Genomic DNA, 57,671 nt, shown 5'->3' on the forward strand with positions numbered 1-57,671 from the left:
TTTACGTCGGAGAAGGGGCTGACGTCGTCATCGTCGCCGGCTGCGGCATCCACTGCGGCAGCGACGACGGCTCGCAGCACGACGGCATTCATACCTTCCATATCGGCAAAAACGCCCGCGTACGCTACGTAGAAAAGCACTACGGCGACGGAGACGGCAAGGGCCAGAAGATCATGAATCCGGAAACCATCGTCCATATGGAAGAAGGCAGCTATATGGAAATGGAAACGACGCAGATCAAGGGCGTCGACTCGACGAAGCGCGTCACGAAGGCTGATTTGGCAGCCAGCGCGACGTTTATCGTCAAGGAAAAGCTCATGACCGACGGCGCGCAGTTTGCCGAAACGGAATTTGAAGTCGAACTGAACGGCAAGGATTCCAGCACGGACGTCGTATCCCGCGCCGTCGCCCGCGGCACGTCCCATCAGATTTTCCGGGCCAAGGTCATCGGCAATGCCCAGTGCCACGGCCATTCGGCCTGCGACTCCATCATCATGGACGACGCCAAGATTTCGGCGATTCCTGAGCTGACGGCCAACGATACGGACGCGGCCCTGATTCACGAAGCGGCTATCGGCAAGATTGCCGGCGAACAGCTGACCAAGCTCATGACGTTAGGCCTTACGGCAGAAGAAGCGGAAGAAATGATCATCCAGGGCTTCTTAAAATAATAGGCGCAAGAGAAACCAGTCTTTCCCCACTAGGGGGAGGCTGGTTTTTGCATAGGCGGAAAGAGTAGGCAAAGGGCGGGAAAATAGTGTACAATAAGGAGAAAAAGGAGGGGGACGGCATGAACGGAGAGGCGGCGTTTCGCCGATATGCAGACTTTGACGCAATACTGAATTCTATTTACTGCGCGATTTTTATCGTCCATACAGACGGCCGCGCCGTATACCGCAATGGAGCGGCTGACGAGCTCAAGGCGGAATTAGGCGTGACGGAGGATGAGCTTATCGGCGCGCTGGAGGCGCAAATCGACGTCGTACATGGGCAGGGGCGCTTTGCCGTCGCAGTAGAGGGGGGCATGATTATCTGCCATCTCCTGCCCTGGACCCAGGCCGGTCAGCGGCAGGGCAGCATTATCGTCGCCCATATATCGGGGAAAGAGCGGTGCTCCGCCCAGGAATTGGACAACGTCATAGACGTACTGGAAGAAATCGACGCTATTTTGGAGGTCGTCGCCGACGGCATCGTCGTGGCCGATAAAAACGGCGTCATCATCCGGGTCAACAAGGCCTTGGAAACGACCTTCGGCATCAAGCGGCGCGACGTCTTGGGCCGCTCTATGGAAATATTCGACCGGGAGCATTCCGTCTGCGGCGAACTGATACGCAAGATGAACGAAGATCCTAAACGCATCGTCGTGTCGGGAACGTACAAACAGAAGGAGCTCTTGTGCACCGGCGCGCCCATATTCGACCGGCAGCACCGCCTCAAAACTATCGTCATCAGCATACAGGACATGTCGGCTCTCAATACGCTGCGCAAAAAGCTGGAAGAGCAGCGGCTGTATACGAAGAGCTATATGCGGGAAATATCCTTGTTCAACGGCAGCGGCGGTCCCATCGTGGCCCACAGCCCGGCCATGAGGAAGATACTTCATCTGGTGCACGTCGTCGCCGACGTCGAGTCCGTCGTATTGATTACGGGCGAGTCGGGGACGGGGAAGGAAGTCGTCGTCAACGAAATTTATCACACGAGCCGGCGAAAGGATAAGCCCTTCATCAAGATAAACTGCGGCGCCATTCCCGATACCTTATTCGAGTCGGAGCTGTTCGGCTACGAAAGCGGTGCCTTTACAGGCGCGCGGCGGCAGGGCAAGGTCGGTTTTTTCGAGCTGGCCAACAAGGGGACGCTGCTTCTGGACGAGGTGGGCGAGCTCAGCCTGGCGGCACAGGTCAAGCTGCTCCGCGTCATACAGGAAAAGGAAGTGCAGCGCATCGGCGCTGCCAAGCCGGTCAAGGTAGACGTCCGCCTGATTGCGGCGACGAATAAGGACTTGTGGAGCATGGTCTGCCAGGGGACGTTCCGGCAGGACTTGTATTACCGTCTCAACGTCATCCATATCCATATTCCGCCGCTGCGGGAGCGGCGCGAGGACATCATTCCCCTGGTCAACTATTTCCTGAAGTATTTCAATGAAAAGTACGGCAAGGAAAAGGAGATTTCTCCGGAACTGTACCGTTTCCTCATGCGTCAGGACTGGCCGGGCAATATCCGCGAGCTGGAAAACGCCGTCGAGACGATGATCGTCCTGCCGTCGGAAAACAAGCTGACGCCCAGCCATTTTGTCGGCAAGGGAACGGGCGAGGATTCCGGGGCGGCTGTCAAGGTGCAGCGTCTCGTGCCGTGGAAGCGGGCCGTAGAAGAAATGGAAAAGGAGCTTTTGACGCAGGCATACCGGGAATACCGCTCGACGCGGGCTATGGCTAAGGCACTGCAGATAGACCAGTCGACGGTCGTGAGGAAAATGAAAAAGTGGGGCGTTGGCTCCCATGAAGATGATAAAAACGATGCAACATAGCATACTAATGATGTAAAAATGCATCGGTTTGACGAAGGCGGTATAGCTATTGCATTGGCAATAAGGGGCAGGCATATCGGCATACAGGCGATGTAAATGTACATCATGCTGGATGCCGATATGTTTTTTTATTTCGATAATTACGCCATTTATGTCTTTTTAATATTTGGCATATTTATTTCATATATATTTGTGAAAGACCCATCAGGTATAGGATAGTGTATGAAATATGAGTCCAGCGAAGGAGGGGTTTGGTATGTTAATGACTAAACAACAATTCCAAGACAGCATTCGCGCCAGAAAACCGATGAACGTATGGTTCCTGGGAGAGAAAATTGAAGACGTTACGACCTATCCGCCCTTGGCGGCCAGCTTTAACGCCATCTCCAAGATCTACGAACTGCAGCATCGCCCGGACTGGCAGGATCTGATTACTGTTCCGTCCCATATGCTCGACGAACGGGTCAGTATTTACAACGCTCCCCTCCGTTCGGCAGAAGACGCGAACCGCAAGACCAGAGCTGCCAGAGCGCTGGCTGAAGTTATCGGTTGCTGTACGCACCGCTGCACCGGCTCGGAAGCATTTGCCGGATTAGGCCCTGCGTGCTACGACATGGACCACGACTTGGGTACCAACTATTTTGAACGCTTCATGAATTTCCTGAAATACGTACAGCAGAACGACTTGACCTGTACCGTTACGGTAACGGACGTCAAAGGGCTGCGGACGGCGCCGCCTCATGCGCAGGCTGACCGCGATTCCTACGTCCATGTCGACGAAGTCCGCGAAGACGGCATCGTCATCAGCGGGTTCAAGTGCAACCAGACGGGTATCCTCTTCGCTCATGAAATCGTCATCGTCCCGACGACGAACATGAAGCCGGAAGACAAGGACTTTGCCGTCGCCTGCGCCGTTCCTGCCGATACGCCGGGACTGACCTTTGTCTTGGGCCGTACGCCTCAGGATAAACGCTTCTTCGAAGTCGAAGGCGATATCGAAGGCATCGACTTGGGCAAACAGTATGCCGACCATCAGGCGCTCGTATACTTCGATCACGTATTCGTACCGAATGAAAGAGTATTCCTCTGCGGCGAAACGCAGTATGTAGGACGGCTCCTGAGCTACTTCACGGCAGTCCACAGATTGACGGCCGGCGGCTGCAAGGCCGGCGGATGCTCGGCTCTTTGCGGCGCGGCAAGTCTGTTGGCCGATATGGTCGGCGTGCAGAAAGCCGGTCATATCCGGACGAAGCTCACGGAAATGGCAATGACTGCTGAAACGGTTTACGGCCTGTCCATTGCTTCGGGTGTAGAAGGATTCCAGCATCCCAGCGGCTTCTGGATTCCCAACCCGCTCATGTCCCATACGTGCAAATACACCTGCACGAAGATTCCCTTCGACGCCGTTCGGTACGCCCGCGACATCCTGGCGGGCTTCGGCGAAACGGCTCCGTCCGAACTGGATATGAGAAATCCCGAAGTCGGCGAACTGTGCCAGAGAGCCTTCAACCCGGGAAACCCGAAATACAACGCCTTCGATCGTCTGCGGGCCAGCCGCTTCATCGAACACATGGTACGCGGCTCCAACTGGACGGCTATGGCCCTCCACGGCGGCGGCAACCAGGAAGCGTCGACCGTCATGGCCAGAATGTATACGGACTGGGAATACCTGAAAGGCCTCGTAAAAGTTGCCACAGGCATTGAAACGGACGCGCAGAAGGCTGAAGAATTTATCGACACCATCGGCAAGCGCCAAGGCCGTATCTGCACGACCCTCGATTTGCCGAAGGTTGAAAGCTGACGATTTAGTAAAAGAATATGCAGAATGCATGATAATGGGCTCCCACGGTGAGATGTTACTGTGGGAGCCCATTTTGTCATGCTATTGGTGCAGTAAGTAATAAAAAATTCTATATGCGGCTTCAGTGACCTCTAGCAGAACTAGGGGATTTTGTTATGCCTGTTTGAAACCTGAAAAGTAAACGAATGAGACAGAAATGTAGATAGATAGTATTTTAGCCGAACCATGTATTTGATTGTAGTAAGAGCGCTGAGGAGAGAAACTATTGGTCTAGTCATCGTTTGATTTTATTCGCTATTACGATTATAATTATTAATGATAAGTTTATACATGCAGTGAAATATCAAGACGATTTTTTTGGAGCAGGAGATGGCCTAATGAAATATTTATCCGTGACGCAAACTGCCCAAAAGTGGGGCATCTCTACGCGGCGCATACAGATATTGTGCAGCGAAAAGCGCATCCCTGGCGCGGTAAAAATCGGCAATCAATGGGCGATTCCAGACGACGAATTGAAGCCTGCCGATGCAAGAGTCAAAAGTGGAAAATATAAGAAAACCAGTCTAACATGAGGCAAAGACATGCAGATAATCAATAATATCCATACTACTATCAAAGGCGATTTACAGATGGTTATTCATAAGGGAAGCAAGCTTTCGATTGCCGCAGCTTGTTTTTCTATCTATGCTTACCAGGAGCTCAAAAAACAGCTGGAAGGGATAGACGAACTGCGCTTTATCTTTACGTCTCCGACCTTTGTAACGGAAAAGACGCCAAAAGCCCAGCGCGAATTTTATATTCCCCGCATTTCAAGAGAACGCAGCCTTTATGGCACGGAATTTGAAGTAAAGCTTCGCAATGAGTTGACGCAAAAGGCCATAGCTAAAGAATGTGCCGATTGGATTAGAAGAAAGGTGACTTTTAAATCGAATGTCACGCAAGAGCAGATGATGGGGTTCATGACGGTAGATGAAAGCAGCTATATGCCCATCAGTGGCTTTACTACGGTGGATCTTGGCTGCGAACGCGGAAATAATGCATATTACTCTGTGCAGAAAACAGAAAGCTATGAGAACGGAAAGTACTTTATCAATCTTTTCGAGCAGCTTTGGAATGATAAGAAACGCCTTCAAGATGTTACGGACATCGTCATCGAAAGTATTACGGCAGCGTACCGTGAAAACGCGCCGGAATATATCTATTTCTTTGCTTTGTATAATATTTTCAACGAATTTTTAGACGATATTTCAGAAGACGAGCTGCCCAACGAGGCTACGGGATTTAAAGAGAGCAAAGTCTGGGGGATGCTTTACGATTTTCAGCGCGATGCCGTCCTCGCTATTATCAATAAATTGGAAAAGTTCAACGGCTGTATTTTGGCTGATAGCGTTGGTCTTGGTAAAACTTTTACGGCTCTTGCCGTCATTAAATATTATGAGAACCGCAATAAGTCAGTTCTGGTCCTGTGCCCTAAGAAGCTTTCTGAAAACTGGAATACGTATAAGGGAAATTATGTCAACAACCCTATTGCAGAAGATCGGCTGCGCTATGATGTGCTGTATCATACGGACCTCTCGCGTGAACACGGGCAGTCCAATGGCATTGACCTTGAGCGCCTGAATTGGGGCAATTATGACCTCGTCGTGATTGACGAAAGCCATAATTTCCGCAACGGCGGCGAAGTATCCGGCGAAGCGGCAAAAGAAAACCGCTATTTGAAACTGCTCAATAAAGTGGTTCGGGCAGGCGTACGGACAAAAGTCCTGATGCTTTCCGCCACGCCGGTCAACAACAAGTTCATTGATTTGAAAAATCAGCTTGCTCTTGCCTATGAAGGCGATGCCGCGCAAATCAATAAAAAGCTGGCTACGACGAAGGGAATCGACGAAATCTTCCGTCAAGCGCAGAAAGCGTTCAATCGATGGGTCAAACTTTCCGTTGAAGAACGTACTACTGAGGCGCTGCTTCAAACGCTGGATTTCGACTTTTTTGAATTGCTGGACAGCGTGACGATTGCCCGTTCCCGGAAGCACATTGAAACGTATTACAATACTGCCGATGTTGGCAAATTTCCCAAGCGGCTTCCGCCGATTTCCCTGCGCCCTTGCTTAACTGATCTGAACGATGCTGTCAACTACAATGACATTTACACATTGCTCATGTCGCTGAATTTGTCGATTTATACGCCATCGAACTATATTATGCCTTCGCGGCTTGAGAAATATCTTGACGTGACGCACCACCAAGGGACGAGTCTTACGCAGCAAGGGCGCGAAGAAGGCATCCGCCGGCTGATGAGCATTAATCTTCTCAAACGGCTGGAAAGCTCGGTCTATTCTTTCCGCCTGACGATTGACCGCATCAAAAAGCTGATTGAAGATACGATGAAAACGATTGAAGACTATCAGGCTGGCAACTGCATTCTCAAACTGACGGAGATTTCAGACAGTGATGATTTTGATTACGACGACCAAAATACGGACTTTTTCTCTGTCGGGAAGAAAGTCAAAATCGACCTTGCCGATATGGATTATGTTTCGTGGAAGCGGGAATTGGAAAAGGACGCAGAAAATCTGGGACTGTTGTCTCTGATGGTAGCGGACATTACGCCGGAGCATGATGCAAAACTGCAAACGTTGTTAAAACTGATCCAAAAGAAGGTTGAACATCCCATAAATCCTGCAAATCGGAAACTCATCATTTTTACCGCCTTTTCTGATACTGCCGATTATCTTTATGCAAAGGTCAGCAAGTTTGCAAAGGAGAAATTCGGTTTGGAAACCGCGGAAATCACGGGTAACGTAGACGGTAAGACTACTATTCCAAAGCTCCGCGCCGACCTCAATACCGTGTTGACCTGCTTTTCTCCTATATCTAAGGGGAAATCTGTTTTGATGCCCAATAGTTCGGACGAATTGGATATTCTCATTGCTACGGATTGCATATCTGAAGGGCAGAACTTACAAGACTGCGATTATTTGATCAACTACGATATTCATTGGAACCCTGTACGCATTATTCAACGGTTTGGGCGCATCGACCGCATTGGCAGCAAAAACGAAACGATTCAGCTCGTTAATTTCTGGCCGGACATGGACTTAGATGAATACATCAATTTGAAAAGCCGTGTCGAGACTCGCATGAAGATTTCGGTCATGACTTCTACCGGAGATGATGACCTTATCAACGCCGAAGAAAAAGGGGATCTTGAATATCGCCGGGCTCAGCTTAAACGGTTGCAAGAGGAAGTCGTAGACCTCGAAGATATGACCAGCGGCATCTCGATTATGGACTTGGGACTCAATGAGTTCCGGCTGGATCTGCTGGAATACATGAAGCGCCACGACGATCTTGAGACGGCCCCGAAGGGTCTGCATACCGTTGTCGGCAAAACAGAAGACCTCCCGGTGGGGGTAATCTTTGTCTTGCGGAATATCAATGACAGCGTGAACATCGATAATCGCAACCGCATCCATCCATTTTATATGGTATATATCAGCGAAGAAGGGGAAATTGTCTGCGATTACCTGAATCCGAAAAAGTTGTTGGATACGATGCGTCTGCTCTGCCGCGGCAAAAGCGAGCCGATAATGGCGTTGTGCAGAAACTTTAATGAGGAAACCGATGACGGGCGCAATATGAGCGAAGTCTCTGAGCTGCTTTCTGAGGCAATCAATTCTATTATGGATGCCAAAGAGGAAAGCGATATCGACAGCCTGTTTAAAAGCGGCGGCACGACGGCTTTGCTTTCGACGATATCGGGATTGGATGATTTTGAACTGATTTGTTTCTTAGTGGTGAAATAAGAAAGGGGATTTTCCATGTTTGGGTTTCCTGCTTCTACTGAGTTTAACAAACGAATACCAAAGCAGAAGTTTTATGAGCACATCGATATCGGTTCCTCATTGAAACGGATTTTTATAGAACAAATTCATCTCATCTATTGGCGCAATAAACTGGCGGCAACGACGTTGAACGTAGCGGCAGGAGAGGCTGTGACCGAAATAGAAGTCCTTGAAGTGCAGCTGAAATCTCCGCACCTCGATGAGGCGGTGCTTCGCCAGATCGACAGGGAAATTCCCTATCATATCCTTTTCGTTCTGACCTGTGAGGGGAAAGCCCAGGTTTGGATAGGCTACAAGGAAGCGGCTGGTTCCGGCAGCAATGCCTTCAAGGTGAGCCAATATTATCATACCGATTGGGGGCCGGAAAAAGAGCTGCAATTTGGCATAGATGGGCTGAACATGGATGCCGTTTATGAAAACCTCATGCGTCAAGTTGCCGGAGACACTTTGCAAACAGATTCGGAGGAAAGCTTACAAGCTTCCGTAGAGCGCGATAAAAAGCGGCGGCACCTTGAAAAGCAGATTGCGGCATTGGAAAGTAAGATGAGAAAGGAAAAGCAGCTTAATAGACGAATGGAAATGAATGCAGAATTGAAGAGAATGAGAAAGGAGCTGAATACTCTGAAATGCAACTAAGCAATAAAACGCTTAAAGTGTTAAGGAATATAATAAACGGGGACGAAATTGCCCACTACCGTTCAGGTCGTGAACTTGTTTCTTTTTTTAATCAACTTGGTTTTCATGATGAGTATTACGGACAGGGATTTCCATCAAGGAAGGGATATACATATGATAAACTTCAGGAAATCAATGGAACACCTAGATTAGATGAGTGCATCAAAATGGCATTTGCAGTTATTGATTTCATTGGGAAAATTGATGAACTAGATCAACTTATTGAAGAATTTAATCAGTATATGGCTTTCGATAAATGGCAAGTTATCAGGGATAATGAGATTATAACTTTCAAGCGGCTTGATAAGATTATCATACCCAAATCGGAAAAAACATCTTCAAAAATGCAGGAAGAAGATTTTTTGAAGCAGGATTTTGATGTTAATGTAGATAATCTTCAATTGGATGTCAATATCGATGAGATTATTAAATGCCGTCTATGTGAAGTCGAAGCTTGTATCAGAACAGAGGCATCATTGGCAGCTATCTTTATGATTGGCAGTATTTTAGAGGGAATCTTATTAGGGATTGCAAGTTCATATCCTCGACAGTTTAACCAAGCGAAGTGTGCTCCCAAAGATGCAGACAAAAAAGTGAAGTCATTCCCCGAATGGAAACTAAGTAACCTGATTGATGCTGCGGCGGAAATTGGAATTTTGAAACAAGATGTTAAAAAGTTCAGTCATGTGGTTCGAGATTTTAGAAATTATATCCATCCATATCAACAAATGGCTTCTCGATTTTCGCCTGATAACCATACAGCCATGATTTGTTTTCAGGTACTAAAGGCAGCCATATACCAAATTGGAGAGTATCGTAAAACCACGTAATAGTTTAAAAGAGGAGGAAGTACCTAATGGAGAAGATGAAGTTTGAAACTCCTGATTTAACAGCTGGGAATATAGAGAAGATTGCAGCTTTGTTTCCTAATTGTATTACGGAGATGCGCGGTGAGGACGGCCAGGTCAAGCGCGGGATCAATTTTGAAATGCTAAAACAGATGCTTTCGCCAGATGTAGTGGACGGCGATGAGTGTTATGAATTTACATGGGTAGGCAAGAAGGCATCTATCGTAGAAGCGAACAAACCTATCCGCAAGACCTTGCGGCCTTGTGTAGAGGAAAGCAAGAATTGGGACACGACGGAAAACCTGTACATCGAAGGCGATAATCTGGAAGTCCTCAAGCTGTTGCAGGAAGCGTATTTGGGCAAGGTGAAGATGATCTACATCGACCCGCCGTATAATACTGGATCTGATAGATTTGTGTACCCCGATAGTTATATCATGGACAAGGGAGCCTATGATGAAGAAATAGGACTCTTTGACGATAACGGAAATATGTTATTTAGAGAAAATAATATTAACAATCCGCGCTTTCATTCTGTTTGGTGTTCAATGATATATTCACGATTGTTGCTTGCGAGAAATTTGTTATCTGATAATGGAGTTATTTTCATCTCCATAGATGATAATGAAGTTGATAGCATGATTAAGGTTGCAAGTGATGTATTTGGAGATGAAAATTTTATTAACCTTATCACAGTTAAAACAAAAATTGGAGGCGTTTCTGGAAGCTCTGAGGGTAAAAGTTTAAAAGATGCAACTGAATTTATAGGTGTATTTGCGAAAAATAAATCGATTCTCCAATTCTATCCCGTGTATATCAAAGAAAAACTATCTAATAGGATTAAAAGCTACGAAAATGAAGGTAAAAGTTGGAAGTACACTTCTGTAATGTCAGAATTAGGTGGTAAGGAACTTATTAAAGAAGATAAAGCGAATGGAATGCGATATTATGGGTATAAAGTATTGAAAACGATGTCTATTTCTGCTTTTGCGCGTATAAATGGTATGTCAGAGGAAGAAGTTTACAATAAATATGCCAACAGAATTTTTCAAACAACAAACGCTCAAAGTAGCATTCGGAAAACCGTTATGAAGGAAACTCAAAATGCTGATTATCCGATGATTGGATTAGAGTATGTTCCTTCAAAAGGGAAAAATGCTGGGAAAAAGATAGAAATCCTTTATAAGGGAGAGCAGCGAAGAATGATGATGTTTTTATCTGATGCTGTAGAACAGATTAACGGTGAGTATTTCTACCTTGATAAGATTACAACACTTTGGGATGATATTCAGTATAATAATTTATCAAAAGAAGGAAATATAGAATTTCCGAATGGGAAAAAACCAATTAAATTAATTCAAAGAATCATTGAATTGGCAACTGATAATGGAGACATTATCATGGATTTTTTTTCTGGATCAGCAAGCACTGCTCATGCAGTTTTACAAGAAAATTTTGAACAAGGTAGCTACCGTAAGTTTATTATGATTCAGTTACCGGAGAAAACTGATGAGGATAGCGAATACCAGAAACAAAATTTATTTACTATTTGTGACATTGGCAAAGAACGCATTCGCCGCGCCGGTGAGAAAATCAAGGCGGATAATCCGCTGACTACGCAGAATTTAGATGTCGGTTTTCGCGTCCTTAAATTAGACGACTCCAACATGAAAGATGTCTATTACGCCGCCGGCGACTACACGCAGGATACCTTGGCAGGTATGGTTTCTAATATCAAGGAAGACCGTACCGACCTCGACTTGTTGTTTGGCTGCTTGCTGGATTGGGGCCTGCCCTTGTCCTTGCCATATATGTCTGAACAAATCGACGGCTGTACTGTCCATATCTACAACGACGGCGACCTCATTGCTTGCTTTGATAACAATATTCCTGAAAGCGTCGTAAAGGAAATCGCCAAGCGCAAGCCTTTGCGGGCCGTGTTCCGCGACGCTGGCTTTGCCGACAGCCCGGCGAAAATCAACGTATTCGAGATTTTCAAGCTCTATATGCCGGAAGATGCCAACGATATTTCCAAGCGGGTAAGAGTTATATGAGTGTGAAGGTTGGAGTGTGGAGTAATGGATAAAAAGGAGCTTACCACGATTAACCAGGATTTTCTGCAAGGTGTTTCTGAAGTGCTTGCCAAAGCGCGAAAAAACGCAAAGACGGCTGTCAATCTTTCCATGGTATACGCCTATTTTGAAATCGGCAGGATGATTGTCGAGGAAGAACAGCACGGCGCGAACCGCGCGGCATATGGGAAGCAGATTTTGAAAGAGTTATCTGCGTATTTGACAAAGATTTACGGGAAAGGCTTTTCCGTTACTAACCTTAAGCAAATGAGGCAATTTTATCTTGCTTACGCCAATGACCAGATTGGTCAGACACTATCTGACCAATTTAAGAACCTTCCTACCGTCAGCACGGGACGGAAATTTTACCTGAGCTGGTCGCATTATTTGAAGCTCATGCGTATTGACAATATTGAAGAACGGCATTTTTATGAAATCGAGTCTGTCAAAAATGATTGGAGTCTCAGTGAGCTGAAACGGCAGTTTAACAGCGCTCTCTACGAACGGCTGCTTCTTAGTACGGACAAAAAAGAGGTGTACCGGCTGGCGCTGGAGGGGCAGAAGGCAGAAACGCCGCGGGATATCGTGAAAGATCCGTATATATTGGAGTTTTTGGGATTGCCTGAGGCGCCGTCTTATTCTGAAACGGAGATGGAAAGCCGGATTATCAACCATTTACAGCAGTTTCTCTTAGAGCTTGGAACTGGCTTTGCTTTTATGGGGCGGCAGAAGCGCTTTACCTTTGACGAAGAGCATTTTATGGTAGATTTGGTTTTTTATAATCGGCTACTGCGCTGCTTTGTTCTTTTTGATCTGAAAATCGGGGAACTGAAGCATCAGGATATTGGGCAGATGCAGATGTATGTGCATTATTATGACCGCATGGTGAAGTTGGCCGATGAAAACCCGACTATCGGCATCATTCTCTGCAAGGACAAGAACAATGCTGTCGTCGAAATGACTTTGCCGGAGGATAACTCGCAGATTTTTGCCAGCAAATACGAAACTGTTTTGCCGAGCAAAGAAGCGCTGCAACAGCTGCTGCAAGAACAAATAACAGATGAGAGTAGAGGCGAAGACGAATGAGGCTGCAATTTAAACATCAGAAATTTCAGGCAGACGCGGCGAAAGCCGTCGTAGACGTCTTTGCCGGACAGCCCTATCTCACGCCTACGTACATGATGGATAGGGGCTCCAACTATCAGCTGTCCCTTTTGGACACGGATGAGTTTATGGGCTGGCGCAACGAGCCCATCGTGCCGGAACTTTCCGACGCGATGATTTTGGAACGTCTGCGAAAGATCCAGCGGGCGAATCAGATCAAACCGTCGGAGCGCATTGAACCGTCCGAGTCCTGCAAGTTCAATTTGACCATTGAGATGGAAACGGGCGTAGGTAAGACCTATACGTATATCAAGACCATGTACGAACTGAATAAGCACTATGGTTGGAGCAAGTTTATCGTTGTAGTGCCGAGCATCGCTATCCGCGAAGGCGTGTATAAGTCCTTTCAGGTGACGCAGGACCATTTCGCCGCGGAGTACGAGAAGAAGATCCGTTTCTTTATCTACAATTCCGCCCAGCTTACGGAGATCGACCGCTTTGCTTCGGACAGCTCGATCAACGTCATGATTATCAATTCGCAGGCCTTCAATGCCCGCGGCAAAAACGCGCGGCGCATTTATATGAAACTCGATGAGTTTCGCTCCCGCCGTCCTATTGACATCATCGCCAAGACGAATCCCATTCTGATCATCGACGAGCCGCAAAGCGTAGAGGGAAAGCAGACGAAAGAACGGCTGAGAACATTCAACCCATTGCTGACGCTGCGTTATTCTGCCACGCATAAGTCAGACAGCATCTACAATATGGTCTATCGTCTGGATGCTATGGAAGCGTACAATAAACGATTGGTAAAGAAAATTGCCGTGAAAGGTATTACGGAGAGTGGCAGTACGGCGACGGAAGGATATGTGTATTTAGAAGGGATTAACCTCTCGAAAGCAGACCCGACGGCGACGATTGAATTTGATTTTAAAGGAGCTTCGGCTATTCGCAAAAAGACGATGAAAGTTGGCATCGGCTTTAATTTGTACGACCACTCCGGCAATCTGGACGAATATAAGGACGGCTTTGTCGTGAAATTCATCGACGGGCGGGATAACTCGCTGGAGTTCTTAAACGGGGTCAAGCTCTTTGCCGGAGATGTGGTCGGCAAGGTAAGCGAAGACCAGCTGCGCCGTATTCAGATTCGGGAGACGATTCTTTCCCACATTGAGCGGGAACGCCAGTTGTTTCATAAGGGCATCAAGGTACTGAGCTTGTTTTTCATCGACGAGGTTGCCAAGTATAAGCAGTACGACGAAGGAGGCAATCCGTATAATGGCATCTATGCCGATATGTTCGAAGAGGAATACGAGGATATCATCGGTCATATGCAACGGGAGTTCGGCGATGAGGAATACATGAAATACCTCGATGCCATTTCTGCTCATGACACGCACGCCGGGTATTTTTCTATCGATAAAAAGGGCAAGATGACCGACAGCAAGCTCAGCGACAAGAAAGCGGGAACCTCAGATGATATCGATGCGTATGATTTGATTATGAAGAACAAGGAATTGCTTCTCGACCGCGACCCGAAGCGGTCTCCCGTGCGGTTTATCTTTTCTCATTCGGCACTGCGGGAAGGTTGGGATAATCCGAATGTTTTCCAAATCTGTACCTTGAAGCAGAGCAGCAGTGAGGTACGAAAGCGTCAGGAAGTGGGACGGGGGCTGCGCTTGTGCGTCAATCAGGATGGAGAACGCATGGATGCCGCCGTGTTAGGAAATGACGTTCAAAATGTCAATATCCTTACGGTAATTGCCAGCGAAAGCTACGAGAGCTTTGCCAAAGGACTTCAAACAGAGATGGCTGATGCCGTCGCAGATCGGCCTGTAGCGGTAACTGCCGAGTTGTTTAAAGATAAAGTTATCGTAGATGCAAGAGGCAACGAACAGGTTGTGGATGGAAATACAGCGGCGGCTATCTTTGAGGATTTGATTTTCAATGGATATGTTAAGCGCGGTAGTTTGACTGATAAATACTATACTGACAAAGCGAATGGTGACGTCAAGGTTGCAGAAGAAGTTGCCGATTGCCGAGATGCGATCATCGACATCCTTGATTCGGTCTATGATAGCCGCGCCATGATGCCGGAAAATGCCCGCGACAAAAACGTAGAGCTGCAAGTGGACCCGGAAAAGCTGGCTATGCCGGAGTTTAAAGCCCTTTGGCAGCGAATCAGCTCTAAATCCGTCTACGTCGTAGATTTTGATACGGAAGAACTCGTGCGGAAATCTATTAGTGCTCTCAATAGGGATCTTCATGTTCCTAAGATATTTTTCAAGGTAGAAACGGGAACTATGGAGGAAATCAAGTCCAAGGATGAACTGCTCAGCGGCGAGTCCTTCATAAAATCGCGGTCCTACACGTATAACGGCAGCAAGCGGATTCATGCCAACAGCAGCGTGAAATACGACCTGGTCGGAAAATTAGTAGGCGAAACAGGACTGACGAGGAAAGCCGTTGTGGAAATACTAACTGGGATTGAAAAGTCTGTCTTCGATCAGTTTAGATACAACCCGGAAGAGTTTATTATCAAGGCGGCGGGGTTAATCAATGATGAAAAAGCTACGGCGATCATTCAGCACATTGCCTATCATATGCTCGATGAACGCTATGATACGGATATTTTCACCGAACCGACTATCAAGGGCAAACTAGGCGCGAATGCTATGAAGGCGCAGCGTCATCTCTATGACCATATCGTCTACGATTCTACGAATGAAAGAGATTTTGCTGCTGATTTAGATACGAACAGCGATGTGGCAGTCTATGTGAAGCTGCCGGACAGCTTCTACATTGCTACGCCCGTAGGAAAATATAACCCTGATTGGGCTATTGCCTTTTATGAGGGGACGGTCAAACATATCTACTTTGTAGCGGAAACGAAAGGTTCCATGCGGTCTATGGAACTGCGCTTAATTGAAGAATCAAAGATTCACTGCGCTAGGGAACATTTCAAAGCGATCAGCGGAAATAATGTCGTCTATGATGTAGTAGACAGCTATCAGGCATTGCTGGAAAAGGTCATGAAATAAAAAATGAGCTTCAGTTGATTCCTTTTTGGAAATTGACTGAGGCTCGTTCTTTTTTATAGGAGATTACCCGTTATTATAACAGTTGAAATGGTGCGTCACGGAGAGAATATATCAGGATACTCCAAAACTACACCATAATGGTGTTGATTGAGTTGACAAGCCATGCTATAATAATATAAACGATAATTACTATACGTTGATGGTACTGCCTGCATGATGCAGGTGTGACATAGGAGAAGGAGTGAATCATCATGAAAATAGAAGAAGGCACGATCTTATCGATTGAAGAAGACGGCCTTGCCGAAGTAAAGGTCGGCCGCCATTCGGACTGCATGGCCTGCGGCGCTTGTCCCGGCGCGGAACACATCGTCGTCAAGGCGCTGAATCCTATCGGCGCGGAAGTAGGGCAGCACGTCAAATTTGAAGTGCGGGAAGTCAACATCGTCATCGGCGCCTTTGTCTGCTTTATCATGCCCCTTATCGTCGCCGGTCTCGGAGCTGTTGCCGGTCACTGGATTGGCCTTTCCCAAGGCATGGATGCCATGCAGGCTGCGATTGTCGGCGGTATCGTCGGGTTTCTTATCGGCGTTGTCGGCGTCAAGCTGTTTGACCGGTCCTTGACGAACGATATCAACGCCAAGCCGAAGATCATCGAAGTCTGCCGCTAACTATTTCATCATACTGCGTAAAAATCCGTATGGGACGACGTGTTCCATACGGATTTTTTATCGTTTGTTAATTTGTCAGCGAATCTTTCAGCTCGAGCCGCGTGCCGTCTTGCAGCTGGACTGAGGTAATGGAAATGCGGCTCTGCAATCCTTCCAGCGTCGCCGTGCGGAGCAGCTCGGCCTGGGCCGGAACGGCGGCGTTCAGCCGGAACTGGCTGGTATGAGCTTTGCCGTCGGCGTAGATGGCTATGCGTATGGGCGCGGAGAAGAGGACCGTCGAGTCGGCGCGGCGCAGCTCGTACCGGCCTTTGGCTTCCCGGAGGGTTTCCTTGCCCTGTGCGGACAGCTTCGGCGTGTATTGGATGCGCAGGTATGTATCCTGCTCCGTGCTGCCGCAAACGACGGAAGCGGAGAGGCTTGTAATCTGGACGAGGGAATCGATGCGCTGGGAAACGGGCCGGTTGGCCGCTGCCAAGGCTGCTTCAGAGGCCTGCTGCAATTCCTGTACGACGGCGTCCGGGTCGGCAAAGGCGACGACGTGCCACTGGCGGGCCGATACCTTTTCCAGCTGAAAGGTAATGGGAATCGACGCTTGCAGCGAATCGTTATAAAAGGAGGCCGTAAGCTGGGCGTAGCCCGAGCCGTCCTGGCGGCTCCACGACGATGATTCATAGCGCCAGCCCGAGGCGGGGAGTAGCAGGCCCGCCTTGTTTCCCGTGTCGGTAATGACCTTTCGCGCCGCTTCCAGTTGAGCGTCATCTGAATCGCCGGCGAGAATGGTCTGGCAGGCGTGGATGAACTCGCCTTTCACGGGCAAAAGCAGGGCGCGGGACGCCGCCGTTTGGCCTTGATGCCGGCGAATCAGGCTGTCGAACAGCTGCCCAGCCAAGGCGCTCTCGTCCGCTGAAAGAGACAGGGTTTCGCCGTCTCCTGCCTGAGCGGCGGCGACGATGCGGGAAAATGAATACTCCGGCGTAGCCTTGTATATCGTTTCATAGGACAGGCAGGCAGCGCCAATGCAGACGGCGGCCGCAGCGGCGGCTGCCAGTATTTTTATATCCGGTTTGGGCATAGATGATAATTTCATAGCCATTTCCTTCTTTGCATAGAGTGCGGTACGGCTCTCATTATAGCATAAAAAAAGGAAAAAACGTCGGTTTTCTCGAATATAGTTAAGAGAACAAGCGTTATACGGAAGGATGTGACCAGTTGTGATTACGCTGCATGACAAGACGAACGGCAAGACATATACCCTCAAGGAAGGAACGACGCTGCTGCAGCTTTGCTCCGAGCACTATGGCGACGCGGAGCCACGCATTGCGGCGGCCCTGTATAATAATGAATTTGTAGGCCTGCAGACGAAGGTGCGGGAAGACGGGGATATATCCTGGTTTTCTATGGCGACGCTGGAAGGCAATCAATGCCTTGTCCGCACGGCCATCATGCTGCTCGTGCGGGCTGTCAGTGATTTATACCCGCAGGGAAAAGTATTTGTAAAGCACGCCCTGCGCAAGTCGCTGTACTGCGAGCTGGATATCGGCCATACCGTGACCTATCGGGACGTCGAATCGATCAAGCGGCGTATGCAGGAAATCGTCGCCCAGGACGAGCCTATTACGCAAGTCGTCCTCAGTGCGGAAACGGCCATGGACATGTGCCGCAACCGCCATATGGAACGGGAAGCGGAGCTGCTGCGTCACGTCGGCCTCAAGAACGTCATGACCTATCAGTGCGGCCAGGTCTTCGATTACTACATGGGGCCTATGCTGCCGAGCATGGGCTACTTGACCTGCTTCAATCTGCGTTCTTACGCGCCGGGCGTCATCTTGGAAACGCCGAAGGTAGATAATCCCAATGAGCTGCCGCCGTACAAGGAAATTCCCAAGATGGCCCGTCTGTTTTTAGACGCAGAAGAATGGGGGCGTATCGTCCGCTGTCAGTATGTTTCTGATTTAAACCGCTATATTGCCGACGAAACGATTCAGGATATCGTCGATATGGCCGAAGCGCTGCAGGAAAAAAAGCTGGCTGAAATTGCCGATTATATCGTCCGCCAGCGGCCGAAGATCAAGGTCATCCTCATCGCCGGCCCGTCGTCGGCGGGCAAGACGACGTTCTGCAAGCGATTGACGACGCAGCTCCGCGTCGTAGGGCTGCGGCCCGTCAAGATATCACTGGACGATTACTTTTACAACCGCGAGGACACGCCGAAAAATCCCGACGGCAGCTACGATTTCGAATCCCTGCGGGCCATTGACATCCCCTTGTTTAACCAGCAGATCGACGAGCTGCAGCAGGGCCGCGACGTCTGCCTGTCCCGCTTTGATTTCGTGAGCGGCAAGCGCTATTTCGACGAAAAGCCCGTCCATCTGGAGCCGGAGCAGCCCATCGTCGTCGAAGGGCTCCATGCCCTGAACGATTCGCTGACGTATATGCTGCCGCGGTACGAAAAATATAAGATCACCCTGGGCGTACTGACGCAGATCCGCATCAACGACCACAACCGCATTTCGACGGCCGACACGCGGATTATCCGCCGCATGGTACGGGACCAGCAGTTCCGCAATCGCGGCCCTCTGGATACGATGGACATATGGGCCGACGTGCGCCGCGGCGAAGAAGTGAATATTTACCCCTATCAGGAAGATGCCGATACGATTTTCAACACGGCTCTGCCGTACGAGCTGTCCGTGCTGAAGCCCTACGCCGAGCCCCTGCTGCGCTCCATTGACAAGGAAAGCTCCCATTATGCCGAAGCGCAGCGGCTGCTGAAATTCCTGAACCCCTTCAAGGGGCTGGATGCGTCCGTCGTTCCCAGCAATTCTCTCCTGCGGGAATTTATCGGCCCTGAACGGAAACAGCCCTGACAGAACGGCGGGATTCCGGCTTTTTCCGGCCTTCCGGCGATTCCCTAAAAATATATTGACAAAGCATTTACAGATAGATATAATAGTAAAGTCGAGGTAGAAATATGAAACTACAAGTCGAAGAAGCACTAAAGGAGGAAGGAAGGAAAGTTCCTTTTTCCTTTCAAAAGCCGGCTGCCGATTTAGGTGATGTAGACGCTTTTCCTTGGAAAAACCATGTTGTGGCTGTGGAAGGCGCGTTCTGGTCCGATGGCACGCACATCGTCGTCAAAGGAACAGTTCGTACATCCGGCATGTATGCATGCAGCCGCTGTCTGATGCCGGTATCGGTGGATCGGAATGCAACACTGTCTGAAGTCTATGGTACGGAAGCAGAGCTTCCTGATGACGTATTGCCTTATAACGGGGAATACATCGATTTGACGGAGACAATTAGAGAAACGTTGATCCTCAGCGAGCCCATGAAGGTGTTGTGCCAGCCTGAATGCAAGGGCCTGTGCCCGCAGTGCGGCGCAAACCTGAATGAAGGACCCTGTAGTTGTCCTACCGACAGGATCGACCCGAGACTCGCCGTCTTGGGGGATTTATTAAAATCAAAGCACTAAAATACGTACCATGGTTTAAGGAGGTGCAGAACATGGCAGTACCAAAGAACAGATTGTCCCAGACTCGTCAGAAAATGCGTCGTGCAAACTGGAAGCTGACAGCGCCGGGTTTCGTTGAATGCCCGCAGTGCCACGAAGCAGTAATGCCCCATCATGTATGCCCCACTTGCGGCTTCTATAAGGGCAAACAGGTTGTTAACAACACAACAGCTGAATAAGAGTATGAAATAAAAAGAGCGTCCGTAAGGGCGCTCTTTTTGGCAATGCCATGGAAAATGCGGCGGCAGCTCTATGACGGGCAGGCCGATTCATGGTATAATAAACGGTACAGCTTGCGTAGTGAAAGGAAGGATATTCATGCGGGCCATGGGAATAGACCCGGGAACGGCCATCTGCGGCTTCGGCATCGTCGACGCCCAGGGAAGCCGTCTCATACCGGTTACATACGGAACGATTCAAACGACGCCGGACCACAGCGACGGCGAACGCCTCGTGACTATCTTTGAAGGGCTGAACGAGCTGTACGCTAAGTACAAGCCCGATATTATCGGCGTAGAACAGCTGTTTTTCAACCGCAACGTCACGACGGCCATTACGGTCGGTCAGGCCCGCGGCATCATTCTCCTGACGGCGCAGCAGGCCGGCATTCCCTTGCTGGAATTTACGCCGCTGCAGGTAAAGCAGGGCGTGACGGGCTACGGCCGGGCGACGAAGGAGCAGGTCATCGATATGACCATGCGCCTGCTGGGCATTCGCGAGAAAATCAAGCCGGACGATGCGGCCGACGGGCTGGCGATGGCCATTTACGCCATCTATTCCAGCCATTCGCAGCGTTTGAAAAGGACGGTGCAGTTATGATTGGGTATGTCAAGGGGATTGTGACGCATATATTCCGCGATTCCTGTTTTGTCGACGTCCACGGCGTCGGCTACCGCGTGTCCATTCCGGCGTCGACGATGGACAAACTGGTGCTGAATCGGGAAATCACCTTGTTTACGTATATGAGCGTCCGCGAAGACGCCATCGTATTATATGGATTTGCCACGCAGGACGAATACGACTTGTTCATGCTGCTGATCAGCGTAAACGGCGTAGGCCCGAAGGTGGCCTTAGGCATTCTGAGCGCCGCTAGTCCTGACGGGTTCCGACTGGCCGTGCATCAGAAGAATATGAAGGTACTGACGAAGATGCCCGGCATCGGCAAGAAAACGGCGGAGCGCATCGTGCTGGAGCTGCACGATAAAATCGGCCCGGTCGAAGACGACGCGTCGGCTATCGACAACAGCGGTCTGGACGGCATACCGCAGGGCATTGCCTCGGACGCCTTGGCGGCGCTGACCAGCCTGGGCTATTCCTCACAGGAAGTACTTCCGGCTATCGAAGCCAAGGCCGGCCAGTGCCGGACCGTAGAGGAACTGCTGAAAGCCGTATTGCAGGCCTTGGGAAGCAGGAGGTAAGACGTGGAAGAGCATCGCATTGTGGAGACAGGCCCTATTGCGGGAGATTCCTGGCAGTACAGCCTGCGTCCCCACTATTTAAAAGAATATATAGGACAACAGAAGGTTAAACAGAACTTGGAAGTCTTTATCCAGGCGGCAAAGCTGCGGCAGGAAGCGCTGGATCACGTGCTGCTGTACGGCCCGCCTGGGCTGGGCAAGACGACGATGGCCGGCATCATCGCCAATGAGCTGGGCGTCAACCTGCGCATTACGTCGGGGCCGGCTATCGAGCGGCCCGGCGATTTGGCGGCTCTGCTGACGAATTTGCAGGAGCGGGACTTGCTGTTTATCGACGAAATACACCGCTTGTCCCACAGCGTGGAAGAAGTGCTGTACGCGGCGATGGAAGACTATGCTCTGGACATCGTCATCGGCAAGGGGCCAAGCGCCCGGTCGGTGCGCATCGACCTGCCGCCCTTTACCCTCGTCGGCGCGACGACCCAGGTCGGCCGTCTGGCGCCGCCGCTGCGCGACCGCTTCGGCGTCATCTGCCGGCTGGAATTTTACCGGCCCGAAGAGCTGGTGCTGATTATCAAGCGGACTGCCGATATTTTAAACGTAGAAATCGACGATGCCGGCGCGTTGGAAGTGGCGCGCCGCTCGCGGGGCACACCGCGAATTGCCAACCGCCTGCTGAAGCGGGTCCGCGATTTTGCCCAGGTAGCCGGCGAGCAGACGATTTCATCGGCTTTGGCCGGAAAAGCCTTGGACCGGCTGGAGGTCGACGCCTGCGGCCTGGACCGGACGGACCGGCGGGTCTTGCAGGTCATCATTGAAAAATTCGGCGGCGGCCCTGTCGGCCTCGATACGATCGCCGCGGCGATCAGCGAGTCCGTCGACGCCGTCGAAGACGTGTACGAACCCTTCCTCATGCAGCTCGGCTTTTTGAACCGCACGCCGCGGGGACGGGTCGTGACGGAGGCGGCCTACGCTCATCTGGGACTGCCGTCGCCGTCGGAAGGCAAAGGCTCTTCGTTGTTTTAGGAGGTATATATGGCGAAAACCTTAATTTTAATCGGCGCGTTGTTTATTGCGGCCGGCTTTGTCTGGCTGGCGCTGGAGCACATCGGCGTAAGCCGTTTTCTAGGCAACCTGCCCGGCGATTTGAATTTTACGAAGGGAAACGTATCCTTTCATTTTCCCATCGTAACCTGCCTCATCATCAGCGTCGTGCTGACCCTCATTCTGAATATATTTTTCCGTCATTAACAGGAGGGAAGACCTATGATTAAAACGCGACTACTTCGCGTCCTCGCCGCGGCGGCCTTGTTTGTCTGCCTGACGGCGACGGCTTTCTGCGCCGGCTCGGACCAGACGCTGCGCATCGGCATCCGTGAAGGAAGCAAATCCGTGTCCATCATCGGAACCCAGGGGGCGGCCGTTTATAAAAACGGTTCCTTGTGGAAAAAGGTAGGGGCGAACAAACCGGTTAAGGTGGAACTCAAGGGAAAAGACCTCGTCGTCAACGGCTCGAAGAGCAAGGGGGCTGTGTCGGTACGGCCCTTGAAAAAGGGCGTCGTCAAGCTGACCGACGGCTATTCGTACCGCGGCTCCATCGAGTGCATGCAGCCGTCGAAGGCTTCGGGGATCACCGTAGTCAACGTCGTGCCCCTGGAGCAGTATTTATACGGCGTCGTCGGCAAGGAAATGTCGCCGTCGTGGAGCTCCGAAGCGCTGAAAGCCCAGGCCGTCGCGGCCCGGACCTACGCCGTGTATCATAAGAACTCCTTCCGAAACAAGGGCTTCGATATGACCGACGACACGCGCAGCCAGGTTTACGCCGGCATCAACGGCGAATCGCCGTCCATTATCAGCGCCGTCGACGCGACGAAGGGCGAAATCCTGACGTATAAGGGCAAGCCCATCGAGGCGATTTTCTGCGCCACTGCCGGCGGCTGGACGGAACACAGCGAAAACGTGTGGGGCAATTACGTGCCGTACCTGCGGGGCGTCGTCGATAGAAGCGAAAAGATGCCGTCCTACAGCTGGACCGTGACGACGACGCCGGAAAAGCTGGCGGCGAACCTGAAAGCAGCCGGTAAAAATGTTGGCAAGATAAAGTCCATTACCTTGTCGCCCTTGGGCAAGCGGCCCATGGACGTGTCCGACCGCGGCGTGTCCGGCCGCGTCCTGTCCATGACGATTCAGGGCTCGTCGGGAAGCGTCAGGCTGACGGGCAACGCCTTCCAGTCCATCATGGGACTTAAGAGCACTTTGTTTGACATTTATCAGGGAGCGGAAAAGAAGCAGAAAGACAGTAAGAAAGATAATAAGAAAAAATCGTCCCGCAAGATGACCTTTAAAATTAAAGACAAGAAGCCCATTACGATTTACGGCTTCGGCTGGGGCCACGGCCTGGGGATGAGCCAGTACGGCGCATACCAGATGGCCCAGGAACAGAAAAACGCCAAGAATACGTACCGCAAGATACTGCAGCATTACTATACGGGCGTAAAGCTTGACAAGATAGATTAAGGAGACAGTACGTTGAAACTCAGTGATTTTTATTATGATTTGCCAAAAGAATTGATTGCCCAGCACCCGGCAGAGCAGCGGGATCACGCCCGCCTCATGCTGTACGACCGCCAGAGCGGGGCTGTGGAACACAAGCATTTTTACGATTTGATCGACGAGCTCCATCAGGGCGACGTCCTGGTATTTAACGATTCCCGGGTCATCCCGGCCCGCCTGTATGGGAAAAAGTCGCCGACAGGCGGCAAGGTCGAAGTGCTGCTGCTGACGCCCGTCGGCGAGGATACGTGGGAAGTGCTGGTCAAGCCGGGAAAACGGGCCCTGCCCGGGGCGGTTATCGAATTTCCCGAAGGCCTGACCTGCCAGATACTGGACCGTACGGACTTCGGCGGCCGCATCGTCAAATTTGAATATGACGGTGTATTCGACGATATTATCGACAAGATCGGCGAAATGCCCCTGCCGCCGTACATTCACGAAAAGCTGGAAGATCCCGACGAATACCAGACCGTATATGCCCGCGAACGGGGCTCTGCGGCGGCGCCGACGGCAGGGCTCCACTTTACGGACGAGCTGCTGGAACGCATCAAGGCTAAGGGCGTTGAGCTGGTCTTCGTTACGCTGCACGTCGGCTTGGGGACCTTCCGCCCCGTAGAAGAAGAAAACATCGAAGACCACGAAATGCACAGCGAATTTTACAGCATTACGGAGGAAGCGGCTCAGACGATCAACCGGGCCAAGGCCGAAGGACGGCGCATCGTAGCCGTCGGCACGACGTCCATACGGACGCTGGAAAGCGCCGGTACGACGGGCGTGCTGCAGGCCGGGTCGGGCTGGACGAATATCTTCATCTATCCCGGCTACACCTTCCACATCGTCGACGCGCTGGTCACGAATTTCCACCTGCCTGAGTCGACGCTCCTCATGCTCATCAGCGCTATGTCTACGAGAGAAAAAATATTAAAGGCGTATGAAATTGCCGTGCAGGAAAAATACCGTTTCTTCAGCTTCGGCGACGCCATGTTTATACGATAGGAGGACACGACGTTGGTTATTACTTACGAACTGCAGGCCGAATGCGACGGCGCCAGAGCCGGCATCCTGCGCACTCCTCACGGAACCTTCAAGACGCCTATGTTTATGCCCGTAGGCACGCAGGCGACGGTCAAGACCTTGTCGCCGGAAGAGCTGTACGACATGGGCGCCCAGGTCATCCTGAGCAATACGTATCACCTGTTCCTGCGGCCCGGCGAAGACCTGGTCAAGGAAGCCGGCGGCCTGCACAAGTTTATGAACTGGAAGCAGGCTATCCTGACGGACAGCGGCGGATTTCAAGTATTCAGCTTGGGGCAGATGCGCAAGATTACGGAAGAAGGCGTAACCTTCCGCTCCCATTTGGACGGCTCGAAGAAATTTTTGTCGCCTGAAGTATCTATGGACGTGCAGATGGCTCTCAATTCCGATATCGCCATGGCCTTCGACGAGTGCATCCCGTACCCTTCGGATTACGACTACACCCTCCATTCGACGGAGCGGACGAGCCGCTGGGCCAAGCGCTGCCTGGACCACCACCATAGCGATACGCAGGGCTTGTTCGGCATCGTCCAGGGCGGCATGTACGCGGACCTGCGCCGCAAGAGCTGTGAAGAATTAGTAGACATGAATTTTGACGGATATGGCATCGGCGGCTTGAGTGTTGGCGAATCTAAGGATATAATGTATGATATACTAGATCATACGACGCCCTACCTGCCGCAGACGAAAGCCCGGTACCTCATGGGCGTCGGTACGCCGGACTGCCTCGTCGAGGGCGTAGCCCGCGGCGTAGATATGTTCGACTGCGTCTTCCCGACGCGCGTAGCCCGCAACGGCATGGCCATGACCCATACGGGCCGGCTGACCGTGCGCAATGCAAAATACGCCAGGGATTTCTCGCCTATTGAAGAAGGCTGCGGCTGCTACACGTGCCGCAACTATACGCGGGCCTATATCCGCCATCTCTTCAAAGCGGAAGAACTGCTGGCGTACCGCTTAGTCAGCATTCATAATTTGTATTCCCTGCTGCAGTTTATGCGCGACATGCGCCAATCCATTCTGGACGGCACGTTCCGCCAGTTCCGGCAGGAATTTTGGAAGCGATATCAAGATGCATAATATTTCGTATCTTGCATATATACCATATCACTAAATGTTGGAGGTGAATACAGTGGACATGATGGAACAGTTAAACGCCTTTTGGCCGATTATCCTCATGGTAGTCATTTTCTATTTCATGCTTTGGCGTCCGCAGAAGAAGCAGCAGAAACAGCGCCAGGAAATGCTGAACAGCCTGAAAGCAGGAGTTAAGATTATCACTGCCGGAGGTATTTACGGCACGATCGTATCTCTTCACGACGAATATCTCGTCATTCGCGTAGCCGATAAGGTAGAAATCAAGATTACGCGCAACGCTGTCAACCAAGTCTTGGGAAAACAGGAACGGTTGGAAGGGAAGAAATCCAAAAAGGCGGAAAAGAAAGCTGATCCGAAGCCTGTAGAAAAAGGGGCGGAAGCCAAACTGGCCGACGCAACGCCGGCAGAACCGAAAGCTGCTGAACCGGCACAGGCTGAAACAGCAGCTCCGGCTGAAGAAAAGAAAACTGAAGAATCGCAGGACGCGAAGTAACACCTTTGAAAAGCCATGAATGACCGGCTTTGCGCCATTTCTGGGCAGGCCGGTTCATGGCCTTTTTGCATGGGCCGGCGAAGGCCGGGCCTTGGGGAAGCATGATGAAGCAGACGGCGGAACGCCGCCGTTTATAGTATAGAATACTGTATTTATAAGAGGAGGGAAACCTGTTGCGGACCCGTAATATGATAAAGTTTTTTGGGGCGGTCGCCATTATATTGGGCGTGTTCCTGACCTTCATTTATCCGCTGGCCAACTCGATTAAACAGGGCCTGGATTTGCAGGGCGGCACGCATATCGTCCTGGAAGCGGAAGATACGCCCGATGCGCCAGTCACGGAAGACTCGCTGAACCGCGCCGTCTCTATCGTCGAACGGCGTATCAATGAAATGGGCCTGACGGAACCGCTGGTGCAGAAGGAAGGCGCCCGCCGCATCATCGTTGAGCTGCCCGGCGAAAAGAATCCGGAAAAAGCCATCGAAACGATCGGCAAGACGGCCGTCATGGAGTTTAAAGACGAAAGCGGCGCGACGCGCCTGACCGGTAAGGATTTGAAGACGGCGAAAGAACAAATCGAAAACGGCAACCAGAACGTTGTCGCCATTGAATTTACCGATGAAGGTGCCGACAAGTTCGCCGATTTGACGGCGGCTAATGTAGGCCATAAAATCGCCATCCTGCTGGACGGCGAAGTATTGACGGCTCCTGTCGTCAACGAACCGATTACCGGCGGCAAGGCCGTCATCACCGGCAGCCGGACGCTGGAAGAAGCTAAAAATCTGGCCATCCTGCTCCGTTCCGGTGCATTGCCTGTCAAGCTGAAGGTCATGGAAGTGCGGACTATCGGGCCAAGCCTGGGCCAGGACTCGAAGATTAAGAGCGAAAAGGCCTTTGCCATCGGCATCGTCCTGATCATGATCTTCCTGGTCGTCGTATACCGCATGTCCGGCATCGTCGCCAACGTAGCCCTGCTGGTATACGTCCTGATCCTGCTGTCTATTTTGAAATACCTCGACGCGACGCTGACCCTGCCCGGCATTGCGGGGATTATCCTGTCCATGGGCTTTGCCGTCGACGCCAATATACTGATCTTCGAGCGATTTAAGGAAGAGGTGCTCGTAGGGAAGACCTTGCGGACATCGATGGAGGCCGGGTTTAAGCGGGCCTTCCATACGATTCTCGACGCCAACGTATCGGTTATGATCGCCGCCATCGTCCTCATCGTCATGGGGGCCGGTACGGTCAAAGGCTTTGCCGTCAACCTGGCCTTAGGCCTCATCGTCAGCATGTTTACGGCTATTATCGTCAGCCGTTCCCTGCTGACCTGGTTCATTAATACGAATCTCCTCACCAATCCGTGGTTCTATGGATTGAACCGCAAGGTGCCGGAACACATGCTCAAAAAGGGGGGACGGAAATGAGTTTTGATATTGTAGCCCATAAGAAATGGTGGTTTACCCTGTCGTCCGTCCTGGTCGTCCTGAGCGTCATCTCCATCTTTATCAACGGCTTTAACTTCGGCATCGACTATACGGGCGGCACGATTTTGGACTTGCAGTTCAAGCAGCCCGTTACGGTAGCCCAAGTGCGCGAAGTCATCGACGACTCCAATATGAATTTGGAAAACAGCGTTATCCAGCTGTCGGGCGTAACGGATCAGGAATCGTCTCAGGAAGTGATGATCCGCATGCGCAACCTGGAAAGCGACGAAAGCAAGGCCATTTCCGATCAGCTCAACGAAAAGCTGGGCGGCGCGGAAGTGAAGCGTATCGAATCGGTCGGCGCCGTCATCGGCTCGGAAGTTACGAAGAATGCCGTGACCAGCCTGGCCGTGGCCTTTATCGCCTTGGCGGCCTATATTTCCTTCCGCTTTGAATATAAGATCGCCATTTCGGCTATCGTATCCATCCTCCATGACTTGATCATGGTATTGGGCTTTTTTTCCTTCTTCCAGCTGGAAATCGACGCCTCCTTCCTGGCGGCTATCCTGACGGTTGTCGGCTATTCCATGAACGAAGCCGTCGTCATCTTCGACCGCGTCCGTGAAAACACGAGGACCCACCGCCGCACGGATACGTATGAAAAGCTGGCTCACGACAGCATTTCCCAGAGTATCCACCGCAGTATCTACACGCTGACGACGGTGCTCTTCGCCTGCGGGGCCCTCCATTTCTTCGGCGGCGAATCGACGAAGAATTTCTCCCTGGTCATGCTCATCGGCTTCATCAGCGGCGCCTACTCGTCCATCTGCGTAGACACGTCCCTGTGGGTCGTATGGAAAAACTATACGGCGAAAAAGCACGGTTCGAAGCGTGTTGTTCATGAAGAAAAAGAGGAAGTAGAAGAAAATTAAATATACACGGATAACCAATGGTAATCCATTCAAGCATTATAGGTTAGGTATAAACCAGTACCAATGTAAGGAGTTCTTACATTGGTACTGGTTTATTTTTTATGATTTAAGCAGGTGATTTATGTGCTATAAGTGATGGAATGTAAATGGTTTTTATGAATAAAATTATGAATAAAATGCATTTTATTTGTTGAATGATACTAATAGAATATATTCATGATTAAATATTGACGTTTTATGTGTAGCGTGCAATAATATAAACATAAAAAACGTAAATACGAATTGATTCGTATTAAGAAACGAAAAAAAGGAGAGGGTAGAATGAACAACGAAAAACCTACGAAAGTGAGATGGATGGTATTTGCTTCTTTATTTGCATTATGTACAGTCAACTACATTGACCGTGCTGTTATTTCTGTATGTATGCCTGCAATTGAAGAAGAACTTCAGTTTGGTCCAGAATTGGTTGGCGTTATTTTAAGTGCATTTTTTTGGGGATATACTGTAATGCAAATTCCAGCAGGATGGTTTGCAGATAGGTTTGGTCCGGGAAAGACTATTTTAGGCTCAGGTATTTTGTGGGGCGTTTTTCAAATGATTACAGGTTGTCTTCACAGCAGTACTGCTTTTATGATTGTTCGAGCACTATTGGGAGCTTCTGAAGCCCCTATTTATCCCGCTAGTAGTAAATTACAATCTGTATGGCTAACAAAGAATGAACGGACTCGTGGAGCTGCTATTGTTGATGCTGGCTCGCCTTTGGGCACTGCTATTGGAGGTCCATTGATTGTGGCTTTCCTTGCTTGGTTTGGGGGATGGCGAGGTGCTTTAATGGGAGCGGGTATTTTGACCATCTTGGTAGTTTTATTATGTTATCCGTTTTGTAAAGCTACGCCAGATACAAGTCCAAGAATTAATGCTGCAGAACGTGAATATATAGATAATGCGTTAAAAGATGAATATAAAATATCTGGAGATGCAAATCAAAAATTATCTGTTGGATTAACAAGATATTTAAAAAGTTTTACATTTTGGGGAATGACTTTGGGATTTATTTGTTATGATTGCTTTTGGTACGGATTGATGACATGGGGACCCATGTACTTATCACAAGTTTTTAATGTCAACATTATGACAATAGGCACGTCCATATTTATCGTTTTTGGCGTTGGCGTTATTGGTGAATTATTTGGAGGATTTTTTATTGATCATCTAAAAGAAAAGGGAATTGACCCTAATAAGATTGTCAAATGGTCTTTTGGAATTTTAGGTGTTTTGATGGCTATAGCTATGTATTTCTTGAGCAATGCAACTAGCATTACCATGGCGATCATTTATTTATCCTTTGCGATGTTTTGTGAACGTTGGGTGGGTTGTACATTCTGGAGCTTACCCGCAACAATATCGCAACGAGACGATGTTGGTATCGTTGCAGGATTTATGAATATGTTAGGAAATGTTGGTGGCGCAATTGTCCCTGTTTTAGTCGGTATCATTGTTATGGCGACGGGGAACTATTATTGGGCAATCATTCTATTCTTAGCTTTTGCATTAGGAATTAGTTTCTTCCCATTAATTATGAATTTGAATAAAAAAGTAGGTGCTGATATTTTAAAAGCATAAGAGATAAAATACATTTTTCTTTCTGACCGAGAAGTAAGGGGAATGATTTGCAAATATGTAAATCATGTAAGGATATGAAAGGCGTAATATTGGAATGCGCATTTTTTAATGATTTGAAAGACGAGTGATTATAAAGTGATTCATGTGAACTGTGTATCGTATCACCTATATTTACAAGTACTCCAAACCGGTTAGTCAATAATTTTGGACATAAGGAAAAAGGCTTATCGCACATGCATACTTGCATGTGCGGCAAACCTTTATCTGTATTTATGATATTCTAATAATTTAGTAGGATGAAGATCGTTTTATGCTCATTCGGAGCTTTTATGGCAATACTATTGAAGCTGGTCAGATAAATATTTTTATGTGAATGTATTTGAGGTGTCATCTTTTTAGAAGATGGCAAGATCAAGTTTTTGTATGTTTATTTATATTAATGTATACAAAAAAAAGGGTATGAATTGATGAAATATCTCTTTGGTAGATAACTTGTACTAATGATATATGATGGTGAAGATGAATTTGTAAAAGATTATATTGAATCTTAGTGTAACTGTGAATAAGATATGGATTTTTATAATGGAGATAACAGTATAAAATATGAGTAGATTAAGAGTTTCATTGAAACCATTCTTTTTAATTGAGATTTTTAGTATGCCTTGAGAAATTTTTTGCAATAAAGCTAAGTAAATAATTTAATAAAAATTATAAGAAGGTGTTAGAAAGCGTTCTTATTAGCATTTTATAATAATTTGGTTGTAGTTATTATGTTTTTTAACAAATTATTTTGTTTAAATATGTATAAAAGAGATTCTTTGTATTAAATAATGCAAATGAGATATACTCATGATAAAGTATTGACTTTAATTGTATAACGTGCAAAAATATAAATGCAGACGTAAATGCGAAATAATTCGTAATTAAGAATATCAAAGGCGTTTATAATGTGGTAAAAGGTGATAGTCATGAATATAAGAAAATTAGTATCTTTTAAGTGCAATAACAAACTCCAATGGGGGATACTGGATGGGGATGAAGTGTATAGTGCAGAAAATTTATCTCACGCAATATCGGTACACCTTCCTGAAAACCTTTTAGATTTTATTTCTTTAGGACCTAATGGATTAAATAGGCTGAAAGCTAAGTTAAAAAAAGAACATTGCGTTATTAAATCATTAAATATTGATGCTATCACTATTACTGCACCTATTATGAATTTGAGAAGAAATATATTTTGTATTGGTGAAAATTATGTAGAACATGTAGGTGAATTTGAAAAAAATTTTAATATGGAAATACAAAAAAAATTACCGTCATGTCCAGTTATTTTTACAAAAGCTGCTTCGGCAATTATTGGACCTGAAGAATTGATTGATTCCCATCCAATGATAACGAAGGCATTAGATTATGAGGGGGAGCTAGCTGTTGTTATTGGTAAAACAGGTATGAATATATCGGCAGAAAATGCAATGGAGTATGTGTATGGATATACTATTCTAAACGATGTTTCTGCGAGAGATTTACAAAGTAAACATGGGCAATGGTTTCATGGAAAGAGCCTTAATACATTTGCTCCTATGGGACCGTGTATTTTACTAAAAGATGAAGCCCCAAGTTTTTTTGAAATTATGACTAAGGTTAATGGAGAAATACGGCAACATGCTACCACTAAGGAATTTATTTTTTCCATTTCTAAAATAATTCAAACTTTATCGGAAGGGACTACTCTTTATGCAGGTGATGTTATTGCAACTGGTACTCCTTCTGGCGTAGGGGTAGGTTTTACGCCGCCTAAATATCTTCGTTCTGGAGATTTAGTAGAAATAACTATATCTGACATTGGGACTTTATCGAATTCAGTTAAATAACTGATGGATTTTTATCGAAGGGCTTGTAACCTGCGCAGGGTTATATATATAGTGTGTGCGGATATTTGCTCCGGAGGCTTTTATGAGGCACATATTGCAAGTTTTAAGGTTTAGCGATATTTTTAGAAAGATGGTGAAATTTTTATGACTCAATTAACTCAAAAACCTACAAACGTTCGATGGCGAGTGTTTTTAGCATTGCTGATTCTCGTTACTATCAACTACGTAGACCGTGCTGTTATTTCTGTATTAATGCCTATGATTCAGGAAGATTTGCAATTTAGCCCTGAACTTGTAGGTGTCATTCTGAGTGCATTTTTTTGGGGCTATGTAGTAATGCAGATACCTTCTGGATGGTTATGCGATAAATTTGCACCCGGTAAAGTTATTGTCGGTACAGGGATCTTGTGGGGGATATTTCAGATTTTTACTGGATTTATCCATAATAGCACAATGTTTATTGCTATTCGTGCATTATTGGGTATTTCAGAAGCTCCGATTATCCCTCTGGAGGGAAATTACAGTCTGTCTGGCTGACTAAAAATGAACGTGGTAAAGGCGCTGCATTAATGGATTCCGGTTCGGCTTTGGGGAATGCGTTAGGAGCACCGTTATGTGCGCTATTTGTAGCTTTTCTTGACGGTTGGCGTGGCGCTTTAATTGCAGCAGGCGTATTAACAATTATTGTAGTGCTAGCTTGTAAACCCATTATTGGATCTACACCGGAAACGAATAAGAGCATTAATGAAGCGGAACGTGAATATTTACGCAAAGCTTTTGAAGAAGAGGATGCTAGTTCTTTAAGCGGCCAAAACATGGATGATGCAAAATCTGGTTCAACGGCTACGACATATTTAGGTTCACGGAGTTTCTGGGGAGTATGTCTGGGATTTGGCGCTTATGATGCATTTTGGTATGGTTTAATGACCTGGGGCGCCTTATATTTGGCGGCAGTACATCATCTGAATATTAAAGATTTAGGTTGGTCTATTTTCTTAATTTATGCAGTAGGAACTGTTGGACAATTATTAGGCGGTGTCGTTACTGATAAAATTCGTCAAAGTGCAAAAGATACTAATGCCGTATTCAGACGGTTATTTCCTCTGTTAGGTGTATGCATTGCTGTTCCGATGTATTTGCTTTCAGTAGCAACAGATATCTACTTTGCTATTGCGATGCTTAGTATCTCGATGTTTTTTGAAAAATGGTGTGGAACAATGTACTGGTCTTTACCGTCGATTGTTGCGGATCGGCAATATAGTGGCACTCTCAGTGGCATTATGAATATGTTTGGCAATGTCGGTGGTGCAGTTGTTCCTATCGTTGTCGGGTTGATTGTTGGAGCTACTGGTTCGTATTATTGGGCTTTGATGTTATTTATTGCTTTAGCCCTTGGAACGGGTTTATTCCCTGTTTTAATCAATTTTGATAAGAAAATTGGGATGGAGTAATTTAACTTTTATTGAATTTGGCGAAATAATGAAAAGACCTTTTTTGAGGTCACCTATCGGTCTGCAAAAAAAGGTCTTTTTATCAAACATGTAGAGCTATAGAAAGGGTGGAATACTTATGAAATACAATCCTGTGACAGATGAAGTTGTCAATGAATTAAAGAAAATTGTCGGAGATAAATATGCTACGACGGATCCGGATAAATTAGAGATTTATAAGACTGACGAAGAAGGGAATTCTATTTATTTCAGTTATCCTGAAGTTGTTGTATTTCCAGCTTCTACTGAAGAAGTTGCCGAAGTTGTTAAGTTAGCTAATAAATACTTAGTTCCAATTACGCCGCGTTCGGCTGGAACAGGGCTATCTTGCGGGGCGATTCCTGTGCATCATGGAATTGTTATAGAATTAGAACGAATGAATCAGATTCTTGAAATGGATGCCGAAAACTTGTACTGCGTGGTTCAGCCAGGCGTTCGTACTGTTGATTTGCAGCAAGCTGCGAAAGCAAAAGGATTATTGTATGCCGGCGATCCGTGCAGTGCTGAAAGTTGTCAGATAGGCGGAAATTTAGCAACCAACGCTGGGGGAAACAAAGCTGTTCGTTATGGTACGACTCGTCATCAAATCTATGACCTTACTGTTGTAACACCGCTTGGCGACATTGTAAAAGTTGGTGCCCGGTTAGAAAAATGCAGCACGGGATACTGTTTAGAGCAATTGATCTGTGGATCTGAAGGTACACTGGGAATTATTACAGAAGCGACGTTAAAATTGAGGATGCTGCCGCCGTATTCCTTCGATATCGTTGCTATTTTTGATGATCCTGCAAAAGCGTTAGCTTTGCCGAGAAAGATTTTGAAGGCAGGTATTGAGCCGACAAGCATTGAATATATGGATAACCGGGCTATTGTTATTAGCGGCGATTTTATTAAATGCGATTTGCCGTACGCTAAGAAAAATGGCGTGTATGATATTATTACTGTTGAATCATACGATCAAGATGAGCTCGATAAAAAAATGGAAAAATTAGGCGATTTATGCGATGAGGCTGGTGCCGTCGAGGTACTGATGGCTGATGACCGAATTTGGGAAGCCAGAAAACAATTTGCCGATGCTTGCCGTGAAATTTGCTTGACTTGGGCTAGTTCGGACTATGTCGTTCCTCTTGATAAAATTATCAATGTCACAACAGAACTTCCGAATATCATGAAGAAACACGATATTGATGGTGGTATTGTAGCTCATATTGGTGATGGCAATATTCATGTGAATATTTTGAATACACATAATCAAGGTCCGGAAGAATGGGCAAATACCTTGCATGCATATGATGATGATATTTTTGCATTGGTATATAGCCTGGGCGGAAAGATGTCTGGCGAACACGGCATTGGCTATAAGAAAAAAGAGGAATTTGAAAAATTTACTCCTGAAGGTGAATTAAAACTTATGCGTTTATTGAAGAAAGCTTGGGATCCTAATAATATTATGAACCCATCTAAAGTTATTGAGGTTGAATAAATTTATTACATACATATATTACATATTATATAGGAGTCGTTATGAGTAAGTTTAAAGAAAGATTGAAAAATGGCGAACGGTTATTTGGGCCGTTCCTCAACATGAATTACCCGGCCGTCGTAGAAATCGCCGGCTTGGCAGGCTTTGACTTTGTCATCATCGACAACGAACATGGCGAAATTCCCTTGGAAAGCACAGTCGACTTGATCCGTGCCGCAAAATTGACGGGAATTCCGGCTATTGTCCGTGTATACGAAGGCAATCCCGAACTCATCGACAAAGCGCTGGATTTGGGCGCCGACGGCGTTCAGATTCCGAATATCGGCTCTAAGGAAGCCGCTGAAATCGCTGTACAGGCCGCTAAATTTGCGCCGGAAGGCAGCCGCGGCTGCAACCGCTTCGTTCGCGCCGGCCGCTACGGCAGCATCGATAAAGCCGATTTCTTCGGCAAGGCCAATGAAGAAACGGCCGTTATCCTTCAGGTAGAAGGCCAGGACGGCGTCAACGCCCTGCCGGAAATCTTGAAGGTCAAAGGCGTAGACGTCTTGTTCGTCGGCCCCTATGACCTCTCGGCCTCCTTGGGCATCCCCGGCCAGGTAGATCATCCGAAGGTCATCGAACAGATGAATGAAATCATGGCTCAGGCGAAAGAAGTCGGCGTAGCCGTAGGCTTCTTCGTCGACGACGTGAAGAAAGCCGTAGAATGGAAAAAACGAGGCGTACAGTACGTTTCCTTCTCGAGCGACGTAGGTGAATTGTTTACTCGTTTTAAGGAAAACGCCGACTACTTTAAAGAACATTGATGAAACTGTATGCGCGTATCCTTTTGAGAAGGGGTGTGGATGATAATGGGTGAATTTTCCGGGAAAATCGTACTAGTTACAGGGGGCAGCAAAGGAATTGGCGCTGCTACGGTAAGGCGTTTTTGTGAAGAAGGCGCACATTGTATTATTGCCAGCCGCCATCTGGAAGAGTGTCAGTCTTTTGCTGATGAATTGCAGCAAGCGGGATTTTCTGCAAGCGCCTTGGCGGTGGATGTAAGTAAAGTAGCTGAGATCAAGCAAATGGTCGGCGATGTTATAGATCAATTTGGCAAAATTGATGTGTTAGTTAATTCTGCTGGAGTTAATAATAGAAAATATGCAGTAGATTACGTAGAAGAAGATTGGGATTATATTATGAATATCAATCTGAAAGGGGCGTATTTCTGCACGGTTGAAGTGGGTAAGGAAATGTTAAAACAACAGAAGGGGGCTATTATTAGCTTGTCATCCTTGCAAAGTCACATCAACATGCAAAGATTATCGATCTATGGAGCAAGTAAAGCTGGGATACGAAATTTTACTAAGGGTTTGGCAAATGAATGGGCTACAAAAGGTGTTCGTGTAAATTGTGTGTCGCCTGCATTTATAGCTACTCCGTTAGTAGAGAAGGTACTGCAAGATCCTTCTTATACTACGATTATAGATTCGCGTACGCCTATGAAGCGTGTCGGCACTCCTGATGAAGTTGCAAACGTTATTCTTTTTTTAGCATCGGATAAGGCAAGTTATATTACTGGAGCAGATATTGCAATTGACGGCGGATGGACGGCTAGTTAATGAATTGAGGCCATAATACGAAGGGTTTGTCACGTATATATTTACCATGCGTGGCAAACCTTTAGTTTTTTATATTCTATTATATATTCCCCTTAGTGAAATGGAGGATGTTTTATGATTTTTCAATTTGGAATTCCTACAAAAACATTATTTGGTGTTGGCCAACTCAATCATTTACATGAGCAAATGATGCCAGGTAAAAAGGCGTTGCTGATTCTTTCTAATGGAATTTCGGCAAAGAAATATGGGTATTTAAATCGTACGGAAAAAGAATTACACTTGGCTGGCGTGGAGACCGTTCTTTTTGATCAAATCGAACCCAATCCTACTAAAACAACAGTTATGATGGGGGCAGCTGTTGCGCGGCAGGAAAAATGTGATTTTCTTGTTGCTTTAGGTGGGGGCAGCTGTATTGATGCTTCCAAAGCAATTGCCGTTATGGCTACAAACGAAGGTGATTTATGGGATTATATTCAGAATGGTACTGGAAAACGGCAGCCTATTGCCGTCAACCCTTTGCCGATTATTGCGATTACGACGACTGCTGGAACGGGTTCGGAAACGGATGCTGGAGGTGTTATTACGAATACGGAAACGAATGAAAAAACACCGATAAAAAGCCCGCTTCTATTTCCGAAATTGGCTATTATCGACCCGGAATTGATGTTGACAATTCCTCCGAAATATACTGCTTACCAAGGATTTGATGCATTATTTCACAATATTGAAGGATATTTGTCATGTAAAGCAAATCTCATGAGCGAAATGATTGCTCTTGAAGCCGTTGACCAAATTAGTACCTGGCTTCCTGTGGCTGTTCAAGATGGCTCTAATATAGAGGCGCGAGAACGAGTTGCCTTTGGCAATTATTTGGGAGGCTTGGAAATGTGCACAAGTTCTAATATGAGCGAGCATTCTTTGGAACATGCCTTAACGGCGTATCATCAGGAATTGCCGCATGGTGCAGGCTTAATTATGCTGAGTAAGGCATACTTTACCTATATGATTGAGCACCATGTGTGTGATGAACGTTTTGTTGCTTTGGCGAAAAAAATGGGGAGAACTGATGCGGAAAAGCCGGAGGAATTTATTATAGCGCTAGAAGAACTAAAGGAAAAATGTGATGTATCTGACCTTAAAATGTCTGATTATGGCATTGTTCCGGATGAATTTCCTAAAATGGCTGCTAATGCGAAATCGGCAATGGCTTTTCTCTTTGAAGGAGACCGCATGGAACTGAAGGAAGAGGACTGCGTCAATATTTTAAATGCTGCATACCAATAAGATGAGGTTATTCAAGTTAGATTAAGATAGCTTCTATATAAAAATAAAGGGCTCTTTCTTCAGAACGCAGGTTAAATTACAAAACTTGCATATTTAAGAAAGAGCTTTTTGTTATTTTATATGATTTTATGCCTAAGAAAGACTGGCGTAAAATGACTTATAAATAAAATAGGAATGGCTACCAGTGTTTTGATCCTTCAGCTACTCCCATTTGTTTTTAACAATTTGAAATGCTGGGTATTTGAGAAACAAAGGAATCTAGAAATAAGTTGCTGTCAGAAATTCCAAGCCGCTGCAGATTGCGTTCTAGTACATTTTGCCCAGTTAATAACGCCTTAACTACAGTTTCTTTTATTTCTTTTGTCAATCTGAATGTAGGCATACTTACACTGACAGCTGCAATGATTTTGCCATTATGATGGATTGGTACTGCAAAGCAACTTAAATCAGGAGAAATTTCTCCTGATTCTTGAAAATAGCCTTCGGATTTAGACCGGAGACATTCATCATATAATTGTTCTATCGTTTTGCATGTTTTTTCTGTTACTGGTTTTAACGGGCCTTTATAAATTGATTCCAACTCTTGAAGGGAATAGCAACTAAGCAACGCTTTGCCTAAAGAGGTGCTATATGCTGGCAGGCGTTTTCCGACGAATGAAACGAGGCGAATTGGTTCAGCCGAATCTTCTTTTGCAAGATATAAGACATCGCCATTTACTAAAATGCCTAATTGGCAAGTTTCAGATGTTTTATAAACAATTTCTTTCATTTCTTTCTTAAACACGTCTAATAAACCGATGTTTTGAAGAGATGCGGAGCCGATGAGGAACATACTGATACCTATGACATATCTGCCGTTGCTTTTTTGCTCAATAAAGTCTCTGTCGCGTAATGTGTGAATGATTGGTACAATAGTACTTTTGGGAACTTGAATTTTGGTAGCTATTTCTGTTAATGTCAGGCCTTCGTCGTTTGCAGATGCAAGCGACTGCATGATATCTAAAACTCGCAATGTTGGCTTGTGCTGAGAATATGCCATAACGTATCACTTCTTTCCTCATATATGTTGAAGAGTATATAATCCTCTTCCTTATTTATTCAATGCAAACAATACTTTATACATATACATTATATAGTATTATGAATTTTTCGTCCATATATTGGAACAATTATTTTAATGAAAACTTTATCATATGTATCTAGAATTAAATATTAGTATACAAGGTATCGTAGATTATTTACAAATTGACATTCAAAAATAGCAATGTTATCATATAATTAGTACTAATATAAGAACTTGGACGTAATTAAGGAAGGGAGGGAACGCTATGAATGGAGAAGGAACAAAAACGATTGTTCGTTCAGTGGCTCGTGCATTAGATATTGTTTATTTTATTGCTAATGCAGATCAGGCTCCCTCATTTACAGCGATACAAAAGGAGACGGGAATACCTAAAAGCTCATTGTCTAATTTATTGAAAGAATTAGTTTATAGAGAATATATTGAGTATGATTCTGTTCATAAAGGGTATCGTGCAGGTCGAACACTTATTGTTCTTTCCGCTACTATTATTAATAAAAAAGATATCAATCATCTTTTTAGTATCCAAAAGAAATTTACAATTTGAAAATATATTTTTATCTCACTAAACTATAGGAAATTTTCTATGATTTAGTGAGATTTTTTTGTTTTGATATGCCTTAAAAATTTTTTTATTCGGATATACATTATCTTTGCTTATATTATATGATTATAAGTTGCTCCATGTTTTTTATGCATTATATATGGTTTTATTATTTATAAGCATTGAATTTTTTCTTATAAAATGATAGAATAACGAATATAAGAATAAAGACGTATATAAGAACAATAAAAACGGGCAAAATCGACATGCTTACTAATGAAAAAATGATTGCCTTGAATGAAAAGTAGTTCACTAAAGTTTTTGTATGCGGAACTTGTTTTTACATGTCATTTAGAAAAAGGAGGAACTATTACATCATGAAGAAAAACTATGTTGTAATGGATGGCAACACTGCTGCCGCATATGCATCGTATGCCTTTACGGAAGTAGCTGCCATTTTCCCCATTACGCCGTCGTCAGTTATGGCTGAAAAGGTTGACGAATGGGCCGCAAAGGGAAAGAAAAATATCTTTGGCAATACGGTTGATGTTATTCAAATGCAGTCTGAAGCAGGCGCGGCCGGTACATGCCACGGCTCGCTGCAGGCCGGCGCTCTGACGACGACCTACACGGCTTCTCAGGGCTTGCTGCTCATGATTCCGCCGATGTTCAAAATCGGCGGCGAATTCCTGCCGGGCGTATTCCACATTGCCGCCCGTACGGTCAGCGCTCACGCTCTTTCTATTTTCGGCGATCACTCCGACGTCATGGCCTGCCGTTCCACCGGCTTCGGCATGATCATGTCTTCGTCGCCGCAGGAAGTCATGGATTTGGGCGCCGTATCGCACTTAGCGGCAATCGGCGGACGCTATGCCTTCATGCACGTGTTCGACGGCTTCCGTACATCTCACGAAATGCAGCGTATCGAAGCGCTGGACTACGACGAATTGAAAAAGCTCGTCGACTACGATCAGCTGAACGCCTTCCGCAAAAACGCCTTGAATCCTGAACATCCCTATGAACGCGGCACGACGGTCAATCCGGATATCTTCTTCCAGTGCAAAGAAGGGGCGAACGAAAAAATCGCTTCCATCCCCGGCGTCGTACAGCATTACATGGATGAAATCAATAAACTGACAGGCCGCGATTACAAGCTCTTTAACTACTACGGCGCTCCCGACGCAGAAGAAGTCGTCGTCGTCATGTGCTCTGCGGCAGAAACCGTACGGGACACTGTCGATTACCTCAACGCTCAGGGCAAGAAGGTCGGCATGGTACAGGTTCACTTGTATCGTCCCTTCTCCGTACAGCACTTCACCGAAGCCATTCCGGCTACGTGTAAGAAAGTCGCTGTACTGGATCGCACGAAGGAATCGGGCTCCATCGGCGAACCGCTGTACTTAGACGTACAGAGCGCCTTGATTCAGGCTGGCCGCGGCGATATCGTCGTTGTCGGCGGCCGCTACGGCTTGGCTTCCAAGGATACGACGCCGGCTCAGATCGCCGCCGTATACACTAACTTGGAACAGGCTCAGCCGAAAAACAACTTCACTATCGGTATCGTAGACGACGTAACGAATACGTCCCTGACAGACGAACCGATCAAATTGTCCTACGAAGGCCAGACGGCCGCTAAGATCTGGGGCCTCGGCGGCGACGGCACGGTCGGCGCAAACAAAAACGCCATTACCATTATCGGCTTGACGGCAGATAAATATGCCCAGGCATACTTCTCCTACGACTCCATGAAGACCGGCGGCCTGACACAGTCGCACCTCCGCTTCGGCGATCAGCCCATCCATGCGACATATCTCGTTGATTCGGCTGATTTCGTAGGCTGCCACGCTCCGACATACGTTCATAAATACGATACGACGGCTGAATTAAAAGACGGCGGCGTATACCTCCTGAACTGTCCCTGGACGGCGGAAGAGTTGGAAACGCAGCTGCCGGCCAAGATGAAACGCGATTTGTACAATAAACATGCTCAGTTCTACACGATCGATGCTACAAAATTAGCTGGTGAAATCGGCTTGGGCGAACGTGTCAACACGATTCTCCAGGCTGCGTTCTTCGAACTGACCAAGGTTATTCCTATCGACATGGCTGTGGAAGCGATGAAGCAAGGCAACTATGACAGCTACTTCAAAAAAGGCGGTCAGGAAATCGTCGACAAGAACAACAAAGCAGTTGACGCCGGTATCGAAGGCCTCGTAAAAGTAGAAGTTCCTGCTTCTTGGGCCAATGCTGTCGATACGCCGAAGGATCTGTCCCACTTGCCTGAATTCATTCAGGATATCGTGGAACCGATGAATCGTCAGCAGGGCGACTTTATTCCGGTATCGGTATTCAAGAAGCATGATTGCTTCGATGGCACATGGCCTCTCGGCACGACGGAATACAGCAAGCGCGGCGTAGCCATCAAGGTTCCCCACTGGAATGCTGAAGTCTGCGCGCAGTGCAACAGCTGCTCCATGGCCTGCCCCCACGCAGCTATCCGCCCGGTTCTCCTTACGGATGAAGAATTGGCCGGCGCTCCGGAAAGCTTCGTAACGGTTAAGGCGAAAGGCGCTAAGCTGTCCGATTACAACTTCCGCCTCCAGGTTTCGCCGTACGATTGCCTCGGCTGCGGCGTCTGCGTAAGCGTTTGCCCGCTGAAAGACAAGGGCGCTCTTACGATGGTTCCCATGGAAGAAGAAGCTGCCCAGCAGGATAACTTCAACCGCTTCGTCATGGACGAACAGTATCTCAAGAAGGAAGCTGTCAGCGACAAGACTGTCAAAGAACTGCAGTTTGCCAAACCGTACTTCCAATTCTCGCCGGCCTGCGCAGGCTGCGCCGAAACGACGTACATCAAGACGGTTACGCAGCTCTTCGGCAGCCGCATGTACGTTGCCAACGCGTCTGGCTGCTCCTCCGCATACGGCGGCTCCTTGCCGACGACGCCGTACTGCACGGACAACCGCGGCTTCGGCCCGTGCTGGGAACAGTCCTTGTTCGAAGACAACGCCGAATTTGCTTACGGCTTCTTCCACGCTCAGGACGTTATCCAGCAGGAACTGCGCATTCACCTGAATGCTTTGAAGGAACAGAACGTCGCCGTAGAAGCTATCGACGAATACCTGGCTCATTACAGCGAAGGCGACAAGTCCCGCGAAGTGACAGACGCCCTCATCGCCGCATTGGAACAGGTTCCGGCGAACGAAGACGTAGCCTTCGTCCTTCAGAATAAAGAATACCTGGCTAAGAAATCCGTATGGGCCTTCGGCGGCGACGGCTGGGCATATGATATCGGCTTCGGCGGTATCGACCACGTCATCGCTCAGAACCGCGACGTCAACATCCTGGTCATGGATACGGAAGTATACTCCAATACAGGTGGCCAGTCCTCCAAGGCTACTCCGACGGCAGCCGTAGCGAAATTCGCCGCCGGCGGCAAGCAGGTCAAGAAGAAAGACCTCGGTGCTATCGCCATGACCTACGGATACGTATACGTTGCCCAGGTTGCTATGGGCTACAACCAGGCGCAGACGCTCCGCGCTCTCCGCGAAGCCGAAGCATATCCGGGTCCGTCCATCGTCATCGCATACTGCCCGTGCCTCGAACACGGCATCAAGGCCGGTATGGGCGCTACGCAGCTTGAAATGAAGAAAGCCGTAGAATGCGGCTACTGGCACCTCTATCGCTACGATCCGCGTTTGGCGGCAGAAGGCAAGAATCCGTTCCAGCTTGATTCTCCGGAACCGGATTCCGACAAAATGGTCGAATACCTGCGCGGTGAAAACCGTTACAACCGCTTGCAGATTAACTTCCCGGAACGTGCAGAAGCATTGTATGAAAAGACGATCCGCGAAGCGAAGGAACGCTATGCCAAATACGCTAAAATGGCAGGCAAATAAGGGTAATTAAGTAAAAAGAAGCTCTGTCCACGCAATGATAAACGCTCCATCTTTCGCACCGGCAGAGCTTCTAATTACGTGATTATATAAACAAAATTCATTAAGGGAGAAAGGGGATAACAGAATAATGGAGTTCCAGCTTTCAGATGAACAAAAAATGATAACCAAAATGGTCCGCGATTTTGCCGAAAAGGAAATTGCGCCGACAGTCCACCAGCGTGACGAAGAAGAAGTATTTGACCGCAGCATCGTCGATAAACTCGGCGAATTGGGCTTAATGGGGATTTTCTTTCCGGAAGAATACGGCGGAGGCGGCGGAGACTACATGAGCTATATTCTCGCAAATGAAGAATTGGCTCGCGTAGATGATTCCATTGCCTGCAGCTACGCTGCGTCTGTGTCCCTTTGCGCATGGCCTATTTTTACATACGGCACGGAAGAACAAAAACAAAAATACTTGGTTCCCTTGGCAGAAGGCACGAAATTAGGCGCTTTCGGCTTGACAGAACCCAATGCCGGCACCGATTCGGCACAACAGCAGTCTCATGCTGAAAAAGTCGGTGACCACTACGTGCTGAACGGCAGCAAAATATTTATTACCAATGGCGGAGCCGCTGATATTTACGTCGTATTTGCCATGACCGATAAGTCTCAGGGTACAAAAGGCATTTCCGCTTTCATTTTGGAAAAAGGCATGCCGGGCTTTACTTTTGGCAAAAAGGAACATAAATTGGGTATTCATGGTTCTCAGACGATGGAATTAGTATTCCAGGACGTCGTTGTACCAAAAGAAAATCTTCTCGGCGAAGAAGGCAAGGGCTTTAAAATTGCCATGACATCTTTAGATGGCGGTCGTATCGGCGTAGCTGCTCAAGCTCTAGGTATTGCTCAGGCGGCACTGGAAGCGGCCGTTCAATACTCAAAAGAACGGACGCAGTTCGGCAAACCGATCAGTAAGTTCCAGGGCGTTTCTTTTATGCTGGCTGACATGGCGACCCGTCTCGACGCCGCTCGTCTGCTGACGTACCGCGCTGCATATTTGAAAGGCGCAGGCCTTCCCTATTCTAAAGAAGCCGCTATGGCTAAGATGTACGCTTCCGATGCGGCCATGGCTATCGCTACGGATGCCGTACAGATCTTCGGCGGCTACGGTTACACGCGCGAATACCCGGTAGAACGGCTGCTGCGCAACGCGAAGATTACGCAGATTTACGAAGGAACGAACCAGGTACAACGCATGGTCATTTCCGGCAGCTTGCTGCGGTGAGCCATTCCGCGCTTATGGTTGCCATTGTATGGTATGATAGAAAGGTGATGCATCATGAAGGAAGAATTAACGTATGATGAAATGCAGGTAGGCGACACGACTACCTTCGGCAAGACAATCAGTGAATCGGACGTATATGCCTTTGCTGGTATTACAGGTGATTTCAACCCCATGCACGTCAACGAACAAATCGCTAAAGAATCGATGTTTAAGGGCCGTATTGCCCACGGCATGATTTCTGCCGGCATCATTTCGACGACGATGACGAAAGCCATGCACGGCGGTACGCCGATTTATTGCTCCCAAGAATTGAAATTCAAAGCTCCCGTACGCATCGGCGACACGATTACCTGCACGGCGACTATCATCGAAAAGATTCCTGAAAAACACCGTCTTATTTTGAGTACTGTCGTAACAAATCAAGATGGCGTTGTTGTAACTGACGGAAAGGCTGTTATGTTAAAAAAATAACAATGTCTGAATTAATGGGTTGCTGATACTGTATCCGAAAGGGGAAAATCGAGTTCAAATATATAATTGGGCTCGTTTTTTCTTTTTTAGTGATAATTTTTAACACAATTAGATTTTAAAATTACTAAATATCGTAATTGTTTGGTATACTAATGATTTATTTGTATTAAAAATTAAAATGCGATATTAAAAAAATATATTGGAAGCCATGTATTGATATTAATGTGCTTCAAGTGATATACTAGTGGCATAAAGACGAATATACGAAATAATACGTATTTAAGAAAAAAGGAGGAGTCTGAAACGATGAGAAGTGAAAAAATTCTCGAAGGATTGCACAACCAATATTATCGTGCTACGTATAAATCAATGGGATTTTCTACAGATGATTTAAAACGTCCAATTATTGGTATAGCTAATGCATGGAGTGAATGTGTTCCAGGACATTTTAATTTGAGACAGGTGGCGCAACGAGTAAAAGATGGAATCTATCGAGCTGGAGGTACTCCTGTTGAATTTGGTGTTATTGGTGGTTGTGACGGTTTTGCGCAAGGTCATGATGGTATGCATTATATTTTGCCGTCTCGAGAACTGATAGCTAATTCTGTTGAATCGATGGCTCAGATTAATTTATTCGACGGACTCGTATTATTAGGTTCCTGCGATAAGATTGTTCCAGGCATGTTGATGGCAGCAGCTCGTTTAGATATTCCCTGCATTTTATTGCCTGGCGGACCAATGGAAGGTGGAATAGTGTTTGATGGCAGAAAATCTGACCAGACTTCAAGTACAGAAGCATATGGCATGTTGTCTGCTAATAGAATTACAGAGAAAGAATATAGAACATTAGAAAATTTATCCTGTCCAACATGTGGTTCTTGTTCGTATTTAGGAACCGCAAACACGATGTGTGCACTTTCCGAAGCGTTAGGTATGACCTTGCCTGATGGAGGTATTATTCCAGCTTATTCAGCTGCCAGATTATCTATTGCAGAAGCTACCGGCATAAAAATCATGGAACTTGTTGAAAAAGGAATTACTGCTCGGCAAGTTATTACAAATGAAAGTATTCGCAATGCGATTAAAATTTGTTTGGCCATGAGTGGAAGTACCAATGCAGTTATGCATTTAACTGCTATTGCTCGTGAAGCAGAGCTAGATATTGATGTTTTGTCGGAATTTGATGAATTATCTAGACATACGCCGCAGTTAGCTAAGATTAATCCTGCTTCAGAATATAACATGATTGATTTTTATCAAGCTGGTGGGGTCAGCAAACTGCTTGAAGAAATGAGTTCCATCATTTATACGAATGCGATGACAGTTACGGCTCATACCGTAGCGGAAAATACAGAGAGTCACGTATATCAGTATCCTAAAAATAATAATATTATTAAAACGATGGATGAACCTTTTGGGTATGAAGGTGGAGTGGCTGTTCTTCGCGGTAATTTGGCTCCGGATACAGGTATTACAAAACCAGGAGCGTTTGATAAGAGCCTGCAGCATTTTGAAGGAGAAGCAATATGTTTTGATTCTGAAGAAGCGGCTGAAGAAGCAATTTTAGCTGGTAAGGTTCGAGATGGTCATGTTGTAGTTATCCGTTATGAAGGGCCTAAAGGCGGCCCAGGCATGCGCGAAATGTTCAAGGCCATGAAGTATTTATATGGTAGAGGTTTGGCTAAAACAACTGCTTTGATTACAGATGGACGTTTTAGCGGTACAAATAATGGATGTTTTGTAGGACATATTTCTCCAGAAGCTGCTGAAGGCGGTCCTATTGCTATTGTAAAAAATGGTGATCGTATTGAAATTGATGTTGAAAACCGCTCATTGAATCTTCTTGTAAATGATGAAGAAATAACGAAACGGTTGGCTGAGTGGAAAAGGCCGGAACCTAAGTTCAAAAAAGGTTGGTTAGGTTTATATTGCAAAATTGCTGGTTCTGGTGCACAAGGTGCAGTTGTTCAATACGATAAGCTAAAAAATTTATAAATGTTGATGGAGGCATAGTCCAATGGAAGAAATGAAACAGAGGGTATTTACAAAAGTAACCTGGCGTTTAATTCCCTTTTTAGTACTTTGTTATTTGCTTAACTATATTGACCGCGTTAACTTAGGGTTTGCTGCTTTGGAGATGAATAGAGATCTTGGATTGACTGCCACTACTTTTGGTTATGGCGCTGGTATATTATTTATTGGGTATTTAATTTTTGGCGTTCCTAGTAATTTAGGGTTAAATAAATATGGGGCAAGAATCTGGTTGGGGTTGTTGTTAGCTGTATGGGGCTGTATTTCTGCTAGCATGGCATTTATTACAACTACAACACAATTTTTAGTGGTGCGTTTTCTACTTGGAGCGGTAGAAGCTGGCTTTTTTCCAGGCGTTATTTTTTATTTGACACAATGGTTTCCAGCAGAATATAGAGGATCAATTACGTCTCGTTTCATGTTTGCTCAACCATTAGCTTTGATGATTGGTTCGACAGTATCTGGTTGGCTGCTTACGTTAGACGGAATGATGGGGGTAGCAGGGTGGCAATGGATGTTCATTTTAGAAGGTGCCCCAACGGTTATTGTTGGTTTGATTGCATTGTCGTATTTAACTGATAATCCTTCAAAGGCTAACTGGCTAACTGCCGAAGAAAGAAATTTTTTGATTGACGAATTGGAAAAAGAAAAGCAACAAGTTGTAGCAAAAGAAAAGGTTTCTACTTTCCAAGCTATGCTGAATCCTAAGGTTTGGATTTTGGCCATTATTTATGTATCTCAGGTTATTGGTGTATTTGGTGTAAATATGTGGCTTCCACAGATTGTTAAGTCTTTTGGTGGAGATCTGGCTACTACAACGATTGGCTTGATTAGTGCTGTTCCTTTTGTGGTTGCAGCTGTTGGTATGCTGGCAATTGGCTGGAGTTCTGACAAGCATATGGAACGTAAGTGGCATATGATTGGAGCCATGATATTAGCTGGTGGTTGTTTGGTTATTTGCGGTGCTCTGAATAGTGGATTAGGTGTTTCTATTGCTCTCATCTCTATCAGTGCTATTGGCTTCTATGGTTGCATGCCTATTTTTTGGACAATTCCGCCAATGTTTCTTGTAGGTGGTGCTGCGGCTACTGGTATTGCTTTTATCAATGCTATTGGTAATTTGGGCGGATTTATTGCGCCTATTGCGATTGGTTGGATAAAAGATTATACAGGCAGTTTTGTCGGTGGATTCTACTTTATGGGGATCACTGTTTTAGTAGGTTGTGTTTTGTCTTTGATACTGTTTGCAGCATTTAAAAAGCAGGAATCGTAAAAAATATATTCTATCCAAGACGTTTTTCAGATGTCTTGGATAGAATACTAATTGTTGTATGTGTATATGGATATAAAATAGGAGGCGAAATAAGACATGATTAACGGTATGATTATTGATCCAAAGGACAATGTTGCTGTAGCAATTGAACAGATCAAGAAAGGCGATCTCATTACATATTTGAATTTTGAAAAGGAAGCTGTCGAGTTAACTGCAGCTGAAGACATTCAAATTTACCACAAATTTGCTATTCGGGATATTGCTGATGATGAACCGATTGTAAAATATGGAGAACATATTGGACATGCTGCCGGATTGGTAAAAAAAGGTGAACATGTTCACGTCCATAATGTTAAAAATGTTCGAGAAGATCTGGGTTAAAAGGAGGAGATGACATGAACTTTTTAGGATATAAAAGACCGGATGGCCGCGTTGGCGTACGCAATTACGTGTTAGTATTACCGGCAAGTGTTTGTGCAACTGATACAGCCCGTATTGTTTCTCAGCAGGTTCAGGGTACAGTCACTTTTCATAATCAAAATGGCTGTTCCCAAGTTCCGTCTGACCAACAGCTTACAATGGATATAATGGCAGGTTTCGCTGCTAATCCTAATATTTATGGTACTGTTGTTATATCGTTAGGTTGTGAAAACTGTCAGATGGATTTGGTTGTCAAAGCCATTCAAGAACGGACAAATAAGCCTATTAAGCAGGTTATCATTCAAGAATCTGGCGGAACGATCAAGGCTGTAGAAAAGGCTGTACGATATGCCAGAGAGATGGTAATTGAAGCCAGCATGGTTCAGCGGGAAGAATTTGATATTTCCCATTTAATTGTAGGTACGAACTGCGGTGGCTCTGACCCTACGTCGGGATTGGCTTCCAATCCGGTAGTTGGTGATCTGAGCGACCGTTTGGTTGATTTAGGTTCTACTTCTATTTTGAGTGAAACAACAGAATTTATTGGGGCTGAACACATTTTGGCTCGACGTGCTAAGAATGAAGAGGTTCGTAATCGTATTTTCGAAATTGTTCATCGCTATGAAAAAGCGCTTCAGCTCGTTGGTGAAGAAGTTCGGGAAGGCAATCCGTCTCCAGGTAACAAAGCCGGCGGCTTGACTACATTGGAAGAAAAATCTTTAGGATGTATTCATAAAGGTGGTCACCGAGAAATCAATGCCGTATATGATTATGCTAAACAAATTGATGAAAAAGGCCTGGTTATCATGGATACGCCGGGAAATGACTTTTCGTCTGTAGCGGGGATGGTTGCAGGCGGCTGCCAAGTTGTTGTCTTTACAACGGGACGAGGAAATGTCATGGGCAATCCTATTTGTCCTGTTATCAAACTTACTGGCAATAAGCTCACGTATGAGAAGATGGAAGATAACATGGATTTCAATGCTAGTCCTGTAATTTACGGACAAAAAACAATTGAAGAATTGGGTAAAGAATTGCTTGATTTGACGATTGAGGTAGCTAACGGCAAGCAGACGAAATCAGAAGCACTAGGTTTTATGGAAATAGCAATTGCTCGTGTATGTAATTATGTTTAAAAACTGAAAGTTGAGGAGCGTAACTTGTATGAAAAAAGCCGAATATTTTTCGCCAGTTGTAACTATTTTTGATCAAGATGGAAATGTTGATGCCAGTGGTAATAAACTCGTGTATGAACATTTAATTAAAGGCGGCGTAGATGGGATTGTTGTTATGGGCAGTTCGGGTGAATTTTTCGCTATGTCTATGGAGCAACGAAAGCAGCTGATTGATGTGGCAGTTTCTTGTATCAATCACAGAGTAAAGTTTTTAGTAGGAACAGGCTGCATGACTCCGAAGGAAACCGTTGAATTATCTAACTATGCTCTTCAAGCTGGTGCCGATGCTGTTATGATTATTGGGCCCTATTACTTTACCTTGGGAGCACAAAACATTGAATGGTATTATGACCAGATTCTTCCTCAGATTCAGGGCAATGTTTTCCTCTATAACTATCCCGGCGGTTCTGGATATGATTTGACTCCGGAAATTACATTGCGTCTTTTGCGCAAGCATAAGAACCTTGTAGGGTATAAGGATACGGTTGACAACTTTGGACATACAAGAGCATTGATTAATGCGACAAAAGGCGAGTTCCCTGACTTTATCGTAATGTCTGGATTTGATGAAAGCTTGATGCATACAATGCTGAGCGGAGGAAATGGATGCATTGGCGGGTTGTCAAATATTGCTCCCGAAGTATGTTCGGCTTGGGTAAAAGCTATTAATGATGGAAATGTAGCAGACATAGAAAAATACCAAAAAATTATTAATTCATTGATGAATTTCTATACGATTAACGAGCCATTCCTTCCTGCAGTAAAGACGGCAATGTCTCTGCGAGGATTGAATATTTCTACGCATTGTCTTGAATTTAATCCGATTACGGCGGAGCAAGTTCAGCAAGTAGAGAAAATTTTACAAGATAATGGCTTAAAATAATTATTTTGAAAGGAGAGAGCAAAATGGATGCTAACATTATTGCAAATTTGTGCCAGGATATTGCGATTCCCAAAATGGTAAAGGTAAAACAGCATTTTGATCCTTCGTATATTGCGCCTGAAGACATTCCGCAAGTTATTTGGAAGGAATTAGATCGGGATATCATAGCATCTCAGATCAAATCGGGAATGTCGATTGCCATTACCTGCGGCAGCCGCGGTGTTGCGAACATTGATATCATCATTAAAGCTGTTGTTGACTATGTAAAACAAAAAGGCGGAAGCCCCTTTGTATTTCCTGCTATGGGCAGTCATGGCGGTGCAACTCCGGAAGGTCAGCTTGAAATCGTTAATGGGTATGGTATTACGGAAGAAGCCATGGGATGTCCTATCAAAGCATCGATGGAAACGAAGCAGATTGGCGTTACTGATGATGGACGGCCTGTATTTATCGATAAATATGCTTCGGAAGCCGACGGCATTATTATGGTTGGCCGCATTAAAGCTCATACGCAGTTTGTAGGTCCGTATGAAAGCGGCCTCATGAAAATGGCTGTTATCGGCATGGGTAAGCAGCATGGTGCAGAAGGCGTTCATGAACAGGGCTTCCCTAAAATGGCTGAAAATCTGCAGCGATACGGTAAAGTTATTTTAAAGAATGCGCCTATTATTTGTGGCATCGGCACCATTGAAAACGCATTTGATCAGACCTATAAATTAACAGCACTTACACCTGATGAAATTATTGAACAAGAGCCGAGTCTTCTTTTGGAAGCCAAGAAAATAATGGGACATATTCTTATTGACAATGCTGATGTTCTCATTGTTGATGAAATTGGCAAAAATATCAGCGGTGATGGCATGGACCCGAATGTTTCCGGTACTTTGCCTCGTGAAACGGGTGTTCCTCGCGGTGCTGATGGCTCTGAACCGCGTATTGGTAATTTCAAAGCAAAACGTGTTGTAGTTCTTGATTTAACGGAAGAAACTCATGGTAATGCGAATGGTTTAGGTTTAGCAGATGTCACGACACAGCGGTGTGTAGATAAGATCATAAATGAAATGGCTTATCCTAATGCTATTACCTCTACTCTTCTTGAAATGGTTAAAATTCCGTTCTGGACTCCCAATGACAGATTGGCTGTACAAGCTGCTGTTAAAACCTGTGCAGGTGCTGATAAACTTCAACCTCGCATTATTCGTATTAAGAATACAATGGAAATTGAGGAAATTGAAGTTTCTGAAGTCTTGATTCCGGAAGTAGAAGCTAATCCTAATATGGAAATCATAGGGGAAGTAGCTCCTATGCAGTTTGATGAAAATGGCAATTTATTCTAAACGCTTGAATGGAGTGAAATAAGATGGCTGAAGCAATTGCTAAAAATATTCCGGGAAAACGATGGACTCGGATTATTCCGCCCTGTATTTTAGTTTACATTTTTGGTTTTATGGATAGAACAAATATTGGTTTTGCTATGGCTGGAGGCATGAGTGAAGAACTGCAGATGACTGCAACGCTCTCTGGTTTGGCAGCTGGTATTTTCTTCGTTGGGTATATGGTTCTTCAGGTTCCTGGCGGTGCATTGGCTGAAAAAGGACATGCTAAGAAGTTTATTGCCGGTGCTATTTTGGCATGGAGTATCATGTGTGTGCTGTTAGGTTTTGTTGATACGGCGGCGCATATGCTGATTCTCCGATTCCTTATCGGCGTTGCTGAAGGCGGTGTTTGGCCGGCAGTTCTCGTTATCCTCAGCCACTGGTTCCCTGCATCGGAACGCGGCAGAGCGAATTCGTACTTCATTATGAACATTGCTATCGCTTCTATCATCACAGGTCCTGTTTCTGGTTGGCTTGTAACGAGCTATGGCTGGCGTTCCGTATTCATCGTCGAAGGTCTCGTATCCTTGCTTTTGATCTTCGTATGGTGGCCGATGATTAGTGAAGATCCTAAAACGGCTAAATGGCTCTCAGAAGAAGAACGTAATTATATCGTCAGTGCACGTGAAGCTGAACAAGCTGCTATTAGCGGTGAAACCGGGAAGGTTTCTTTAGGACAGATTTTTGGCAGTCTTAACATGTGGAAATTGATTTTGATTTACTTTGCATACCAGACGGGGATTTATGGTTTTGCTATGTGGCTGCCTACCATTATTCGCGATCTTACATCTTCCAGCATGACAATGATCGGTTTCCTTTCGACCATTCCGTATTTTGCTTGCATGGCTGGTTTGTACATTTTCGGACATCTTTCTGACAGAAGCGGTAACCGTAAGAAATACGTTGCTCTTCCTCTGTTAGGTTTTGCTCTCTGCTTCTTGGCATCGGTATTGTTCCAAGCACAGCCTTGGGTATCCTTTGCTTTCCTTTGTGGTTGCGGGCTTTTCTTACAGTGCGCTTCCGGTATTTTCTGGACGATTCCTACGTTGCTTTTCCCGGCTAATGTTGCCGGTGGCTCCATGGGCATTATCAACGCATTGGGGAATTTGGGCGGCTTCGTCGGACCCTTTATCGTAGGTTATCTTACGACGCAGTTTATGTCCATTTTTGCTGGTGTTTATTTCTTGGCAGCCTGCTTATTTGCTGGCTTCCTGCTCACGCTGACATTGCCTAAGAAGACAGAAGGAAAATAATAAATATATAAAACGATACCATATGTCGTTTATGTGAAAAAGAGAGGATGTCTCGTTAATAAACGGCGGCATCCTCTCTTTTTATACTCTTTGATGTGGTATTTTTAATCGGTATTAGGAAGGAGAAATATATGTCTATTAAAAATTTGTATACAAATGAACCGCAAGGTATCTATGATGCCGTAACGCATGCAGACGGACCGAAGGGGACATTGCCCTTGACGCCGGATATGTTGAAAACATTACCTAGCGGAAACATTTTTGGCATGACTATGAATGCTGGTGAGGGTTGGAATACCGATACCTTAGCCAATGGCGATGTAATGATTATAAGCACAAAAGGCGGACTCCGTAATCCGGATGGCAGTCCGATTGCTGTTGGGCTTCATCAAGGTCATTATGAATTGGATATTCAGGTTGCAGAAGCGGCAGATGAAATTAAAAATATGGGATTAGTTCCTTACGCAGCCTTTGTTTCTGATCCTTGCGATGGCCGAACTCAAGGGACGATTGGCATGTTTGATTCTTTACCGTACCGCAATGATGCTGCTATTGTTATGAAAAGACTGATTCGTTCTCTTCCGACTCGTAAAGCTGTTATTGGCATTGCCTCCTGTGATAAGGGGTTACCGGCAACGATGATGGCTTTGGCCAGCATGCATGATATTGCTACAGTTTTAGTTCCGGGTGGTTCTACTCTGATGCCGAATAAAGGGGAAGACCTTGGTACAGTACAGACAATCAGCGTGCGCTTTGCTAATGGGGAATTATCTTATGAAGATGCTATTCGCCTTGGCTGCAGTTCTTGTGCAAGTTCTGGCGGCGGCTGTCAGTTCTTTGGTACAGCTGGAACCTCACAGGTAATTGGAGAATCTTTAGGCTTGGCGTTAACTCATTCTGCCTTGGCTCCGTCCGGATCTGTAATTTGGAAAGATATTGCCAGAAAATCGGCTATTGCAGCTGTTGAAATGGAAAAGAATGGTATTACGACTAAAGATGTCTTGACTGATCACGCTATTGCAAATGCTATGATTCTTCATGCAGCCTTTGGCGGTTCGACGAATTTATTGCTTCATTTGCCAGCTATTGCATATGCTGCTGGCTGCAGAAGACCAACTGTTGAAGATTGGGCACGTATTAATAAGGAAGTTCCTCGCTTGGTCAGTGTATTACCAATTGGACCGGTCAATTATCCGACAGCGGCAGCATTCTTGGCTGGCGGTGTTCCGGAAGTTATGCTGCATTTGCGCAAATTAGGCTTGCTGCATGAAGATGTAATGACAGTTACCGGCAGTACTCTTGGTGAAAATCTTGATTGGTGGGAAAATTCGGAACGGCGTCAAGCATGCCGCAAACGTTTGCAGGAAGTGGATAATCTTGATCCTAATGAAGTTATTTTCTCTCCTGAAAAAGCTAAAGAAAAGGGTATTGGTTCGACAGTTACGTTCCCTGTTGGCAATATTGCTCCGGAAGGCGCAGTTGTCAAATCTACAGCCATTGACCCGAGTGTAATTGACGATGACCATGTATTCAGACATACTGCTAAAGTTAAGGTATTTACTTCTGAAAAAGCTGCTATTACTGCTTTGAAAGAACCGGGCCGAATTGTTGCTGGCGATATCATGGTTGTCATGGGCGGCGGTCCGTTGGGAACAGGGATGGAAGAAACATATCAGCTGACGTCTGCTTTGAAGAATTTACCTTTTGGTAAACATGTGTCTTTGATTACAGATGCTCGGTTCTCCGGTGTTTCTACTGGCGCTTGCTTTGGACATGTTGGACCTGAAGCGTTGGCAGGGGGCCCCATTGGTAAATTGAGAGACGGCGATATTGTAGAAATTATTGTCGACACGGTTAAACTTGAAGGCAGTTTGAACTTTATCGGCACAGAAGATCAGCCTATGACCTATGAGGAAGGTGCTGCTGAATTAGCTAAACGTGAAACGAATCCGGATGTCCGTCCAGATGAAGATTTGCCGGATGATACGCGGTTATGGGCTGCGTTGCAGGATGTAAGCGGAGGCGCCTGGAAAGGCACTGTTTACGATGTAGATCAAATTATAAAAGTATTGAATGCAGGCAAAAAAGTATTAGGCTTATAAGTCCTAAATGAATTTGTTTGCAGAAAGTGTGTTATTTCAATAGTATAATTTGTTAACCCTCATAATCCATAAAATATATGATGAACTAACAAGGCATGCCTAACGGGTCTGAGACTCGCAGGGCATGCCTTGTTGGCGTGATGTAATATATCGTTTGCTTTATTGAACGGGTTATTTCAATACGAAGGTTTCAATGGCTTCGCCGACGGCTCCGTCGTTGTTCGTCGCGTCGGTGACGACGCTGCAGTATTGGCGGATTAGAGGATTTAAATTATGGACGCCTACGCTGAGGCCGGCGGCCTGGAGCATTTCAATGTCGTTGATATTGTCGCCGATAGCCATCGTTTCTTCAGGCTGTACGCCGAGCATGGCGGCTAATTTGAGGAGGGCGACGCCTTTCGTGACGCCCTTGTGCATGAATTCGATGTAGCGGTTGCTGGAAAAGCTGACCGTGATGTCGTCGAGAAGGGGCTTCATTTCGGCGTGAATTTCCTGCAGACGGCTGTAGTCGGTGTTCATGATGATGAGCTTGCAGACTTCTTCCTTGCCGCGCAGGAAGTCGAGGGTCTTTTCCGCCGTCGGCACGTAAGCCATGCGGCCGCGGAGAAAATCCTCTTCGTCAGGCGTGACGTCGCTGATGTATACGGTATCACGTGTGTAAATGTGCATGCAGAGGCCATAGGACGCGCTTTTGCGGTAAATCCTATCGGCCAGGTCGAAGGGAATCGGGTCCCAGAACAGGGAGCGGTGCCCTTTGTTTTCCGTGATGCTGGCTCCGTTGAAGCCAATGACGTATTGGCCGGCTTTGTCGAACAGGTTCAGCGTTTTCAGAACGCCTTCGACAGAGCGGAATCCCCGTCCCGTGCAGGGCACGAATTTGACGCCCTGGGCTTTTGCGTTGGCGATGGCTTCGATATTGCGGCGGCAGATGGAGGCGTCGCTGCTGAGCAGGGTTTCATCCATGTCGCAGGCGATGATTTTATAGGTTGGCATGTAGGTACTCTCCTTTTTTCTATGCAGTATACACATAGTCTAGCATGGAATGATTCCTTCTGCAAATGATCAGGCCTTTAATTCGCTGACCAGCGTCGAGCCTAAGACGAGAACTGCGCCGATGATGCTGGTCATGCCGAGGGGCTCGCCGAGGACGACGGCCGACAGCAGGATGGCGAAAATCGGGTCCAGGTAGCTGAACAGGGCGATGGTCTGGGCTTTTAAGGACTGCATGGAGCCGAAGTAAAAGACGTAGGCAAAGCCTGTATGGACGACGCCGACGACGAGGAACATGGCCAGGCTGAAGGGAGAGGCGTCCAGAGCAGTGACGTTTTCTGTTAAGAGGACATAGGGCATCAGCAGCAGGGCTCCCAGACCAAGCTGGACGATGGTTTTATCGTAGGCGGCCATAGGCTTGATTTTTTTATTGAAGATGACGATGCAGGCGTAGCAGCAGGCGGCGCACAGGCCGAAGAACACGCCGGTCATGTTGGCGCTGCCGCCTTCCT

46 protein-coding genes and 1 pseudogene (2 of these 47 running past the window's edge) are annotated in these 57,671 nt (G+C 46.5%); 43 read left to right on the forward strand and 4 right to left on the reverse strand.

Going from position 1 to position 57,671, the window contains the following annotated elements:
- From OCV58_RS00315 to OCV58_RS00365, 11 genes are all read left to right on the forward strand, one after another.
- On the forward strand, positions 1-671 hold the 3' portion of the coding sequence (locus OCV58_RS00315; RefSeq protein ID WP_095629511.1) for a SufB/SufD family protein. The gene continues 247 nt to the left of window position 1, outside the view; 671 of the gene's 918 nt are visible here — the last part of the coding sequence; its start codon lies beyond the left edge, outside the window; the stop codon is at positions 669-671.
- A 119-nt stretch (positions 672-790) separates the two neighbouring features.
- Entirely contained in the window at positions 791-2,524 is a 1,734-nt protein-coding gene (locus tag OCV58_RS00320; RefSeq protein WP_154876562.1) for a sigma 54-interacting transcriptional regulator, read from the forward strand.
- A gap of 256 nt (positions 2,525-2,780) precedes the next feature.
- Positions 2,781-4,325, forward strand: coding sequence for a 4-hydroxyphenylacetate 3-hydroxylase N-terminal domain-containing protein (locus tag OCV58_RS00325; protein ID WP_158099962.1), 1,545 nt, complete (start codon positions 2,781-2,783; stop codon positions 4,323-4,325).
- Positions 4,326-4,702: 377 nt separating this feature from the next.
- Positions 4,703-4,897 (forward strand): helix-turn-helix domain-containing protein, encoded by a 195-nt coding sequence (locus OCV58_RS00330; RefSeq protein WP_087478052.1) that lies wholly within the window; start codon positions 4,703-4,705, stop codon positions 4,895-4,897.
- A 57-nt stretch (positions 4,898-4,954) separates the two neighbouring features.
- Positions 4,955-8,131, forward strand: a complete 3,177-nt coding sequence (locus OCV58_RS00335) for a helicase-related protein (protein WP_267312732.1) — start codon at positions 4,955-4,957, stop codon at positions 8,129-8,131.
- A 15-nt stretch (positions 8,132-8,146) separates the two neighbouring features.
- Positions 8,147-8,806, forward strand: a complete 660-nt coding sequence (locus OCV58_RS00340) for a DUF4391 domain-containing protein (protein ID WP_154876564.1) — start codon at positions 8,147-8,149, stop codon at positions 8,804-8,806.
- On the forward strand, positions 8,797-9,675 hold the full coding sequence (locus OCV58_RS00345) for a hypothetical protein (protein WP_154876565.1): 879 nt from the start codon (positions 8,797-8,799) through the stop codon (positions 9,673-9,675). Before OCV58_RS00340 ends, OCV58_RS00345 begins: the two co-directional genes overlap by 10 nt.
- Before the next feature lie 26 nt (positions 9,676-9,701).
- Positions 9,702-11,747, forward strand: a complete 2,046-nt coding sequence (locus tag OCV58_RS00350) for a site-specific DNA-methyltransferase (protein ID WP_154876566.1) — start codon at positions 9,702-9,704, stop codon at positions 11,745-11,747.
- Positions 11,748-11,771: 24 nt separating this feature from the next.
- On the forward strand, positions 11,772-12,851 hold the full coding sequence (locus OCV58_RS00355; RefSeq protein WP_154876567.1) for a PDDEXK nuclease domain-containing protein: 1,080 nt from the start codon (positions 11,772-11,774) through the stop codon (positions 12,849-12,851).
- Complete coding sequence (locus tag OCV58_RS00360) at positions 12,848-15,910, forward strand: type III restriction-modification system endonuclease (protein WP_154876568.1); 3,063 nt, start codon at positions 12,848-12,850, stop codon at positions 15,908-15,910. Before OCV58_RS00355 ends, OCV58_RS00360 begins: the two co-directional genes overlap by 4 nt.
- Positions 15,911-16,161: 251 nt before the next feature.
- Entirely contained in the window at positions 16,162-16,578 is a 417-nt protein-coding gene (locus OCV58_RS00365; RefSeq protein ID WP_087478036.1) for a SoxR reducing system RseC family protein, read from the forward strand.
- Positions 16,579-16,645: 67 nt separating this feature from the next.
- On the opposite strand, the gene OCV58_RS00370 is transcribed toward OCV58_RS00365, so the two are convergent.
- Positions 16,646-17,665, reverse strand: coding sequence for a hypothetical protein (locus OCV58_RS00370; RefSeq protein WP_154876569.1), 1,020 nt, complete (start codon positions 17,663-17,665; stop codon positions 16,646-16,648).
- A 124-nt stretch (positions 17,666-17,789) separates the two neighbouring features.
- On the opposite strand from OCV58_RS00370, the gene OCV58_RS00375 reads away from it, so the two are divergent.
- From OCV58_RS00375 to OCV58_RS00470, 20 genes and pseudogenes are all read left to right on the forward strand, one after another.
- On the forward strand, positions 17,790-19,445 hold the full coding sequence (locus OCV58_RS00375) for a nucleoside kinase (RefSeq protein ID WP_154876570.1): 1,656 nt from the start codon (positions 17,790-17,792) through the stop codon (positions 19,443-19,445).
- Between the two features lie 104 nt (positions 19,446-19,549).
- A complete protein-coding gene (locus tag OCV58_RS00380; RefSeq protein WP_154876571.1) occupies positions 19,550-20,050 on the forward strand; it encodes a YceD family protein in 501 nt (166 codons plus the stop codon).
- A 32-nt stretch (positions 20,051-20,082) separates the two neighbouring features.
- Positions 20,083-20,268, forward strand: a complete 186-nt coding sequence (rpmF, locus tag OCV58_RS00385) for a 50S ribosomal protein L32 (RefSeq protein WP_087478040.1) — start codon at positions 20,083-20,085, stop codon at positions 20,266-20,268.
- Positions 20,269-20,407: 139 nt separating this feature from the next.
- On the forward strand, positions 20,408-20,908 hold the full coding sequence (ruvC, locus tag OCV58_RS00390) for a crossover junction endodeoxyribonuclease RuvC (protein ID WP_154876572.1): 501 nt from the start codon (positions 20,408-20,410) through the stop codon (positions 20,906-20,908).
- Complete coding sequence (gene ruvA / locus OCV58_RS00395) at positions 20,905-21,507, forward strand: Holliday junction branch migration protein RuvA (protein ID WP_154876573.1); 603 nt, start codon at positions 20,905-20,907, stop codon at positions 21,505-21,507. The genes ruvC and ruvA overlap by 4 nt, the downstream gene beginning before the upstream one ends.
- A 3-nt stretch (positions 21,508-21,510) precedes the next feature.
- Positions 21,511-22,533, forward strand: coding sequence for a Holliday junction branch migration DNA helicase RuvB (gene ruvB / locus OCV58_RS00400; protein ID WP_087478043.1), 1,023 nt, complete (start codon positions 21,511-21,513; stop codon positions 22,531-22,533).
- 9 nt (positions 22,534-22,542) lie between these two features.
- On the forward strand, positions 22,543-22,758 hold the full coding sequence (locus OCV58_RS00405; RefSeq protein WP_087478044.1) for a DUF2905 domain-containing protein: 216 nt from the start codon (positions 22,543-22,545) through the stop codon (positions 22,756-22,758).
- A gap of 15 nt (positions 22,759-22,773) precedes the next feature.
- The gene (locus tag OCV58_RS00410; RefSeq protein WP_154876574.1) at positions 22,774-24,024 is read left to right on the forward strand and encodes a SpoIID/LytB domain-containing protein; all 1,251 of its coding nucleotides are present in this window, start codon (positions 22,774-22,776) and stop codon (positions 24,022-24,024) included.
- 12 nt (positions 24,025-24,036) lie between these two features.
- Positions 24,037-25,056, forward strand: a complete 1,020-nt coding sequence (gene queA, locus OCV58_RS00415; RefSeq protein ID WP_087478046.1) for a tRNA preQ1(34) S-adenosylmethionine ribosyltransferase-isomerase QueA — start codon at positions 24,037-24,039, stop codon at positions 25,054-25,056.
- Between the two features lie 12 nt (positions 25,057-25,068).
- Positions 25,069-26,175: a tRNA guanosine(34) transglycosylase Tgt gene (gene tgt / locus OCV58_RS00420; protein WP_154876575.1), complete on the forward strand. Its 1,107-nt coding sequence runs from the start codon at positions 25,069-25,071 to the stop codon at positions 26,173-26,175.
- 58 nt (positions 26,176-26,233) lie between these two features.
- Positions 26,234-26,686, forward strand: a complete 453-nt coding sequence (gene yajC / locus OCV58_RS12190; RefSeq protein ID WP_317239255.1) for a preprotein translocase subunit YajC — start codon at positions 26,234-26,236, stop codon at positions 26,684-26,686.
- A gap of 188 nt (positions 26,687-26,874) precedes the next feature.
- Entirely contained in the window at positions 26,875-28,110 is a 1,236-nt protein-coding gene (gene secD, locus OCV58_RS00430; RefSeq protein ID WP_087478049.1) for a protein translocase subunit SecD, read from the forward strand.
- Positions 28,107-29,042 (forward strand): protein translocase subunit SecF, encoded by a 936-nt coding sequence (gene secF, locus OCV58_RS00435; protein WP_154876577.1) that lies wholly within the window; start codon positions 28,107-28,109, stop codon positions 29,040-29,042. The genes secD and secF overlap by 4 nt, the downstream gene beginning before the upstream one ends.
- A 321-nt stretch (positions 29,043-29,363) precedes the next feature.
- The gene (locus OCV58_RS00440) at positions 29,364-30,665 is read left to right on the forward strand and encodes an MFS transporter (RefSeq protein ID WP_095629506.1); all 1,302 of its coding nucleotides are present in this window, start codon (positions 29,364-29,366) and stop codon (positions 30,663-30,665) included.
- 968 nt (positions 30,666-31,633) lie between these two features.
- Positions 31,634-32,536: a fumarylacetoacetate hydrolase family protein gene (locus tag OCV58_RS00445; RefSeq protein WP_095629505.1), complete on the forward strand. Its 903-nt coding sequence runs from the start codon at positions 31,634-31,636 to the stop codon at positions 32,534-32,536.
- A gap of 258 nt (positions 32,537-32,794) precedes the next feature.
- Positions 32,795-33,987 (forward strand): annotated as a pseudogene (locus OCV58_RS00450) (MFS transporter).
- A 112-nt stretch (positions 33,988-34,099) separates the two neighbouring features.
- Positions 34,100-35,509, forward strand: a complete 1,410-nt coding sequence (locus OCV58_RS00455) for an FAD-binding oxidoreductase (protein ID WP_095629502.1) — start codon at positions 34,100-34,102, stop codon at positions 35,507-35,509.
- A gap of 41 nt (positions 35,510-35,550) precedes the next feature.
- Positions 35,551-36,312 carry an HpcH/HpaI aldolase family protein gene (locus tag OCV58_RS00460; protein WP_154876578.1) on the forward strand — a complete coding sequence of 254 codons (762 nt, stop codon included), beginning with the start codon at positions 35,551-35,553 and terminating at the stop codon, positions 36,310-36,312.
- 39 nt (positions 36,313-36,351) lie between these two features.
- Positions 36,352-37,110: an SDR family NAD(P)-dependent oxidoreductase gene (locus tag OCV58_RS00465; RefSeq protein ID WP_095629500.1), complete on the forward strand. Its 759-nt coding sequence runs from the start codon at positions 36,352-36,354 to the stop codon at positions 37,108-37,110.
- Between the two features lie 114 nt (positions 37,111-37,224).
- Positions 37,225-38,394, forward strand: coding sequence for an iron-containing alcohol dehydrogenase (locus OCV58_RS00470; RefSeq protein WP_154876579.1), 1,170 nt, complete (start codon positions 37,225-37,227; stop codon positions 38,392-38,394).
- A 217-nt stretch (positions 38,395-38,611) separates the two neighbouring features.
- Here the strand turns inward: OCV58_RS00470 and OCV58_RS00475 are convergent, their stop codons facing one another.
- Positions 38,612-39,433, reverse strand: a complete 822-nt coding sequence (locus OCV58_RS00475; protein WP_154876580.1) for an IclR family transcriptional regulator — start codon at positions 39,431-39,433, stop codon at positions 38,612-38,614.
- A 289-nt stretch (positions 39,434-39,722) separates the two neighbouring features.
- Here OCV58_RS00475 and OCV58_RS00480 point away from each other — a divergent pair, with 289 nt between their 5' ends.
- From OCV58_RS00480 to OCV58_RS00535, 12 genes are all read left to right on the forward strand, one after another.
- The gene (locus OCV58_RS00480; protein ID WP_095629413.1) at positions 39,723-40,022 is read left to right on the forward strand and encodes a helix-turn-helix domain-containing protein; all 300 of its coding nucleotides are present in this window, start codon (positions 39,723-39,725) and stop codon (positions 40,020-40,022) included.
- A 374-nt stretch (positions 40,023-40,396) separates the two neighbouring features.
- Entirely contained in the window at positions 40,397-43,918 is a 3,522-nt protein-coding gene (gene nifJ, locus OCV58_RS00485) for a pyruvate:ferredoxin (flavodoxin) oxidoreductase (protein ID WP_095629412.1), read from the forward strand.
- Between the two features lie 127 nt (positions 43,919-44,045).
- Positions 44,046-45,185 (forward strand): acyl-CoA dehydrogenase, encoded by a 1,140-nt coding sequence (locus tag OCV58_RS00490; protein ID WP_095629411.1) that lies wholly within the window; start codon positions 44,046-44,048, stop codon positions 45,183-45,185.
- 54 nt (positions 45,186-45,239) lie between these two features.
- The gene (locus OCV58_RS00495) at positions 45,240-45,656 is read left to right on the forward strand and encodes a MaoC family dehydratase (protein ID WP_095629410.1); all 417 of its coding nucleotides are present in this window, start codon (positions 45,240-45,242) and stop codon (positions 45,654-45,656) included.
- A gap of 306 nt (positions 45,657-45,962) precedes the next feature.
- Positions 45,963-47,651: a dihydroxy-acid dehydratase gene (gene ilvD, locus OCV58_RS00500; RefSeq protein ID WP_095629420.1), complete on the forward strand. Its 1,689-nt coding sequence runs from the start codon at positions 45,963-45,965 to the stop codon at positions 47,649-47,651.
- A 22-nt stretch (positions 47,652-47,673) separates the two neighbouring features.
- Positions 47,674-48,960, forward strand: a complete 1,287-nt coding sequence (locus OCV58_RS00505) for an MFS transporter (RefSeq protein ID WP_095629409.1) — start codon at positions 47,674-47,676, stop codon at positions 48,958-48,960.
- Positions 48,961-49,056: 96 nt separating this feature from the next.
- Positions 49,057-49,341, forward strand: coding sequence for a UxaA family hydrolase (locus OCV58_RS00510; protein ID WP_107196459.1), 285 nt, complete (start codon positions 49,057-49,059; stop codon positions 49,339-49,341).
- Between the two features lie 14 nt (positions 49,342-49,355).
- Positions 49,356-50,516: a UxaA family hydrolase gene (locus OCV58_RS00515; RefSeq protein ID WP_095629407.1), complete on the forward strand. Its 1,161-nt coding sequence runs from the start codon at positions 49,356-49,358 to the stop codon at positions 50,514-50,516.
- Positions 50,517-50,544: 28 nt separating this feature from the next.
- Complete coding sequence (locus OCV58_RS00520) at positions 50,545-51,438, forward strand: dihydrodipicolinate synthase family protein (protein ID WP_107196799.1); 894 nt, start codon at positions 50,545-50,547, stop codon at positions 51,436-51,438.
- 23 nt (positions 51,439-51,461) lie between these two features.
- Positions 51,462-52,775 (forward strand): nickel pincer cofactor-dependent isomerase, group 22, encoded by a 1,314-nt coding sequence (locus tag OCV58_RS00525; RefSeq protein ID WP_107196798.1) that lies wholly within the window; start codon positions 51,462-51,464, stop codon positions 52,773-52,775.
- 23 nt (positions 52,776-52,798) lie between these two features.
- Positions 52,799-54,067 (forward strand): MFS transporter, encoded by a 1,269-nt coding sequence (locus OCV58_RS00530; RefSeq protein WP_095629404.1) that lies wholly within the window; start codon positions 52,799-52,801, stop codon positions 54,065-54,067.
- A 131-nt stretch (positions 54,068-54,198) separates the two neighbouring features.
- A complete protein-coding gene (locus OCV58_RS00535; protein WP_154876581.1) occupies positions 54,199-56,169 on the forward strand; it encodes a YjhG/YagF family D-xylonate dehydratase in 1,971 nt (656 codons plus the stop codon).
- 171 nt (positions 56,170-56,340) lie between these two features.
- Here the strand turns inward: OCV58_RS00535 and OCV58_RS00540 are convergent, their stop codons facing one another.
- Positions 56,341-57,162: a Cof-type HAD-IIB family hydrolase gene (locus OCV58_RS00540; protein ID WP_154876582.1), complete on the reverse strand. Its 822-nt coding sequence runs from the start codon at positions 57,160-57,162 to the stop codon at positions 56,341-56,343.
- Positions 57,163-57,231: 69 nt separating this feature from the next.
- Positions 57,232-57,671, reverse strand: the 3' portion of a protein-coding gene (locus OCV58_RS00545) for a DMT family transporter (protein WP_198643465.1). 436 nt of this gene lie beyond the right edge of the window; the window shows 440 of its 876 coding nt (coding positions 437-876); the start codon falls outside the window, past its right edge; it ends in the stop codon at positions 57,232-57,234.

It is taken from the genome of Megasphaera stantonii, assembly GCF_025567065.1.
GTDB classification, from domain to species: Bacteria; Bacillota; Negativicutes; order Veillonellales; family Megasphaeraceae; genus Megasphaera; species Megasphaera stantonii.

Excerpts from the sequence above, each read along its gene's own strand:
- OCV58_RS00405 (WP_087478044.1), top strand. The coding sequence starts at position 22,543 with ATGGCGAAAACCTTAATTTTAATCGGCGCGTTGTTTATTGCGGCCGGC.
- OCV58_RS00345 (WP_154876565.1), top strand. The coding sequence starts at position 8,797 with ATGCAACTAAGCAATAAAACGCTTAAAGTGTTAAGGAATATAATAAAC.
- OCV58_RS00470 (WP_154876579.1), top strand. The coding sequence starts at position 37,225 with ATGATTTTTCAATTTGGAATTCCTACAAAAACATTATTTGGTGTTGGC.
- OCV58_RS00330 (WP_087478052.1), top strand. The coding sequence starts at position 4,703 with ATGAAATATTTATCCGTGACGCAAACTGCCCAAAAGTGGGGCATCTCT.
- OCV58_RS00490 (WP_095629411.1), top strand. The coding sequence starts at position 44,046 with ATGGAGTTCCAGCTTTCAGATGAACAAAAAATGATAACCAAAATGGTC.
- OCV58_RS00410 (WP_154876574.1), top strand. The coding sequence starts at position 22,774 with ATGATTAAAACGCGACTACTTCGCGTCCTCGCCGCGGCGGCCTTGTTT.
- nifJ (WP_095629412.1), top strand. The coding sequence starts at position 40,397 with ATGAAGAAAAACTATGTTGTAATGGATGGCAACACTGCTGCCGCATAT.
- OCV58_RS00540 (WP_154876582.1), bottom strand. The coding sequence starts at position 57,162 with ATGCCAACCTATAAAATCATCGCCTGCGACATGGATGAAACCCTGCTC.
- secF (WP_154876577.1), top strand. The coding sequence starts at position 28,107 with ATGAGTTTTGATATTGTAGCCCATAAGAAATGGTGGTTTACCCTGTCG.
- ruvA (WP_154876573.1), top strand. The coding sequence starts at position 20,905 with ATGATTGGGTATGTCAAGGGGATTGTGACGCATATATTCCGCGATTCC.
- OCV58_RS00355 (WP_154876567.1), top strand. The coding sequence starts at position 11,772 with ATGGATAAAAAGGAGCTTACCACGATTAACCAGGATTTTCTGCAAGGT.
- OCV58_RS00495 (WP_095629410.1), top strand. The coding sequence starts at position 45,240 with ATGAAGGAAGAATTAACGTATGATGAAATGCAGGTAGGCGACACGACT.
- OCV58_RS00350 (WP_154876566.1), top strand. The coding sequence starts at position 9,702 with ATGGAGAAGATGAAGTTTGAAACTCCTGATTTAACAGCTGGGAATATA.
- OCV58_RS00320 (WP_154876562.1), top strand. The coding sequence starts at position 791 with ATGAACGGAGAGGCGGCGTTTCGCCGATATGCAGACTTTGACGCAATA.
- OCV58_RS00480 (WP_095629413.1), top strand. The coding sequence starts at position 39,723 with ATGAATGGAGAAGGAACAAAAACGATTGTTCGTTCAGTGGCTCGTGCA.
- OCV58_RS00340 (WP_154876564.1), top strand. The coding sequence starts at position 8,147 with ATGTTTGGGTTTCCTGCTTCTACTGAGTTTAACAAACGAATACCAAAG.
- ruvC (WP_154876572.1), top strand. The coding sequence starts at position 20,408 with ATGCGGGCCATGGGAATAGACCCGGGAACGGCCATCTGCGGCTTCGGC.
- OCV58_RS00380 (WP_154876571.1), top strand. The coding sequence starts at position 19,550 with ATGAAACTACAAGTCGAAGAAGCACTAAAGGAGGAAGGAAGGAAAGTT.
- OCV58_RS00370 (WP_154876569.1), bottom strand. The coding sequence starts at position 17,665 with ATGAAATTATCATCTATGCCCAAACCGGATATAAAAATACTGGCAGCC.
- OCV58_RS00510 (WP_107196459.1), top strand. The coding sequence starts at position 49,057 with ATGATTAACGGTATGATTATTGATCCAAAGGACAATGTTGCTGTAGCA.
- ilvD (WP_095629420.1), top strand. The coding sequence starts at position 45,963 with ATGAGAAGTGAAAAAATTCTCGAAGGATTGCACAACCAATATTATCGT.
- OCV58_RS00465 (WP_095629500.1), top strand. The coding sequence starts at position 36,352 with ATGATAATGGGTGAATTTTCCGGGAAAATCGTACTAGTTACAGGGGGC.
- OCV58_RS00530 (WP_095629404.1), top strand. The coding sequence starts at position 52,799 with ATGGCTGAAGCAATTGCTAAAAATATTCCGGGAAAACGATGGACTCGG.
- OCV58_RS00445 (WP_095629505.1), top strand. The coding sequence starts at position 31,634 with ATGAATATAAGAAAATTAGTATCTTTTAAGTGCAATAACAAACTCCAA.
- secD (WP_087478049.1), top strand. The coding sequence starts at position 26,875 with ATGATAAAGTTTTTTGGGGCGGTCGCCATTATATTGGGCGTGTTCCTG.
- OCV58_RS00535 (WP_154876581.1), top strand. The coding sequence starts at position 54,199 with ATGTCTATTAAAAATTTGTATACAAATGAACCGCAAGGTATCTATGAT.
- yajC (WP_317239255.1), top strand. The coding sequence starts at position 26,234 with ATGATGGAACAGTTAAACGCCTTTTGGCCGATTATCCTCATGGTAGTC.
- OCV58_RS00365 (WP_087478036.1), top strand. The coding sequence starts at position 16,162 with ATGAAAATAGAAGAAGGCACGATCTTATCGATTGAAGAAGACGGCCTT.
- rpmF (WP_087478040.1), top strand. The coding sequence starts at position 20,083 with ATGGCAGTACCAAAGAACAGATTGTCCCAGACTCGTCAGAAAATGCGT.
- OCV58_RS00335 (WP_267312732.1), top strand. The coding sequence starts at position 4,955 with ATGGTTATTCATAAGGGAAGCAAGCTTTCGATTGCCGCAGCTTGTTTT.
- OCV58_RS00440 (WP_095629506.1), top strand. The coding sequence starts at position 29,364 with ATGAACAACGAAAAACCTACGAAAGTGAGATGGATGGTATTTGCTTCT.
- OCV58_RS00475 (WP_154876580.1), bottom strand. The coding sequence starts at position 39,433 with ATGGCATATTCTCAGCACAAGCCAACATTGCGAGTTTTAGATATCATG.
- OCV58_RS00360 (WP_154876568.1), top strand. The coding sequence starts at position 12,848 with ATGAGGCTGCAATTTAAACATCAGAAATTTCAGGCAGACGCGGCGAAA.
- OCV58_RS00525 (WP_107196798.1), top strand. The coding sequence starts at position 51,462 with ATGGATGCTAACATTATTGCAAATTTGTGCCAGGATATTGCGATTCCC.
- OCV58_RS00460 (WP_154876578.1), top strand. The coding sequence starts at position 35,551 with ATGAGTAAGTTTAAAGAAAGATTGAAAAATGGCGAACGGTTATTTGGG.
- OCV58_RS00515 (WP_095629407.1), top strand. The coding sequence starts at position 49,356 with ATGAACTTTTTAGGATATAAAAGACCGGATGGCCGCGTTGGCGTACGC.
- OCV58_RS00505 (WP_095629409.1), top strand. The coding sequence starts at position 47,674 with ATGGAAGAAATGAAACAGAGGGTATTTACAAAAGTAACCTGGCGTTTA.
- OCV58_RS00325 (WP_158099962.1), top strand. The coding sequence starts at position 2,781 with ATGTTAATGACTAAACAACAATTCCAAGACAGCATTCGCGCCAGAAAA.
- OCV58_RS00520 (WP_107196799.1), top strand. The coding sequence starts at position 50,545 with ATGAAAAAAGCCGAATATTTTTCGCCAGTTGTAACTATTTTTGATCAA.